This window comes from Chamaesiphon sp. (genome assembly GCF_041738855.1).
Lineage (GTDB): Bacteria > Cyanobacteriota > Cyanobacteriia > Cyanobacteriales > Chamaesiphonaceae > Chamaesiphon.
This window is the reverse complement of record NZ_JBGSPA010000177.1, coordinates 1-55,735: the sequence shown is the minus strand read 5'-3', so window position 1 is coordinate 55,735 and position 55,735 is coordinate 1. Positions and strand designations below refer to the sequence as shown.

At 47.8% G+C, this 55,735-nt stretch carries 63 protein-coding genes (1 of these 63 cut by a window edge); 24 read left to right on the top strand and 39 right to left on the bottom strand.

Annotation, left to right across the window (positions count from 1 at the left end; all coding sequences use genetic code 11):
* The 3 genes from ACEW9I_RS18955 to ACEW9I_RS18945 form a co-directional block, all read left to right on the top strand.
* Positions 1–1,300, top strand: partial view of an anthranilate synthase component I gene (locus ACEW9I_RS18955; protein WP_373541888.1) — the 3' portion only. 65 nt of this gene lie to the left of the window's left edge; only the last 1,300 of its 1,365 coding nucleotides appear in the window; the start codon falls outside the window, past its left edge; the stop codon is at positions 1,298–1,300.
* 96 nt (positions 1,301–1,396) lie between these two features.
* The gene (gene pipX, locus ACEW9I_RS18950) at positions 1,397–1,669 is read left to right on the top strand and encodes a transcriptional coactivator PipX (protein WP_373541887.1); all 273 of its coding nucleotides are present in this window, start codon (positions 1,397–1,399) and stop codon (positions 1,667–1,669) included.
* A 198-nt stretch (positions 1,670–1,867) separates the two neighbouring features.
* Positions 1,868–2,548: a YggS family pyridoxal phosphate-dependent enzyme gene (locus ACEW9I_RS18945; protein WP_373541886.1), complete on the top strand. Its 681-nt coding sequence runs from the start codon at positions 1,868–1,870 to the stop codon at positions 2,546–2,548.
* Between the two features lie 121 nt (positions 2,549–2,669).
* Here the strand turns inward: ACEW9I_RS18945 and ACEW9I_RS18940 are convergent, their stop codons facing one another.
* Complete coding sequence (locus ACEW9I_RS18940) at positions 2,670–2,798, bottom strand: hypothetical protein (protein ID WP_373541885.1); 129 nt, start codon at positions 2,796–2,798, stop codon at positions 2,670–2,672.
* Between the two features lie 363 nt (positions 2,799–3,161).
* Here ACEW9I_RS18940 and ACEW9I_RS18935 point away from each other — a divergent pair, with 363 nt between their 5' ends.
* From ACEW9I_RS18935 to ACEW9I_RS18910, 6 genes are all read left to right on the top strand, one after another.
* On the top strand, positions 3,162–3,698 hold the full coding sequence (locus ACEW9I_RS18935) for a cell division protein SepF (RefSeq protein ID WP_373541904.1): 537 nt from the start codon (positions 3,162–3,164) through the stop codon (positions 3,696–3,698).
* Positions 3,699–3,766: 68 nt separating this feature from the next.
* Entirely contained in the window at positions 3,767–4,567 is an 801-nt protein-coding gene (gene proC, locus ACEW9I_RS18930; protein ID WP_373541884.1) for a pyrroline-5-carboxylate reductase, read from the top strand.
* Positions 4,568–4,773: 206 nt separating this feature from the next.
* On the top strand, positions 4,774–5,817 hold the full coding sequence (locus ACEW9I_RS18925) for a serine hydrolase (protein ID WP_373541883.1): 1,044 nt from the start codon (positions 4,774–4,776) through the stop codon (positions 5,815–5,817).
* A gap of 94 nt (positions 5,818–5,911) precedes the next feature.
* On the top strand, positions 5,912–6,592 hold the full coding sequence (ispD, locus tag ACEW9I_RS18920) for a 2-C-methyl-D-erythritol 4-phosphate cytidylyltransferase (protein WP_373541882.1): 681 nt from the start codon (positions 5,912–5,914) through the stop codon (positions 6,590–6,592).
* 138 nt (positions 6,593–6,730) lie between these two features.
* Positions 6,731–7,330: a neutral zinc metallopeptidase gene (locus ACEW9I_RS18915; RefSeq protein ID WP_373541881.1), complete on the top strand. Its 600-nt coding sequence runs from the start codon at positions 6,731–6,733 to the stop codon at positions 7,328–7,330.
* Between the two features lie 57 nt (positions 7,331–7,387).
* Positions 7,388–8,296 carry a TIGR01777 family oxidoreductase gene (locus ACEW9I_RS18910; RefSeq protein ID WP_373541880.1) on the top strand — a complete coding sequence of 303 codons (909 nt, stop codon included), beginning with the start codon at positions 7,388–7,390 and terminating at the stop codon, positions 8,294–8,296.
* A 203-nt stretch (positions 8,297–8,499) separates the two neighbouring features.
* Here the strand turns inward: ACEW9I_RS18910 and ACEW9I_RS18905 are convergent, their stop codons facing one another.
* Entirely contained in the window at positions 8,500–8,670 is a 171-nt protein-coding gene (locus ACEW9I_RS18905) for a hypothetical protein (RefSeq protein WP_373541879.1), read from the bottom strand.
* 104 nt (positions 8,671–8,774) lie between these two features.
* Here ACEW9I_RS18905 and ACEW9I_RS18900 point away from each other — a divergent pair, with 104 nt between their 5' ends.
* The 3 genes from ACEW9I_RS18900 (at position 8,775) to ACEW9I_RS18890 (ending at position 11,022) form a co-directional block, all read left to right on the top strand.
* Positions 8,775–9,293, top strand: a complete 519-nt coding sequence (locus tag ACEW9I_RS18900) for a pentapeptide repeat-containing protein (RefSeq protein ID WP_373541878.1) — start codon at positions 8,775–8,777, stop codon at positions 9,291–9,293.
* Between the two features lie 117 nt (positions 9,294–9,410).
* Positions 9,411–9,896 (top strand): allophycocyanin, encoded by a 486-nt coding sequence (locus tag ACEW9I_RS18895; protein ID WP_373541877.1) that lies wholly within the window; start codon positions 9,411–9,413, stop codon positions 9,894–9,896.
* Between the two features lie 643 nt (positions 9,897–10,539).
* A complete protein-coding gene (locus tag ACEW9I_RS18890; RefSeq protein WP_373541876.1) occupies positions 10,540–11,022 on the top strand; it encodes a peptidylprolyl isomerase in 483 nt (160 codons plus the stop codon).
* On the opposite strand, the gene ACEW9I_RS18885 is transcribed toward ACEW9I_RS18890, so the two are convergent.
* Entirely contained in the window at positions 11,019–11,654 is a 636-nt protein-coding gene (locus ACEW9I_RS18885; RefSeq protein ID WP_373541875.1) for a sigma-70 family RNA polymerase sigma factor, read from the bottom strand. The two genes, ACEW9I_RS18890 and ACEW9I_RS18885, sit on opposite strands and share 4 nt — an antisense overlap.
* 233 nt (positions 11,655–11,887) lie before the next feature.
* Between ACEW9I_RS18885 and ACEW9I_RS18880 the strand changes: the two genes are divergently transcribed.
* The 3 genes from ACEW9I_RS18880 (at position 11,888) to ACEW9I_RS18870 (ending at position 14,321) form a co-directional block, all read left to right on the top strand.
* Positions 11,888–12,445: a thioredoxin domain-containing protein gene (locus ACEW9I_RS18880; RefSeq protein ID WP_373541874.1), complete on the top strand. Its 558-nt coding sequence runs from the start codon at positions 11,888–11,890 to the stop codon at positions 12,443–12,445.
* A gap of 207 nt (positions 12,446–12,652) precedes the next feature.
* On the top strand, positions 12,653–13,876 hold the full coding sequence (locus ACEW9I_RS18875) for an NAD(P)/FAD-dependent oxidoreductase (protein ID WP_373541873.1): 1,224 nt from the start codon (positions 12,653–12,655) through the stop codon (positions 13,874–13,876).
* Positions 13,877–14,021: 145 nt separating this feature from the next.
* A complete protein-coding gene (locus ACEW9I_RS18870; RefSeq protein ID WP_373541907.1) occupies positions 14,022–14,321 on the top strand; it encodes a hypothetical protein in 300 nt (99 codons plus the stop codon).
* Positions 14,322–14,344: 23 nt separating this feature from the next.
* Here the strand turns inward: ACEW9I_RS18870 and ACEW9I_RS18865 are convergent, their stop codons facing one another.
* From ACEW9I_RS18865 to recO, 3 genes are all read right to left on the bottom strand, one after another.
* Complete coding sequence (locus tag ACEW9I_RS18865; RefSeq protein WP_373541872.1) at positions 14,345–15,121, bottom strand: ABC transporter ATP-binding protein; 777 nt, start codon at positions 15,119–15,121, stop codon at positions 14,345–14,347.
* 46 nt (positions 15,122–15,167) lie between these two features.
* Positions 15,168–16,595, bottom strand: a complete 1,428-nt coding sequence (locus tag ACEW9I_RS18860; protein ID WP_373541871.1) for an MFS transporter — start codon at positions 16,593–16,595, stop codon at positions 15,168–15,170.
* A 406-nt stretch (positions 16,596–17,001) separates the two neighbouring features.
* Positions 17,002–17,817, bottom strand: a complete 816-nt coding sequence (gene recO / locus ACEW9I_RS18855; protein WP_373541870.1) for a DNA repair protein RecO — start codon at positions 17,815–17,817, stop codon at positions 17,002–17,004.
* 90 nt (positions 17,818–17,907) lie between these two features.
* Between recO and ACEW9I_RS18850 the strand changes: the two genes are divergently transcribed.
* A complete protein-coding gene (locus ACEW9I_RS18850) occupies positions 17,908–18,966 on the top strand; it encodes an aromatic ring-hydroxylating dioxygenase subunit alpha (protein ID WP_373541869.1) in 1,059 nt (352 codons plus the stop codon).
* 177 nt (positions 18,967–19,143) lie between these two features.
* Here the strand turns inward: ACEW9I_RS18850 and ACEW9I_RS18845 are convergent, their stop codons facing one another.
* The 6 genes from ACEW9I_RS18845 to rpmG all read right to left on the bottom strand — a co-directional run bounded on the left by ACEW9I_RS18845 (position 19,144) and on the right by rpmG (position 23,583).
* Positions 19,144–19,476, bottom strand: a complete 333-nt coding sequence (locus tag ACEW9I_RS18845; protein WP_373541868.1) for a DUF760 domain-containing protein — start codon at positions 19,474–19,476, stop codon at positions 19,144–19,146.
* A gap of 255 nt (positions 19,477–19,731) precedes the next feature.
* On the bottom strand, positions 19,732–20,271 hold the full coding sequence (gene scpB / locus ACEW9I_RS18840; RefSeq protein ID WP_373541867.1) for an SMC-Scp complex subunit ScpB: 540 nt from the start codon (positions 20,269–20,271) through the stop codon (positions 19,732–19,734).
* Between the two features lie 222 nt (positions 20,272–20,493).
* Positions 20,494–20,760, bottom strand: coding sequence for a TIGR02450 family Trp-rich protein (locus ACEW9I_RS18835; RefSeq protein ID WP_373541866.1), 267 nt, complete (start codon positions 20,758–20,760; stop codon positions 20,494–20,496).
* A 15-nt stretch (positions 20,761–20,775) separates the two neighbouring features.
* Entirely contained in the window at positions 20,776–22,794 is a 2,019-nt protein-coding gene (locus tag ACEW9I_RS18830) for a ribonuclease catalytic domain-containing protein (RefSeq protein WP_373541865.1), read from the bottom strand.
* Positions 22,795–23,128: 334 nt separating this feature from the next.
* A complete protein-coding gene (gene rpsR / locus ACEW9I_RS18825) occupies positions 23,129–23,344 on the bottom strand; it encodes a 30S ribosomal protein S18 (protein ID WP_373541864.1) in 216 nt (71 codons plus the stop codon).
* Between the two features lie 44 nt (positions 23,345–23,388).
* Positions 23,389–23,583 (bottom strand): 50S ribosomal protein L33, encoded by a 195-nt coding sequence (rpmG, locus tag ACEW9I_RS18820; RefSeq protein ID WP_310427688.1) that lies wholly within the window; start codon positions 23,581–23,583, stop codon positions 23,389–23,391.
* A 225-nt stretch (positions 23,584–23,808) separates the two neighbouring features.
* On the opposite strand from rpmG, the gene ACEW9I_RS18815 reads away from it, so the two are divergent.
* From ACEW9I_RS18815 to ACEW9I_RS18800, 4 genes are all read left to right on the top strand, one after another.
* A complete protein-coding gene (locus ACEW9I_RS18815) occupies positions 23,809–24,546 on the top strand; it encodes a cytochrome c biogenesis protein CcdA (protein ID WP_373541863.1) in 738 nt (245 codons plus the stop codon).
* 30 nt (positions 24,547–24,576) lie between these two features.
* Entirely contained in the window at positions 24,577–25,980 is a 1,404-nt protein-coding gene (locus ACEW9I_RS18810) for a cytochrome c biogenesis protein (RefSeq protein ID WP_373541862.1), read from the top strand.
* 466 nt (positions 25,981–26,446) lie between these two features.
* The gene (locus ACEW9I_RS18805) at positions 26,447–26,803 is read left to right on the top strand and encodes a hypothetical protein (protein ID WP_373541861.1); all 357 of its coding nucleotides are present in this window, start codon (positions 26,447–26,449) and stop codon (positions 26,801–26,803) included.
* A 23-nt stretch (positions 26,804–26,826) separates the two neighbouring features.
* A complete protein-coding gene (locus ACEW9I_RS18800; RefSeq protein ID WP_373541860.1) occupies positions 26,827–28,116 on the top strand; it encodes a glucose-1-phosphate adenylyltransferase in 1,290 nt (429 codons plus the stop codon).
* Positions 28,117–28,322: 206 nt separating this feature from the next.
* Here ACEW9I_RS18800 and ACEW9I_RS18795 read toward each other — a convergent pair whose 3' ends face one another.
* The 4 genes from ACEW9I_RS18795 to ACEW9I_RS18780 all read right to left on the bottom strand — a co-directional run bounded on the left by ACEW9I_RS18795 (position 28,323) and on the right by ACEW9I_RS18780 (position 33,151).
* Positions 28,323–29,531, bottom strand: a complete 1,209-nt coding sequence (locus ACEW9I_RS18795) for an NAD(P)/FAD-dependent oxidoreductase (RefSeq protein WP_373541859.1) — start codon at positions 29,529–29,531, stop codon at positions 28,323–28,325.
* A 303-nt stretch (positions 29,532–29,834) separates the two neighbouring features.
* Positions 29,835–31,661: a tetratricopeptide repeat-containing serine protease family protein gene (locus tag ACEW9I_RS18790; protein WP_373541858.1), complete on the bottom strand. Its 1,827-nt coding sequence runs from the start codon at positions 31,659–31,661 to the stop codon at positions 29,835–29,837.
* A 75-nt stretch (positions 31,662–31,736) separates the two neighbouring features.
* Positions 31,737–32,150, bottom strand: a complete 414-nt coding sequence (locus ACEW9I_RS18785; protein WP_373541857.1) for a hypothetical protein — start codon at positions 32,148–32,150, stop codon at positions 31,737–31,739.
* 26 nt (positions 32,151–32,176) lie between these two features.
* On the bottom strand, positions 32,177–33,151 hold the full coding sequence (locus ACEW9I_RS18780) for a glycosyltransferase family 2 protein (protein WP_373541856.1): 975 nt from the start codon (positions 33,149–33,151) through the stop codon (positions 32,177–32,179).
* Positions 33,152–33,409: 258 nt separating this feature from the next.
* Between ACEW9I_RS18780 and ACEW9I_RS18775 the strand changes: the two genes are divergently transcribed.
* Complete coding sequence (locus ACEW9I_RS18775; protein ID WP_373541855.1) at positions 33,410–34,408, top strand: ATP-binding cassette domain-containing protein; 999 nt, start codon at positions 33,410–33,412, stop codon at positions 34,406–34,408.
* On the opposite strand, the gene ACEW9I_RS18770 is transcribed toward ACEW9I_RS18775, so the two are convergent.
* The gene (locus ACEW9I_RS18770) at positions 34,405–34,545 is read right to left on the bottom strand and encodes a hypothetical protein (protein ID WP_373541854.1); all 141 of its coding nucleotides are present in this window, start codon (positions 34,543–34,545) and stop codon (positions 34,405–34,407) included. The genes ACEW9I_RS18775 and ACEW9I_RS18770 overlap by 4 nt on opposite strands.
* Before the next feature lie 244 nt (positions 34,546–34,789).
* On the opposite strand from ACEW9I_RS18770, the gene cruF reads away from it, so the two are divergent.
* The gene (cruF, locus tag ACEW9I_RS18765) at positions 34,790–35,671 is read left to right on the top strand and encodes a gamma-carotene 1'-hydroxylase CruF (RefSeq protein WP_373541853.1); all 882 of its coding nucleotides are present in this window, start codon (positions 34,790–34,792) and stop codon (positions 35,669–35,671) included.
* A 30-nt stretch (positions 35,672–35,701) separates the two neighbouring features.
* Positions 35,702–36,883 carry a 2'-O-glycosyltransferase CruG gene (cruG, locus tag ACEW9I_RS18760; protein WP_373541852.1) on the top strand — a complete coding sequence of 394 codons (1,182 nt, stop codon included), beginning with the start codon at positions 35,702–35,704 and terminating at the stop codon, positions 36,881–36,883.
* Between the two features lie 9 nt (positions 36,884–36,892).
* Here the strand turns inward: cruG and ACEW9I_RS18755 are convergent, their stop codons facing one another.
* The 4 genes from ACEW9I_RS18755 to murC all read right to left on the bottom strand — a co-directional run bounded on the left by ACEW9I_RS18755 (position 36,893) and on the right by murC (position 41,194).
* The gene (locus tag ACEW9I_RS18755) at positions 36,893–37,939 is read right to left on the bottom strand and encodes a TrkA family potassium uptake protein (RefSeq protein WP_373541851.1); all 1,047 of its coding nucleotides are present in this window, start codon (positions 37,937–37,939) and stop codon (positions 36,893–36,895) included.
* A 130-nt stretch (positions 37,940–38,069) separates the two neighbouring features.
* Positions 38,070–38,411 carry a YbaB/EbfC family nucleoid-associated protein gene (locus ACEW9I_RS18750; protein ID WP_373541850.1) on the bottom strand — a complete coding sequence of 114 codons (342 nt, stop codon included), beginning with the start codon at positions 38,409–38,411 and terminating at the stop codon, positions 38,070–38,072.
* A 231-nt stretch (positions 38,412–38,642) separates the two neighbouring features.
* A complete protein-coding gene (gene murB / locus ACEW9I_RS18745; protein ID WP_373541849.1) occupies positions 38,643–39,617 on the bottom strand; it encodes a UDP-N-acetylmuramate dehydrogenase in 975 nt (324 codons plus the stop codon).
* Between the two features lie 149 nt (positions 39,618–39,766).
* Complete coding sequence (gene murC, locus ACEW9I_RS18740; RefSeq protein WP_373541848.1) at positions 39,767–41,194, bottom strand: UDP-N-acetylmuramate--L-alanine ligase; 1,428 nt, start codon at positions 41,192–41,194, stop codon at positions 39,767–39,769.
* Positions 41,195–41,660: 466 nt separating this feature from the next.
* On the opposite strand from murC, the gene smpB reads away from it, so the two are divergent.
* Complete coding sequence (gene smpB, locus ACEW9I_RS18735; protein WP_373541847.1) at positions 41,661–42,134, top strand: SsrA-binding protein SmpB; 474 nt, start codon at positions 41,661–41,663, stop codon at positions 42,132–42,134.
* A gap of 69 nt (positions 42,135–42,203) precedes the next feature.
* Here the strand turns inward: smpB and ACEW9I_RS18730 are convergent, their stop codons facing one another.
* The 18 genes from ACEW9I_RS18730 to rplO all read right to left on the bottom strand — a co-directional run bounded on the left by ACEW9I_RS18730 (position 42,204) and on the right by rplO (position 55,575).
* Positions 42,204–42,683 (bottom strand): hypothetical protein, encoded by a 480-nt coding sequence (locus tag ACEW9I_RS18730; protein WP_373541846.1) that lies wholly within the window; start codon positions 42,681–42,683, stop codon positions 42,204–42,206.
* 181 nt (positions 42,684–42,864) lie between these two features.
* Positions 42,865–43,962 (bottom strand): peptide chain release factor 1, encoded by a 1,098-nt coding sequence (prfA, locus tag ACEW9I_RS18725; RefSeq protein ID WP_373541845.1) that lies wholly within the window; start codon positions 43,960–43,962, stop codon positions 42,865–42,867.
* Positions 43,963–44,183: 221 nt separating this feature from the next.
* Positions 44,184–45,785 carry a leucine-rich repeat domain-containing protein gene (locus ACEW9I_RS18720; RefSeq protein ID WP_373541844.1) on the bottom strand — a complete coding sequence of 534 codons (1,602 nt, stop codon included), beginning with the start codon at positions 45,783–45,785 and terminating at the stop codon, positions 44,184–44,186.
* A 188-nt stretch (positions 45,786–45,973) separates the two neighbouring features.
* Positions 45,974–46,267, bottom strand: a complete 294-nt coding sequence (locus ACEW9I_RS18715) for a helix-turn-helix domain-containing protein (protein WP_373541843.1) — start codon at positions 46,265–46,267, stop codon at positions 45,974–45,976.
* Between the two features lies 1 nt (position 46,268).
* Entirely contained in the window at positions 46,269–46,619 is a 351-nt protein-coding gene (locus tag ACEW9I_RS18710) for a type II toxin-antitoxin system RelE/ParE family toxin (protein WP_373541842.1), read from the bottom strand.
* Positions 46,620–46,883: 264 nt separating this feature from the next.
* Positions 46,884–47,132 carry a 50S ribosomal protein L31 gene (gene rpmE / locus ACEW9I_RS18705; protein ID WP_373541841.1) on the bottom strand — a complete coding sequence of 83 codons (249 nt, stop codon included), beginning with the start codon at positions 47,130–47,132 and terminating at the stop codon, positions 46,884–46,886.
* A 157-nt stretch (positions 47,133–47,289) separates the two neighbouring features.
* Complete coding sequence (rpsI, locus tag ACEW9I_RS18700) at positions 47,290–47,697, bottom strand: 30S ribosomal protein S9 (RefSeq protein WP_373541840.1); 408 nt, start codon at positions 47,695–47,697, stop codon at positions 47,290–47,292.
* A gap of 2 nt (positions 47,698–47,699) precedes the next feature.
* Entirely contained in the window at positions 47,700–48,152 is a 453-nt protein-coding gene (rplM, locus tag ACEW9I_RS18695) for a 50S ribosomal protein L13 (RefSeq protein WP_373541839.1), read from the bottom strand.
* A 27-nt stretch (positions 48,153–48,179) separates the two neighbouring features.
* A complete protein-coding gene (truA, locus tag ACEW9I_RS18690) occupies positions 48,180–49,025 on the bottom strand; it encodes a tRNA pseudouridine(38-40) synthase TruA (RefSeq protein ID WP_373541838.1) in 846 nt (281 codons plus the stop codon).
* A gap of 34 nt (positions 49,026–49,059) precedes the next feature.
* A complete protein-coding gene (gene rplQ / locus ACEW9I_RS18685; protein WP_373541837.1) occupies positions 49,060–49,410 on the bottom strand; it encodes a 50S ribosomal protein L17 in 351 nt (116 codons plus the stop codon).
* A gap of 392 nt (positions 49,411–49,802) precedes the next feature.
* Positions 49,803–50,786 (bottom strand): DNA-directed RNA polymerase subunit alpha, encoded by a 984-nt coding sequence (locus tag ACEW9I_RS18680; RefSeq protein ID WP_373541836.1) that lies wholly within the window; start codon positions 50,784–50,786, stop codon positions 49,803–49,805.
* Positions 50,787–50,944: 158 nt separating this feature from the next.
* Positions 50,945–51,340, bottom strand: coding sequence for a 30S ribosomal protein S11 (gene rpsK / locus ACEW9I_RS18675; protein WP_295616775.1), 396 nt, complete (start codon positions 51,338–51,340; stop codon positions 50,945–50,947).
* A 233-nt stretch (positions 51,341–51,573) separates the two neighbouring features.
* Positions 51,574–51,957, bottom strand: a complete 384-nt coding sequence (gene rpsM / locus ACEW9I_RS18670; RefSeq protein ID WP_373541903.1) for a 30S ribosomal protein S13 — start codon at positions 51,955–51,957, stop codon at positions 51,574–51,576.
* A gap of 158 nt (positions 51,958–52,115) precedes the next feature.
* Entirely contained in the window at positions 52,116–52,229 is a 114-nt protein-coding gene (rpmJ, locus tag ACEW9I_RS18665) for a 50S ribosomal protein L36 (RefSeq protein WP_373541835.1), read from the bottom strand.
* Between the two features lie 140 nt (positions 52,230–52,369).
* Positions 52,370–52,597 carry a translation initiation factor IF-1 gene (gene infA, locus ACEW9I_RS18660; protein ID WP_295616782.1) on the bottom strand — a complete coding sequence of 76 codons (228 nt, stop codon included), beginning with the start codon at positions 52,595–52,597 and terminating at the stop codon, positions 52,370–52,372.
* A 292-nt stretch (positions 52,598–52,889) separates the two neighbouring features.
* The gene (locus ACEW9I_RS18655; RefSeq protein WP_373541834.1) at positions 52,890–53,456 is read right to left on the bottom strand and encodes an adenylate kinase; all 567 of its coding nucleotides are present in this window, start codon (positions 53,454–53,456) and stop codon (positions 52,890–52,892) included.
* A gap of 130 nt (positions 53,457–53,586) precedes the next feature.
* Positions 53,587–54,930: a preprotein translocase subunit SecY gene (gene secY / locus ACEW9I_RS18650; protein WP_373541833.1), complete on the bottom strand. Its 1,344-nt coding sequence runs from the start codon at positions 54,928–54,930 to the stop codon at positions 53,587–53,589.
* Positions 54,931–55,131: 201 nt separating this feature from the next.
* Positions 55,132–55,575, bottom strand: a complete 444-nt coding sequence (rplO, locus tag ACEW9I_RS18645) for a 50S ribosomal protein L15 (RefSeq protein WP_373541832.1) — start codon at positions 55,573–55,575, stop codon at positions 55,132–55,134.
* Positions 55,576–55,735 lie beyond the last annotated feature (160 nt).

The following is a 55,735-nucleotide window of genomic DNA, read 5'->3' as shown; positions in this document are numbered from 1 at the left end:
CGAATCGATCGCAACTTTATTGGAAAGTCCAGTGAGTGATGCTGTCAAATCGGTATTGACAAGATACTCTATTTGTGCTGGATCACCACAAATAGTTAACCAACAACCGCAGATTTTTACTCCCACAATCGGAAGAATTTTAGATTGTTTGCGGGACTTATTAACTATTACCAACGCACAAGAATCAGAGCTACCAGCACATCTTCCATTTACGGGCGGCTGGTTGGGCTGGTTGGGTTATGAGCTGGCATGGGAAATTGAAAACCTACCAGAGCGGAAAATAGATTCGTTACCATTTCCGATCGCTTATTGGTATGCTCCCAGTGCATTTGCGATTTTAGACCACTGGGAACAAATATTATACTTATCGGCAAGTACAGCCGCAGAATTAGATGCTCTTGTGTTCAAGTTAGAACAATTAGATCGCAATCTTTTCAAACTACAACCACTCGCAAATTTAGCGATCGCATCTCCACCAGATCTACACTTTTTTACATCAGAAGCTGCGTACAAGCAAGCAGTTATCACCGCTCAAAAATATATTCAAGCTGGAGATATTTTTCAAACCAATCTATCGCTTAGATTTAGCTCTCAAACTCAGCTCGATCCTTGGCAGATCTATCAAAGATTGCAACGAATCAACCCTTCACCATTTGCCAGTTACTGGCAAACACCCTGGGGATCGATGATGAGTTGCTCTCCCGAAAGACTAGTGCAGTTGCAACATCAGCAAGCTACAACTCGCCCGATCGCCGGAACGAGAAAGCGCGGTCAAAATCTCGCCCAAGATCATCAACTAGCTGCAGAATTATTGACAAACGACAAAGAAATTGCCGAGCACATTATGCTCGTCGATCTCGAACGCAACGATCTCGGGCGCGTCTGTGAGTGGGGTAGCGTCAAAGTTGATGAACTACTAGCGATCGAGCGATATAGCCACGTCATGCACCTAGTGAGCAATATTACGGGCACTATCGATCCGCAGTTTGACGCGATCGATTCGATCCGGGCAATGTTTCCTGGCGGTACGATTACAGGCTGTCCAAAAGTCAGATGTATGGAAATCATCGCCGAACTCGAACCATTTCCCCGCAATCTCTTTTATGGCTCCTGTGGATATCTCGACAGGCGCGGTCATCTGGATTTAAATATTTTGATTCGGACATTGCTGTACGATCGAGGTACCGTGTGGGGGCAAGTCGGCGCAGGCATCGTCGCTGATAGCGATCCCCAGCGAGAATGGCAAGAATCTCTCCACAAAGCTGCCGCTCAAATCGCGGCACTAGGTATTATAAATTAACAACCACATCTGCCATAATCGTAACCTCTTTATGGGAGAATCGATTACGATCGGTCGCTCCGAGCATTCTCATCTTGTCTCTTCATCATCCTTGCCGTGACTTCTGAAAACTACCTCAACCATCCGACTTTTGGCTTGCTCTATCGCATCTGCATCGTTGAGGAAAACCAAGAATTATTTACCACTCTCTACGCCCAGCGAGTTTTTTTTATCGTCACCAACACATCTAATGGACTGTCCTTTCAACCTGTGACTCGTGCTGATGCACGGCTGACGATCGATACTCGCATTCGTCTGCTCAGACGCAACGGTCAAATTCTCGAATGTCAAGAGTTACAAGCGATGATGCAGGAGAATTTTCCAGGATAGCTCTTAGGTGTTAGGTGTTAGATGTTAGGCTTTAGGTTTCAGGTCTTAGGAGTTAGATTTTGGATGTTAGGCTTTAGTTGTAAGGCGTATTAGCGCAGCTTAACACCCCAGCCAATAGCTACCTTCCACTCTCCATCCACCCCTCTACCCTCTACTCGCTCTAAACCTAAAGCCTAAAGCCTAACACCTAATACCTAGATGAGCATTGCCCAAAACATTGAGACTATTCGTCGAGACTTACCTGCTGCAGTGAGATTGATGGCGGTGAGCAAGCAGGTATCTGTCGCGCTGATGCGAGAAGCTTATGCTGTCGGGATTCGGGATTTTGGTGAGAGCAAGATTCAAGAGGCACAGGCAAAACAGCAAGAATTAGCTGATTTGCCAGATATTTGTTGGCACCTGATCGGACACTTGCAGGGTAACAAGGTTCGTAAAGCAGTTCAGCTATTTGACTGGATTCACTCAGTCGATAGTCTCAAATTACTCCAACAGATCGATCGCGTTGCGGCTGAGTTGAACAGCAGCCCCAAGATTTGCCTGCAAGTCAAGATTTTACCCGATCCCGATAAGTATGGGTGGACGATCCCCGAGCTACTGGCAGATCTCCCCCAAATTAGCGACTGTCAACACCTCAAAATTAGCGGATTGATGGCAATTCCACCCCTTGGCTTAACCCCTGCTCAAACTCAGGACTTTTTTGAGCGTGCCCGAGATCTCAGTCACCAGATCGCCGCTCAGCATGGAATAGAGCTTCAGATGTCAGAGTTGTCAATGGGGATGTCTGGGGACTATTTACCCGCCATTGCGGCTGGCGCAACGATTGTTCGGTTGGGGAGTATCATCTTTGGCGATCGCTCGAAAGCATCGCGCGATCGATGATGTCTGGACATGATTGAAACCGCCGAGACTCTGGGTAGCAACTTTGGTAATGTATCCAAACTCAGTAATTATCCACAACACCAGTAATGTATTGGTATTAATTAATCAAAATTGATGGCGGCTAATACTGAAACCATTGCCAGATCTCCATCCGCATGAATAGAAATCGCCAAAATGTCATTGATACAGCCAAGCGAGAGACAGAGCGATCGGCTGTCTCTCGCCGCAGCCGCGATTCACTTTTCAGCATAATTGCGGAGGTAAAACCGAGAGCGATCTGAAAGTTAGCACGACTTAGTTGCTAATGACTTGCTGAATACTGGTATTTTTGTGATATTATGCTCGAGAGATTCATAATACTTATGTATTTTCACTACTCGATCGGTGAAGTTAGTTTTTTTTACGCTCGTAAAATTTAAGTAATTATGCTTAGATAATAACTAATCCTCCTCAGATCGCGCGCGGAATCCACAATCAAACAAGATTCGATGCTCTCCGTAGCGGGGAATTAGCAACCTGACAACATTTAAAATTCAAACAGCATCCATACCACCACCACAGCAGGGCGCAGGAGTAATAACAGGTGAACGTTATCAACAAATTCAAAGATTTCATGGGTTTAAACGAAGATGAATACAGCGATATCGATGAAACAGATAGTGATGCCTATCGTGGAGACTACCAACCACCTGAGCCTCCAGCAGCTCAGCCAGTAGAAGAAGAGCGGCGCGGGTTCCGCAGAGCCGAGCGAGCGAGCAAACTCAATAACGTAGTAGGAATGCCTGGAATCGTCCACGGCGTATCCGAAATGATCCTGATCGAACCCCGTTCTTTTGAAGAAATGCCGCAAGTAATCGATGCTTTGCGCCATAGAAAATCTGTGATTCTCAATATGACATTGATCCGTCAAGAAGAAGCACAGAGAGCGGTAGATTTTGTGGCTGGCGGTACCTATGCCATTGACGGTCACTACGAACGGATTGGTGATAATATCTTTCTGTTCACACCAAATTGCGTTCAAGTCAGCACTCCTAGCAACGTCGTCAATGAGGTGGTGCCACAAACACCAGCACATCAGACAGCTCGGAGCACTCGTGCTAGTCAATCTGCCGCCACCTGGGGCAACGAGCCAATCCACGCAGCTCAATAAATCGATCGTCTTTAGTGATGGTGGCTGCAATCGATTGTGAGCTGCTCATCACCCACAAGTAGTAACTTATGTCCGTTAAATTAGGTGTCATTGGTGGTGGGGTAATGGGTACGGCGATCGTATCCCGCCTGATCGATCGAGGTACGTATCAAAATACTGATATCCTCATCAGCGAACCATCACTCCAGCAACAGCAAGCACTCCATCACCAATATGGAGTGCAGGTGACTGGAGACAACAATTTGGCGGCGACAGCGCAAGTATTACTACTAGCGATCAAGCCCCAAATTTTCGATCGCGTCATTGCCGATCTCACCCGACTAGAGCGTCCCACCCAATTAATCATCTCGATCCTCGCTGGCGTCAGTATCGCCCAGCTAGAACGCGCATTCCCAGATCGAGCAGTCATCCGTGCCATGCCCAATACCCCCGCCACCGTCGGGATGGGGATCGCGGCGATCTCCACTGGTACTAGCGTCCAACCCCAACAACTAGATTTAGCAACTCAGATTTTTCAAGCCGTCGGTGAAGTAGTCACTGTAACAGAATCCTTGATGGATGCCGTAACTGGCTTATCTGGCTCGGGTCCCGCCTACATTGCCATCGCGATCGAGGCTCTCGCCGACGGTGGCGTTGCCGCAGGTCTCCCCCGCCCGATCGCCGATCGACTTGCCTTACAGACCGTGCTGGGCACCGCAGCACTCCTCAAAGAAACCAACCTTCACCCCGCCATCCTCAAAGATCGCGTCACCAGCCCTGGCGGCACCACCATCGCGGGCATCGCCAAATTAGAACAAGCCGGATTTCGATCCGCTATCATCCAAGCTGTCATCGCCGCCGCCCAACGCTCCCGAGAATTGGGGCAATAAATGTGACGGGATGGTAAATGGTAAATGGTGAATGGTGAATGGTGAATGGTGGATAGTGAATGGTGCGATCGATAACTCATTAATTCGGCTTCGCCGAAGCGGTAGGGTCGCAGGTTATCGATTTTTTAGATCGGAACCGCAGCTAACTTTTATCCCCTTGACGATCGACTCAGCACCAAGTCAACCTTCACCATCCGCACCACCCTATGGCTTCCTATCGCAGTGCCAAAATAGCTCCCCGCAACACCACACCACCAGCACCACAGAGCGACGCACCACTAGATCCACCACGCCAGCGATCGACCTCACCATTTATTTACCTAGTGCGGCTGATTATTTGTGGATTGGGGGCTAGCACCATCGCTGGTACCGCGATCTCGATCGTCAATCCACCCCCCCAGCTTGCCACTACCCCAGAACCACCATTACCCGCACCGCCGCCGTTACCCCTCGATCGACTCACACTTACCACAGCCAATTCCCTCCTCAAAGCTCGATTGCAGTCAGCGATCGCCAATAAGAGTAAACTAGACTCAAGTTATCTATTCGTCGAGATCGATCGTGGTGAATATAGCGAACGGGGAATCGATCGCATCTTACCTGCCGCCAGCACCATCAAACTTCCGATCCTGATTGCCTTATTTGAGGATGTCGATACCAATAAAGTGCGCCTCGAAGAAAAACTCACCATCGACAAAAAATCGATCGCCGCAGGTGCTGGCGACTTACAACATCAAAAACCAGGAACTCGGGTGAGTATCCTCGTTGCTGCTACCAAGATGATCGCAATCAGTGATAATACAGCTACAAATCTCCTGATCGCTCGACTCGGTGGTAAAGCCGCGCTCAATCAACGTTTTCGGAATTGGGGACTCAATATTACAGCCATCAATCGACCACTTCCCGATCTCGAAGGCAAAAATGTCACCACCGTCGGCGAACTAGCGCGATCGCTCATGGCAGTCGATCGCGGTAAAATCGTCTCAGATCCCTCCCGTAGCCAAATCTTGAGCATGATGAGCAATACTAGCCGCAATACTATGCTCCCCCAAGGTTTGGGTGCAGGGGCAAAAATTGCCCACAAAACAGGTGACATCGGCACCACGATCGCTGATGTCGGTCTGATCGAGCTACCCACAGGCAAAAAATATATCGCCGCCGCGATCGTCAAACGCCCATACAATGACCCTGCTGGCCCTGCACTAGTCCGGCAGATGTCCAAAGTTGCCTACGAATATTTTAGGCTTTAGGCTTTAGGGATGAGAATTTAGATTTACTTCTAACACCTAATACTTATCCTCATTCACCATCCATCATCCACCATTCACCATCCACCCCAACTACATGCACTTACTAATACCTGCCGCAGGGATGGGGAAACGGATGCTTCACGATCGCAACAAATTGCTGATGACGCTGTGCGATCGACCCTTGTTAGCTTGGACGCTGATCGCTGCCGAGAGGGCTGCATCGATTGACTGGATTGGCATCATCGGACAACCAGCAGATCGATCGGATCTCGATCTGATTTTGGGCAACATATCTCTATCCAAACCCGTCCAATTTATCCAAGGCGGTCAAACTAGACAAGAATCGGTTTACAACGGGTTACAAGGGTTGCCAGCTAGCGCAGAACGCGTATTAATTCATGATGGAGCTAGATGTTTGGCGACACCAGATTTATTCGATCGCTGTGCGGCGATGCTGGCGACCTGCCCAGGACTGATTGCCGCGATTTCCGTAAAAGATACAATTAAAGTTGTAGATAATACGGGGATAGTTGTATCCACGCCTGACAGGTCTAATCTATGGGCGGCTCAGACCCCTCAAGGTTTTGAGGTCAAACTGCTCAAAGCCTGTCACGACAAAGGACGCACTCTTGGCTGGGAAGTGACCGACGATGCCGCATTATTTGAGAAATGCAATTTGCCAGTCACGATCGTGCCAGGTGAAGAAACCAACCTCAAAATCACCACCCCTGTCGATTTGGCGATCGCTGAGTTTATTCTTAGGAGCAGAGAGTAGCGGGTAGAGGGTGGAGAGTAGCTAAAGTCAATATGAAGTATAGGCTTTATCTCTTGCTCAGAAGCAACTCAAACGCTACCTCCTACCCTCTACCCTCTACCCTCTACCCCCTACCCCTATCCTCAACTCTCTACCCATATGCACCTGGGGAAATTTTTTACTCGCGTTGGTATTGCTTTAGTTACCACACTTGCCACAAGTATTCCGCTCAGAGCACAACAACTAGGGCCGGAAGTAGTCTTAAAAGCTGTCTACATGGGATTGCGTCAAGTAGATACTACGCGATCGAATCCTAAAGTCAGGTGGAATGTGCCCAACGGGGCATCCAGCCCTTGTGGGCGCATATCGGGTAGTCTGTATTGTCCCCGCAACAATACGGTGTACATTACCCAGCAGCACATCCGAATGGCTTATCAATATGGTGATGCCGCCTTGGCTTATATCCTCGCACATGAATATGCTCACGCAGCACAGACAATTGGGGGCTTTAGACCGAGAAATATTACCCAAATCGAACTCCAAGCCGATTGCCTAGCGGGGTTTTATATGGGTGCGATGCCCAATGTGACATTCGATCGCCAGGACATCCAGCAAATCGCCGAGATCGCCTATCAGGTTGGGGATTATGAAGTAAATAATCGCCAGCATCACGGGACGCCCGAACAGCGGTCCCAAGCCGTACTATTGGGCTTTCAATCATCCCAACAAAATGGGATCGCGGCTTGTCGGGTGCGGTAGAAAATCTCGAAGATAAGTGCGAAAATCTAAAGGAGTAAGTATCAATGTAAGTACGGTATGAAGATTGCGATCGCGGGAGCCACTGGCTTTGTTGGTAGTCGGTTAGTCCAACAACTCCAAGTGCAGGGACATCAACTCATCATCCTCACGCGGAGTCCCCAACAGGTAGGCAATCGCTTTGGGCAAGCGCAGATCGTCGGTTACAATCCGCTCAAATCCGGAGAGTGGCAACAGTCGATCTCTGGCTGTGATGCCGTCATCAATCTCGCTGGCGAACCGATTGCCGAAAAACGCTGGACACCTGCTCAAAAGCGGACGATCCTGGAGAGTCGCCAAATCGGCACCCAAAAAATTGTCGAAGCAATCTCTCTAGCCGTCATCAAACCCCCAGTCCTGATTAATGCCTCCGCAATCGGCTACTATGGCACCAGCGAAACTAGCAAATTTGATGAAACTAGTCCGGCTGGCACGGATTTTCTCGCCGAAGTATGTACTGCTTGGGAGACAGCCGCGCAAGCCGCAACGGCTAGTGGTACGCGGGTAGTTATCATCCGCTTGGGAATTGTTTTGGGCGAAAATGGCGGCGCACTGGGCAAGATGTTAACACCCTTTAGTGCTTTTGTCGGTGGGCCGATCGGTAGTGGCAATCAGTGGTTTTCCTGGGTACACCGCGATGATGTCGTCAAGTTGATAATCCAGGCACTGAGTGAAACCAACATGCAAGGTGTGTACAATGCTACCGCTCCTAGCCCCGTAACGATGACCGAATTTGCTCAAACCCTCGGCACCGTCATGAATCGCCCTTCTTGGCTCCCAGTGCCCAATTTTGCCCTCGAAGCCCTGCTCGGCGAAGGCGCGATCGTCGTCCTCCAAGGACAGCAAGTAGTCCCCACTCGGACTCAGGCTCAAGGTTTTGAGTTTCAAAATACTACTCTTGAGCCAGCATTGAGGGCGATTTTGGGATAGTGAATTGTGGATGGTGGATAGTGGATTTGCATGGAATCACAAATCAAAACCTAACTGGTTTATTGAAGAGCAGATAATTTAGTGGCTATTTTTCGATCTAAGCTCAAAAGCTCAATCCCCCAATGTTCACACTTTGAATAGGCTCAGTGCAAGCTATTCACCCTCCACCACTCACCATTCACCATTCACCATTCACCCTCCACTCACTTGATTACAATTGCTTCAATCTGAGCGATATTGGTTTCGCGATCGACCGTTGTAATCGCCCAGCGCAGGGGTTCGCCCCACTGTTGCAGGGCGACTTCGATCGCCTTATCTAGCTCTCCTGAAACGTTGTTGATGTCTATCTCGATCTCGATCGATTCAATAATCATTTGGGGAAGTGGGTAAAGGGCGATCTTTTAATTAAGAATGTATTCAAACGATTGCCTAAATAGCCGAAAATAATAACTAAGTATCAGTGTTAAACCTTTAAATAATGGCGATAGTCAACTACATATCGATCTGTATCACATGGCTCAAGCGGCTGGCGATCGTGGCTTTGGTGTGGTTATTGTTGGGTTTCAACGATCCGACCTTAGCAATTGGCACTCAGACCAATTATAGCCGGATCGATCTCAGAGGTCGGGACTTTTCAGGTCAAGATCTCACTGGTGGCGTGTTCGTATCCGCCGAAATGCGTGAGGTAGATTTTAGTGGTGCTAATTTAACCAACGCCATGTTGACGATGGGTGTTCTGCTCAAGACAAATTTAGCGGGTGCCAATCTCACTGGTGCCTTAGCAGATCGAGCGACCTTTGATGAAGCCGATCTAACTAATGCTATTTTAACCGAAGCAACACTGACCAGATCGCGGTTTTATGGTGCCAAAGTTACTGGAGCTGATTTTACGGATGCTTTAATCGACAAGGCGCAGGCAAAATTACTGTGCGAACGAGCTGACGGGATCAATCCGGTGACTGGAGTAGCCACCCGCGATAGCCTCGGGTGTCCTTGATAGTCTCTCATCCCACGCCAACCCGAAGCGGGTATGGACGCGGGGATGCCCGCCTGTCTAGCTAAACTACTGGATGTATAAGATAATAAAAGATATCTGAAATCGATCGCAATTAATATGAGTGTAGTTAGTCAAGTTATTCTCAAAGCCGATGACGATCTCCGCTACCCCAGTAGCGGAGAACTCAAAAATATCCAGTCATTTTTGCAAACAGGCGAACAACGGATTCGGATCGTCACCACGCTAGCAGAAGGCGAGAAAAAAATTGTCGAGCAAGCTAGTAAGCAGTTGTGGAAGCTCCACCCCGACTATATCGCACCTGGTGGCAACGCTTACGGTCAAAAACAACGCTCTCAGTGTATCAGAGACTATGGTTGGTACCTGCGGCTGGTGACTTATGGCGTCCTCGCTGGTGACAAAGGACCGATCGAACAAATCGGCTTGATCGGCGTTCGCGATATGTATAACTCGCTAGGTGTGCCAGTTGCTGGCATGGCTGATTCGATCGTCGCACTCAAAGAAGCCGCTCTCAGCCGCCTGAGTGCAAAAGATGCCGCCGCCGCAGCTCCCTATTTTGACTACATCATCCAAGAGATGTCTTAATCACTCTTGGGTATCGACATCCCTTACGTTGACAAAAATAACCCTCAGCAATACTGAGGGTTATTTTTAATGCGATTCGTTGATTAGTCAATCGCGGTAATCAGTCCGTACATAACTAATCCAAGCTGGCTACGATACATGTAGCACATAAAGCTTGAACTATCCGATTGATGAGGGTGTAAGCCCCTCCTCTTAAACTCAAAGATGACTGCTCACCTGCCCACACCGATACGACTCGGAATTCGTAAGAGTGAAGCTGGGAAAAGGACGCAACCAGACATCAATTGCAGATGACACTGGCGTTAATAGCGAGTCACCATGATGAAACCGAGCCTTAAAAAGCAACCTATGCCCGGGCCTGATTGACGGACAAAAGTTTTTTAAGCCCAGACATGTGTGTGCGCCTTAAATTCAATTCGGTATTTTTTGCAGATATTGTGAATGAGAGGGCGTTTGAAAAGGGGGGTATGAGGTAGAAAAGCTTTCAGGGGATAAGCTGAAGATACTTAGTCACAGCAACCCTGAAAGAGATATGAGTAAAGCATATAGCTTGCTTATTAAAGTAATCTCCGCTGCGCTCCGATTGCTTTAATAAGTTTAAGTTATAACCTTAACTACGAGAGAGCCGCTTTTTGCTACCCCTGTGAACTTCTACGATCTGTTGTCTGACAGGCTTGCCGCACACTTATTTGGAGATCGAGTCGAAAAGTTGTTTTATCAGAATTTACTCGACTACAGTGGTGCAGTTATCTATGAAGTAGTTTTCGCAGACTACGACTTGGCAATGGAGATTTATTACTCGCTGCAAGAAGGCGATCTCCACTTCTCGGATGTGGCACATCAATACATTGCCACTCCCGAACTCCGGCGACGCGGGGGGTATATCGGGAGAGTCAGCCGCAAACAACTGCTTCCCGAACTATCCGCTGCTATATTTGCTGCCAAACCACCGCAAGTAATCAAACCAGTTGTTACGGCTATCGGCGTCCATCTGATTCAAGTAGAAGAGATCGTCGAGCCAAAATTGGACGAGCAGCTTCAGCAGCAAATTTTAACCGAGTTATTCGATCGCTGGTCGATCGAGGCAATTAGCGAGTTGACATCCTCAGCCCACACTGAGATCTAGTTCAGAGCATCAGCCTGCTTACCAATCCCACTCTGATAAATCTCGCGAATATCTTGAGGTACTGCCGCTTCTAGCTGCTGATAACCTGCGATGAGGTAGTTAGGGATACTATCAGGGGGGATCTGCTGTCCCTCCCCTTGTAGATATGCCGAAATCCGTCGATCTTTCCACTTGAGGCTCTGAGTCATCACCACAATCAACCGTGACAGCGGGGGGAGCAAATCGAGTCCACGTTCGAGATAACACCATAATGGCGGTGGTGCTGTATTGAGAGTGTAGCGGATCTGCGCTGACGGAGGCACTTCAATCTGGGCGATCGTATTACCAGTGATGTCTATTAGCCAGTTTTGCCAATTGGTAGCTTCAGGATCTGCTGCCAATTTGACGCGGTGCAGTTCGCCAAAAATCTGTCGCCACGCGATCGCAAATAAGTAATCAGCTTGGAGCTGCGACTCGACAGCATGTTGCACAACGCTATGCACGATCGCGCCATAGCGACAAAACAACGCCGCAAAAAACTTGCCCTGCTCGGGATGTAACTGATGCAAGCTGACCAACTCTCGATCGCTATAACTAGCTAAAGATCGGACGATCTGATGGTCGGTTTCGGGGAAGGTGGGGATTGACAACATCTGTGGATAGTTGATAGTTGATAGTTGACAGTTGACAGTTTAGCATTCGACCTCCAAACTACTTCCTTCCCAACCAATAACTAAACAACCTGTCGATTCACCATTCACTATTCACTATCCACCCCAGATATCCAATTTGACACCGAAAAGGGGCTAAGCGATCGATTTCTGCAAGAGTCGCGAATTGCACGATATATTGAGCTTACATCCGATCTGCAAATTTTAAATTTTTTATGGCGATCCAATCTACTTCCCCCGCGCAGCGAATCAGGAACTTTGCGATCGTCATTATCGCAATCCTGCTAGTAGTTGCTCTCGTCTTAGGCATTCGCGCGACTGACTCTAGTTCGAGCCTCGAAGCTCAAGCCACCCACGCCCAACCGATCGATATTGCCCTCACCAATGGCAAACCAACGCTGATGGAATTTTATGCCAACTGGTGTACTAGTTGTCAGGCAATGGCACCAGATTTAGCCGCCCTCAAGTCCGAATTTAGCGATCGGATCAATTTTTCGATGCTCAATGTCGATAATACCAAATGGCTACCAGAGGTTACCAAATACCGCGTCGATGGGATTCCTCACTTTGTCTTCTTTGATAATACCGGAACAGTCCTCGTCCAAGCGATCGGCGAACAACCGCGCCAGATCCTAGCAGCCAAACTAACGGCTCTAGCTGCTGGCACAACCCTAGCCGACACCACCACCGCAGGGGAAGTCTCCAAATTCACACCCACAATCGCGACACCCACTCAGCCCAATAATGACGATCCTCGCGCTCATGGGGCTTAGGCTTTAGGTGTTAGGCTTTGGACGCCGCTTTCACCTAAGTTGCTATCTATTTACTACCTGCGACTGAAGTCGCGGCTAATACTGCAAAGTCCGCCTACGCGGACTGAATTATTAGTCCGCGTAGGCGGACTTTGCATTCCGAGCGGCGATTTCAATCGCTGTGTTCTAACCGCCTTAACAGTTCCTCAACCCCCTACCCTCTACCCCGTGTCTCAAATCATTGTCATCGGCGGCGGCGCGGCGGGATTTTTCGCCGCGATTACCTGCGCCCAAACTTATCCATATACCCGTGTCACCCTGATCGAAGCTGGTAAATATCCCCTCAGCAAGGTCAAAATCTCCGGTGGCGGTCGGTGTAATGTCACTCATGCTTGTTTCGACCCTCACCAATTGGTGCAGTACTATCCGCGTGGTAGCAAGGCTCTGCGGGGGGCATTTTCGCGCTTCCAACCTCAGGATACTGTCGCTTGGTATGCCGATCGCGGTGTCCAGCTCAAAACTGAAGCCGATGGGCGGATGTTTCCCACTACCGACGACTCAGAAACGATCGTCAGATGTCTACTCGACGCTGCGGCGGCTGCTGGCGTCAAAATCTGGACGGGGGAAGCTGTAGCCGAAATTTGTCCACAACAGCCGTCAGGATGGACGGTAGCCCTCAAATCAGGACAGATTTTGACAGCCGATCGCGTCCTCCTCGCCACAGGTAGCAATCCCAGTGCCCACAGATGGGCACAACAACTCGGACATCCGATTTCCACACCAGTACCGTCGCTATTTACATTCAATATCCCCGATCCGCGCTTGGCAAATCTCGCGGGAGTTAGTGTCAAAGCTGCCACGGTGAAGTTGGCAACTACAGGCAAAACTCCGCTCACTCAAACAGGTGCATTATTAGTCACACATTGGGGGATGAGCGGCCCCGCCGTCCTCAAATTGTCCGCATGGGGAGCGAGATCTCTTGCCGAAGCGCGTTATAGTATCCCACTGACGATCGATTGGCTACCGGATTACTCGATCGACAAGTTACGCGAACTGATGGTAGCTGTCAAGTCCCAGCTACCCCAAAAAACTATTCACAATAGTTGTCCCGTACCGATTCCCCATCGCTTATGGGAATCGCTGACTAGCTATATCGGCATTCAACCCACGGACAGATGGGCGGGTTTGGCAAATAAAACACTCGATCGATCGATCCAAGAACTCAAGCGTGGTGAGTATCAGATCGCTGGCAAAGGCGTATTTAAGGAAGAATTTGTCACCTGTGGCGGCGTCGATCTCAAGTCAGTGAATTTTCAGACAATGGAAAGTAAGCTCTGTCCAGGGTTGTATTTTGCGGGGGAAATCTTGGATATCGATGGCGTCACAGGCGGCTTCAATTTTCAAAGTGCCTGGACGACTGGATATTTAGCCGGATTGGCAATGGGGATTTAGAGTAGTTAACTCAAGTTGCTATCTACAATCTCAGCGGTTGGAAACCGCTGCTCGTAGTGCAAAGTCCGCCTTCGCGGACTATACTAACTATGGCGATCGCCAAACTTTTTTGCTACTATTAAAATACAAAGTATCAATCAGTTCTATGGCACAACGACTAAAACGCTGGGAATCCCCTCGCAAAGAAGGGAGAAACGACAAGGGCAAAGGCGGTTCGGCACGTCAACGCCAACTCAAGAAACGCACTCAAATGCTCCGACAAAAACTCAAAGACCAAGGCAGCAACGACAGCCAAGGTCAACATAAAAAGAGCGAGAATCATGATTCTCGCTCTTTTTTTATTGTCAGTAAACTCACCATTCACCATTCACCATTCACCATTCACCATTCACCATTCACCATTCACCATTCACCATTCACCATTCACCATTCACCATTCACCTAACTTCTCACCCGAAAGTAATGAATTCAATCAATCAGATGAATCGGCCCATGCGTACTCGCACTAAAAAATTGGCGCATCAGGGGGTTATCGGTAGTATCAATATCAGCCGTTTTACCATCCCATTGCACCTTACCTTGATACAGAAAGACAATCCGATCGGTAGTGCGTCGAATCGTACTACTTTGGTGAGTCACCATCACGTAAGTACCGCAGCCAGCCTGATGCTGTAAATCTCTGACCAAATCTTCAATCACGGTAGAGGCGATCGGGTCTAATCCTGCTGTCGGCTCGTCATATAATAAAACTTCGGGATTGTCGTCGGGATGTTCGGGATTGGACATGATGGCTCTGGCAAAACTGACTCGCTTCCGCATTCCCCCCGATAATTGCGCTGGATATCGATCGGCTACATCGGTCATCCCAACCATTGCTAGCTTGGATTCTACTAGCTCCCGAATATGTTTGCGAGAAATATGCGACTGTTGAAATAACCGGAAACCAACGTTTTCCTCTACTGTCAGCGAATCAAATAAAGCCGCTTGCTGGAATACCATCCCGATATAAATCGGATCGTTACCATCTTCGATCAGTCCGCGCCGCAATTGCCCTCGAATGTATACTTCACCCTCATCTGGAGCCAGCAATCCAGCCACAATCCGCAGAATTGTCGATTTGCCCGTTCCCGATGGCCCGATAATCCCCAAACCTTGTCCAGGATAGATATCTAGATCCATCGCATCCAAAATTACACTATTTCCAAAGGCTTTGGAGACGCCACGTAGCTGAATGATTGGTTCCATCAAGGGGTGAATGGTGGATGGTGAATGGTGAGAAGTGCTGACTTAATTACTCTACCGAATTATACCGCTGAGTGAAGATCCCGCCAATTGCCGCGATCGAGGCTAGAGCCAATAATACAGTCGGCACACCTAGTGCAGTTTCCGCGATGCCAGTGAGGGCAAGGGGTAGACTCAGTGCGATATTGATTGCGTTATTTTGGAGTCCAAATACTTTACCGCGCATTTCCTCTGGAGTTTCGCTTTGGATCGTCGTCTGCATCGGAATCATCACACTCGCGCTAAATACACCCATACCGACCAAACATAATAGACTCAGCCACAGCGAGTGGGAAAATGATAACCCGACCAGAGACAAAGCCACCCCAAACGATCCATACAAGCTCAATTGAGCGCGAGACAATCGGCGATCGAGATAACCCAATCCTACCGCACCCAACGCCATCCCGACGCCACCAGCAGCCAGCAGGAATCCAAATTGCGAAGCTTTGATTTCTGGTAATAGTTCGGCAATTCGCACGGCTACTACCGTCACTGAGGCAATTACCGATTGTAAGATCGTGAGCTGAATGAGTGCGCCTTTGAGCTGCTGATGCTCTCCCAGATAACGGACACCCTCGCGGAGATCTGCCAACACATGCGGCTCGTCGCCTGCTGGAATTTTTTTGGTTTCTCCCGTTCGCATCACAATTAGAAAAATACCGGCGATCGCATAACTAGATCCGACTAATAATTCTTTGCCGATATTCACTCCCAAGCCCACACTTGCGCCCAAATGGTCTGCCAATGCTAGTATGGGTTCGCCGATCGCAAAGCCCACAATCAGCGAACCCATCGCTGTCGTCGTGTACAGGGAATTGGCTGAGAGTAAATTTGGTTTGTCTACAATCATCGAAATTGCTGCTTGTTCGGCGGGGGCAAAAAATTGACCCAGTGTAGAAACCACAAACGTGACTAACAACAGAATTTCAAAACCCAGCGGTAAATTGACGACGACTTGCCCCTTGGTCAACCACAATAAAAATGGCACTGATAGCACCAAAATCCCCCGCAGCAGGTTGGTACTGACCAATACCTCTTTCTTATGCCAGCGATCGACAAACACCCCTGCTAGAGAGCCAAATAGCACGGCTGGAACTGTATTGGCAATCATGATCGCTGATACCCACCCACTGATACTCTGATTTTCGGATTGAAATTGACTCTCAATAATCGCAATCATCAAGACTAGATAAACTTTGTCTGCCAATTGGGAAAAAATCTGTCCGCTCCACAAGGTCACAAAGTTCCGATTCTGGAGTACAGCCATAAATCCTGGCGGGGATCCACTCGGAGCTGGTGTCGGTGCTACTACAGTAGCCTCACCATTTACTACTGTCGAATCCGAATCATCCGGCAATTCCGAACCAGCTTCCTGCTTTGGCGGAGAATCGGTCAGTTCATTTCCTGGTGCTGTGTCAAAATCAGATAATCGCATTGAGTAATGTGGTGGGGCGGTGATAACTGCGGAAAATGAGCATTTGGTTAAACCTCGATCTTCCAAGGCAGACGCGATGCCAAGCGGCGGAATATTGCCAATGTGAATGTACCTTCTATTTTAGAGCGATCGACGTCGGATCGACAGAGCAATCGGCTCTAGCTGCCTAAATTTAACGTTAGATCTGGAATTGTTGACAAAAATTATGCTCACTCACATTACAACCTCAAATTAGTCTCTGGTGAAGGTCAAAACCACTCATCGATCGAGTTTGACAATTTTTAGTGTAAATGTTTTTCGATCGCATCGGGGTAGCTATAGCAATCCTCAATCAGATCCTCTGCTCTTGTTCACCTTAACCTTGATACCTTACGGTTGAAGCCTAACACCCCCTAGAGCCTAAAACCTAAAGATCGATGAGTGCTGCCGATCGAATCTGAATATTGAGATGATAATGGATGTGTTGACGTAGAATGCGTTCGAGCCGCCGCCAGACTCCAGCTAGCTCAGTATCGGTAATTGTTTCGAGCGAGAAATTGTCGATCGCCAGCTCCAATCGATGTAGGTTCGGATCGGATAGATGCTGGAAGCAGAGGAGATCTAGAGCTTTCAAGCGATAATTAACAACAATACTCGGATCTTCAGTCGCTACACCTAGCTCGACGGTGCTACCTGACTCGATACTAAAGCCGATCTGCCAGTCGAGCATCGTGAAATTTGGCTCGATCGGTTGTCTGGTGATACAACAACTATGTACCTGCGGGGCGATGCCATCTAGAGCTAGCAGGTGAAAAATACCTTGACACAAATGTGCGATCGATCCAGTATTGTCACCGCGATCGAGATTATCAATTCTACCCAAGTGCAGCAGTAATAATTGATATAATTCCGCTTGCGGTCGATCGCTCAAGGCTTGGGCGAGGACTATTTCCGCCAGGTATTGACTAGCGGCTAGTTTCCCAAGATCCTCAATCAATTTGCCATAGGAAATCAGCGTCTGGGCTTGAGTTACCTTGTCAAGCGATCGACCCTTGAAAATCAATAAATCGTTGACCATAAATAACGCGCTCCGCCCGCCCAGACTTGACTTGGACTTGCGCGCACCTGGCACGATCGCTTTAATTAAACCATGCTCGGGGGTGAGAATTGTCATCAATCGATCGTTTTCACCGATCGGCATCGCCTTGAGATTGATTCCTGTCGCTCGATATGTACCACTCATGCACTGGGTTCTACTGACAAACCTTTATAATATAGACTTTTAGGATAGACAACTCATAATTGACGCGCAACTATTTGAACTGCTGTTGAGATGATGCAAGCGATCGAACAAAAACAACATTTCCTCCGCAATATTTGGTACTATGCGCTTCCAGGCGGACAGCTCAAAGTTGGTCAGATGGTGACCAAGCAATTACTGGGCGAACCGATCGTGTTTGGGCGCACCCGTGATGGCGAAGTATTTGCCCTCCGGGATATCTGTCCTCATCGGGCTGTCCCGCTCAGTTGTGGGCGGTTTGATGGTGCCCAAATCGAGTGTGCGTATCATGGTTGGCGATTCGACAGGTCGGGTCAGTGTCAACTGATCCCAGCTCTCCATGCCGACCAAGATCTGGATTTGAGTAAGTTTCAAGTTCGCAGGTATCGAGTCCAGGAAGTCCAGGGCAATATCTGGATTTATATGTCCGAGCGGGATCGGGATGAGAGCGCACCCACACATCCAGTGACTGTAGTACCTGGTTTTGAAGGTAAGACTTATCAATCTGTCTTGACGATGACATTCCCTTGCTTCATCGATCATGCGGTCGTCGGCTTGATGGACCCGACTCACGTTCCCTTCGTGCATCGAGCATGGTGGTGGCGTGCCGATCCCAGCCTATCTGATGAAATTAAGGCTTTCGATCCCTCGCCCTACGGCTTCACGATGCGCCGTCATCGCTTGGAACGGCAAACATTTTTCTATCAGCTGATTGGTGGTGAAGCTGAGGTGGAAATTGCCTTCTCGCTACCTGGAATTAGAATCGAGCAAATTATCACTGCCACAAATCGCGTCGCCAACCTGACAGTTATCACCCCCATCTCTGAGACCGAAACCGAGGTAACAACGATTTTTTACACCACGCTTGCCTGGGTCAAACCGTTACAGCCACTACTGCTGCCATTTGTCCGCACCTTCTTAGGGCAAGATCGGGATATGGTAGTCAAGCAACAGATCGGTCTCAAATACAGTCCGCCATTGATGCTCATCCGCGACGCTGATACCCAGGCAAAATGGTACTATCAACTGCGATCGGAATTCACCAAGTCAACAGCACAGAGCAGAGATTTTGTCAACCCAGTCAAATCTCAAATATTACACTGGCGCAGTTAGCGACGAATGTCGATGGTGGGCTGGCGATACGCAGCTCAGACAATTGACATACCAATAGATGTACAGTGTGTTCGGCGAAAGCTGTAACGCACCATTGGGGTTAGAATCAGCACACTTACCTGTGGTGGGCATTGCCCACCCTACATTCTACGTTCTGTACTGGCTCAAGCTGTGAGTTTACTCGTGTTCGATCGAACCCGAACCCATCAACACGTCTTCCAACTCCATCCGCTGCTCCATTTGGCGCAGAAAGTAGCCTGTCATCATCGCCGAACCAAGCAGATTGGCGAGATTATCACGATCGGTCGTCACTTGCACGCCAAAACCCTCGCTCGGCAACATGCCCAGTAAACCCTGAATATTGTGGGTGATGATATCTTTTACTTGGGGAGTTGTCGCCTTAGCAATTTGGGCTAAGACCTCTGGGGATTGGTGTTGGAGATACTTGAGTAATTGATTTACCTGAGCATCTTCAGATTTGCGTTCCAGAAAATCAGGATTAAATGCCATTATGACTTAATTAGATGGATCGAGATGGTGATTGATTTTAAGCGATGCTCCTTGTAGGTGCGGAGTACTCTGCAAACTCAAGAGCTGACGCTAACGACTCGATATCACTATGATACTATTTTATCGAGCAGGTCGGAGGGAGCATACCGCTGTGATTATCATGCCCTCAGAACGGTTATCCGCCATCATCTGGAGATCGATCGTACCTGAACGTTATCAACAGCAGCTACGAGTAAGCAAGCGATTATAACTCACTTAGGCTGACTTAGTGGTGAAATCCACCCCATCGATCTCATCAGTTGTTTCGCTCGCGATTGTCGCTAATTGTGGGATGGGTAAGTCATTGAGTTCGTAGGTCCGGTGAAATTTGTCAGTCACTTGCAACAATGAGGAGCGACTCCCATGCTGACGGCGTTTGCGAACGAATCCGACTTCGACGAGTTCTTGAACGTGTTGATAGGCACCACTGCCTCTCAATTCTACCAGATCGGTTTGAGAAATCGAGCCTTTGATGGCGATCGCTGCCAGAGTGCGGAGCGCACCCGTACCGATCTCGGGTGGAATCATCTTCTCAATCAGTGCTTGAAATGAAGCCCTGAGCTGAAGTGTATAACCCTGTGGTGTTTCGACGACTTCTAGGGCACTATCTCGGTGCGTATAATCATCCATCAACTCAATCATCGCCGTTTCGGCGGCATCGCGATCGCATCCCGCACATTCAGCAATGACTGCCAAGTCGAGGGGTTGTCCCTTGAGATACAAAATGGCTTCGATTTGACTGGCGAGACGAAACATCTTGATAGGTATTAGGCTTTAGGGATCGGACTTGAGGTTTTGGGTTTGAGAAAATAATAGCTTTGGATATTTTGCAGGGTGGGTACTGCCCACCAGCTATGGATCGAGGCAATTTTTAACAGATGAAATTATGGATTTGAATCGATCGCGATTAAGTGACGTTTGGCGCAACACTGATGCGATCGATCTCGGTAGATTCGATCGAGCTTGACAAATTCAATTTTACTCTATTAGTACCAGCTCATCGTTATGACCCAATCCCATTTCCGCCAGCGATTGCCAGCCTGGTTTCCATTGGCTGGTGTCTTTGATGGCTTGGGCATTGATCCAAAACCGGACGTCAGGATCGCAGGATGAGACCATCTCGGCGAATACCCACTTGCCATCATGTTTGCGGTTGACTACTTGAAAGTGTCGCCAGCCCCACATTTTTTGGGTAGCCGTCCACTTTGAGCCAAGGAGATGTGGGAATTTTTGTTTTTTTGGCATGATTAATCGTTACTTTTAAGCGGCATAGTCACTCGATTGACGCGCGATCTCGCGCAGATGAATGATGTCCTGACGCGGATCGGCTAAAGCTACCTGTACTTGGATCTGTTCGCCTGCGGCGATCCAGCGATTGAATTTCATCGCCAATTCAATTCCCAGTTCTTCGATCAAGATCAGGGCGAGACTTTCATCTTCACGCAACCAGCGTAAGAAGATCGCGTCCCATTCGCGATCGCCAGATCGATTGAGGTATTCTAGTGTCCAATAGCGATTGGTTTGGCGTTCGACCATGATTGCTTCATAGATATTCGTCCCCAATCCCAGCATGATTTCCTGCAATCGCTCGACTGTAAATGGTAACTCATCGCCCCGCAGGTGGGCTTTGATTTGGTAATGAGCCAGTAAATCTGTATAGCGGCGAATCGGCGATGTCACCTGTGAATAGGTATTGAGACCCAAGCTAGCATGTCTGGATGGTGTGGTTGCCATTTCACTACGGGGCATACAGCGACGGATGGCACAGGAGCGGGCGGGACCGACGGGGATGAGGATCAGTTCTTCTTCGGGTGGGAGTTCGGGCTGGGGCTGTCCGCGATAGGGGAGGGGGAGGGCGTTGTCTTGTCCGTATCTGGCAGCGACTTCACCAGCCAAAATCATCATTTCCGCTACTAGTTTCCGCGCGCGATTGTCTTCGATTAGATCGATCGAGACTTCATCACCGCTGACTTTGACCGTAGACTCTGGCATGTTGATATTGATGGAGCCTTGGGAGAGTCGCCACTGTGTGCGGAGCCTGGAGGCTTGGGCGAGGGATTCGATTTCCATCTCGCCCGGAATCCGTAGTTGGAGCATTTCCTCCACATCTTCATAAGTGAGACGATAAGTCGGCTCGATCGTACTCGGAGTGATAGTATATTCTGCCACCGCACCGCTCGGATCGAGGATCACCCCAAAACTCAAGGCACAACACTTTTGACCCTGCCGCAGGCTCATGGGACCTGTAGCTAGGTCGGGTGAGAACATCGGAATCATCCCCGTCGGGAGATAAATTGTGACCGAGCGTTTTCGCGCTTCGAGATCGAATTCATCTTCAGGCGACAATAATCGCGTCGGATCGGCGATATGAATCCACAACTTTTGGCGTCCATCTGGCAATAACTCTACACTCAAACCATCATCGATTTCTTGAGTACTTTCATCATCGATGGTATATACCTTCAACCGTGTCAAGTCGAGGCGGCGATCTGCGTCGAGATCGACAGGCGGATTGGTGAGTAATTCATGCGCCACAGTTTGTATCTTGTGTGAGAAGTGAACGGGAGTCTGAGCGCGACGCAGATGGATATTTTCATGGATGCTCCACCACCCCAATTCTACCAGCAGCGTGAATACTGATTGCTGAGTTTGCGATCGACCCAGGGCGGTGAGATATTCACCCAACTTTTGCGGGGGTAGATCGGGATTGAGGACGTACTTTTCGAGGACTTCTAGTCGCTGTTTATCGGTATCTTCCCAGGTGACGGGCGTACCCAAGAGCTGCTGCTGGACGCGCTCGATGAATCCTTGTTGTTCGCGTTCTCTTTGCTCTTTGATAGTGGCTTGATGCCTGAGTTCTACTACTTGGGCGCGACTGCGCGGTTCGTATTTGTCTTCTTTTTTGTTTTTAAAGTAGACTTTATCGTCTGAGAGCAGGACGTGAGCCGCATAGCACAGAGCGGGAGTGCGATCGGAATATAATAAGTCTGCCAAGGTGGGTGGATCGACTATTTCCCCGTCTGCTACCAACATTTCCCACGCTACTTCTAGGCTCTCAGGATCGATATTTGGTGCGACTGCGGCGGTAAATCGATCGATTTCGGCTGGCTGCTTGTAAGTTACTCCAGCTACTTCATAGGTGATATCACGCGGATGGAGTGTATGTGATTGTGTCCGAGCATCGATCGCGATCCAGTGTTTTTTCCCTTCTGGACGATCGGCTATGGCTAGACGGCGTTCTCCGTTATGCCAAAATTCGACTAGAGTTCCCTTCTCCACCCCTATTATCTTCCTTTAGTAACAGTTAGTTGTTACGTGTTATTTGGTTGCAATTAGTTTCAAGTTCGTTCGCGTAGCATCTCCAGCAGGAGAATTTGTACCGAGCGGCTGCTGCGACAACGCTTGTGAAGCTAACATCTCTATTTTACGGCGATCGCGGCTTGGCGGCTAGATCTATAGCCAGGAATGTGAAGAATGAAGCAAGCTTGGAAACCTAGAGCTACTAGCGATCCTCATTCCTCATCCCTTTGGCGATTAGCCTTCGACGTTGATAAAGGGCATCAAGGCGATTTGACGAGAGCGTTCGATCGCAAGCGTCAACCCCCAATTAAGTTTAGCCTTCGACGTTGATAAAGGGCATCAAGGCGATTTGACGAGAGCGTTTGATCGAAAGCGTCAGATCTCTTTGTTGCTTGGCGGTTAAGCCAGTAATTCGACGCGGTAAGATCTTGCCACGTTCGGTCACATACTTACGTAGTAAATCTACGTCTTTGTAGTCGATCGGATCTCCGGGCTTGATGGGTGATAATCGTTTGCGAAAGTAAGCCATTTCTAGTGAATTAATGAATAGTGGATGGTGGATAGTGAACGGTGCTATTTGATTTCTTTGTGTGTCGTGTGCTTGTTGCAGTAACGACAGAACTTGCTCAACTCTAGCCGTGCGGTGGTGTTCCGACGGTTCTTCATAGTTGTGTAGCGGGATACACCAGCAGAGCGTTTGGCAGTATTACTGCGACACTCGGTGCATTCCAACGTGATGATAATACGAACGCCCTTTTTGGCTGCCATAATCTTTACAGACCCAACGCGGGAATAAAATAAACACAGTCTACAATTATCTCACGACTCTGACTCGATCGGCAACTAGTTACTCATGATGGGTGTCGGCACATTTACCATAGATGCAGAAATCGACCGACGAGATCGGTATCTCAGCCAGTGATGCGCCGACAGTAACCAACGCGACCATTCGATCGTTTGTATAATAGCGATCGGGAATACTTTTGACCATTTATGCCAACGATCGATCTTCAGACCGGATTATATCAACTCGAACACTTTGCCGATCGATTGGTGACCGAGCAACTTACTCAAATTACCTGGGTATCTGTCGCCACGATCTTCGCGGCGGGATTGCTGACTAGTCTGACACCCTGTACATTATCGATGCTCCCGATTACGATCGGCTATATCGGCGGCTACGAATCCAAAAGCCGCTGGCAAGCTGCACTCCAATCGACATGTTTCTGTGGGGGCATCGCGACAACTCTGGCTGGATTGGGTATTTTTGCGGCGGTAGTTGGTAAAGTATACGGTCAAATTGGCTTGGGATTACCGATCTTTGTCAGTTTAGTGGCGATTCTGATGGGGCTAAATCTCCTCGAAGCCTTGCCTTTCCAACTTCCCGATTTTGGCGGGATGGGTTGGATTCCCAAGAATTTACCCAACGGTGCGCGCTCTTATCTATTAGGAGTGACGTTTGGGTTAGTCGCATCGCCTTGCAGCACACCAGTTTTAGCAACTTTACTGGCTTGGGTGAGTAGTACTGGTGATATTGGGTTGGGTGCTGGTTTTTTACTAGCATACACCGCTGGTTATGTGGCACCATTGATACTAGCAGGTACATTTACGGCGGCAATCAAAAAGTTGTTGGAAGTGCGTAAATGGTCTGGATGGATTACCCCGACTAGTGGTGTGCTATTGATTGGGTTTGGGGTATTTTCTTTGTTAACTAGAATTCCTAGCTTTTAAGATCTGAATAACTGATAGCTGAATACAAGAATGGCGATCGAATCTAACGTAACTCCAACTAATTTCTGGCAGATCCCCCAACAGTGGTGGCGGAAGAAAATCGTACCAGTAATTGCCAATCTCAAATTTGCGATCGCGCTGGTACTAATTATCGCAGTCTTGAGTATTACTGGCACCGTCATCGAGCAGGGAGAGACGCCAGGATTTTATCAAACTAACTATCCCGAACATCCAGCTTTATTTGGTTTTCTAACTTGGAAAGTAATTCAAGTTATTGGCTTAGACCATGTATATCGAACTTGGTGGTATTTAGGATTATTGGTGTTATTTGGTATTAGCCTGATGACTTGTACATTTACCACTCAATTACCGATGCTCAAATCGGCACGGAAGTGGAAATTTTATGACAATCCTAAATTCTTTCACCGATTGGCTCTTAGTGCCGAAATTGACGATCGAGATTTGGATGCACTTACCTTACAGCTCCAATCTCAGAAATACCAGATTTTTACTGAAGGAGACAAACTTTACGCCCGAAAGGGATTGATTGGCAAGATTGGGCCAATCGTCGTACATATCGGGATGATTCTGACTCTGTTGGGCGGCGTTTGGGGCGCAATGACAGGATTTCTCGCTCAAGAAATGGTGCCGAGTGGTGAGACATTTCAAGTTAAAAATATTCTCGACGCGGGGCCATTGGCACGTAATCAAATCCCTAAAGATTGGTCGGTGAAAGTCAATCGCTTCTGGATTGAATATACACCTTTAGGGACGATCGATCAATTTTATTCAGATTTATCAGTAATCGATAATGATAGCAAAAAGGAACTCGATCGGCAGACGATTCATGTCAACAAACCATTGAAATATGATGGGGTATATTACTACCAAACTGACTGGTCGATTTCGGGTGTCAAAGTCAGAATTAATAACAGTCCGATTTTTAGACTCCCGATGGCACAGTTGGGACAAGGCGTTCAAAACCGAATTTGGGGAACGTGGATTCCTACCAAGCCAGATTTGAGCGAAGGTGTCTCGCTCCTCGCCAAAGACTTACAGGGGACATTATTGGTCTACGATACTAAAGGTCAATTGGTGTCTAGCGTGCGTGCTGGCAGCTCCTTAGAGGTCAATGGGGTCACGCTCAAAGTCCTCGAAGTCATCGGCGGTACGGGCTTGCAGATCAAAGCCGATCCTGGAATTCCGATCGTGTATTTGGGCTTTGGTTTGTTGATGCTCGGCGTGGTGATGAGCTATTTCTCCCATTCCCAAATTTGGGCGGTAGTCAAGGATGGTAAATTGTACCTGGGTGGGCGCACCAATCGCGCTCAGGTCGTGTTCGAGCGCGAAACGATCGACATTATCGAACGACTCCAATCCGCACCTACAATTGACGTTAACAGCGATTCACAGGTGCCGACAGCAGTCAACTAAGTTTTGGCTGACAATCTCGATCTTGAGGGTGAGGAGATTACTGAAATGACGCTAAGTCAACTCAACTCAAATCTGCTCGAATCCTTGTTGTCAACTGTCTACACCTGTGTTAACTTAGCAATAGGTAGTAAATAACCCGCTGTCTAGTACAGCTATCCAATTATTAAATTAGGAGGTGGTGCCCATGATCGAGAGTAGTACACGTCTGGGTCTCGAAACTGGAGTTAGCCGGCTGAGTGCTGGGACTGTCCTCTAGTAAACTTATCGGTTTGTCTATAGAATCGTTCTAGATTCACTCCTGTCTTGTTTGTAGAGTTTCTCTCAGCAGCCAGGTTCCAGCGAACAGACCCCCTAGACCGCTCCTATTACTAGTACTGAGATTTTAGAATCTTATCTAGTAGTAGGAGCGGATAGTTTTTGACATCGATAATCGAGTTTAGAACTGTTAGAAAGTCATATTTTGACTGTGCCGATTGCTTGGCTTCAGACCGATGATGCGATCGAGTGTTCATTAGGAACAGAAGTGGTTTTCGATAAATTTGAGATCGGCATTTGCGGGCGTAAAAGTGCGATTCAGCCCAGTAGCTCCAATTGGCAAGCGATCGATCGTGCCCCGCAGGGATTGCGAGATCGAAGGGAAATCGATCGGACAGTGGTTAAAGTAATTACCAATTCTGGCGAGAAAGTAGCAGAAAATACCGATCGGAGCAACCCGAAAGTACCCAAGTTATCAGATGATAGAGGGTGTCTAGGTCGATATTGTGAGGGCGATCGTGGTAGAAATACCAGTTACGTCCGCAGCGATCTCGATCGATCCAGTTAGGATCGGTATTTTTAGAGGTTTTTATGAAAAAAGTTTTAGCAATCGTTTTAGGTGGTGGTGCGGGTACCAGGTTGTATCCCCTAACCAAACTGCGGGCAAAACCTGCCGTACCATTGGCTGGTAAATATCGGTTGATCGATATCCCTGTGAGCAACTGTATCAATTCCGAGATTTTCAAAATCTATGTGCTGACGCAATTTAACTCCGCTTCACTGAATCGGCACTTAGCCCGCGCTTACAATTTTTCGGGATTTAGCGATGGCTTTGTCGAAGTCCTCGCCGCCCAACAAACCAAGGACAGTCCTGACTGGTTCCAGGGTACCGCCGATGCAGTGCGTCAGTACCTATCGATCGTCGAGGATTGGGATGTCGAGGAAGTGGTGATCCTATCTGGCGATCACCTGTATCGGATGGATTATCGGTTATTTGTCGAACGTCACCGCACTACCAATGCTGATATTACCCTGTCCGTAGTACCGATCGGCGAGAAAAATGCTTCGGAATTTGGACTGATGAAAATCGATCCATCTGGACGCGTGGTCGAATTCAGTGAGAAGCCCAAAGGTGACGCGCTCAAGCACATGCAGGTCGATACGACCAAATTGGGTCTCAATGCCGAGCAAGCCGCTGAGAAGCCCTATATTGCCTCTATGGGTATTTATGTTTTCAAGAAGCAAGTGCTGGTAGATTTACTCAAAAAATCGCTGGAACAGACCGATTTCGGGAAGGAAATCATTCCTGGTGCGGCGGCTACTCACAATATTCAAGCTTACTTATTTGATGGCTACTGGGAAGATATCGGGACGATCGAATCCTTCTATGATGCCAATCTCGCCCTCACAGAGCAACCGACGCCCGCATTTAGCTTCTACGACGAGAAGTCACCAATTTACACCCGCTCTCGTTACCTTCCTCCCTCGAAGTTATTGGACTCCCAGATCACCGAATCCATGATCGGCGAAGGTTGTATCATCAAACAATGTCGCATCCACCACTCAGTACTGGGTGTGCGATCGCGTGTGATGGATGGGTGTACGATCGAAGATTCGCTGCTGATGGGTGCTGACTTCTACGAACCCGCCCCCGAGCGCAAAACTCACGCTGAAACTGGTGGCATCCCCATTGGGATCGGTGCCAATACGACGATTCGTCGCGCCATCATCGACAAAAATGCGCGGATCGGTGCTGATGTGATGCTGATCAACAAAGAAGGTGTCGAAGAAGCCCTCCGCGAAGACCAAGGTTTCTTGATTCGCAGTGGGATTGTCGTCGTACTCAAGAATGCGACTATTCCGAATGGGACAATTGTTTAGGTTTTAGGTTTTAGGCTTTAGGCTTTAGGAAATTTTAGGGATTAGGCTTTAGGTATTAGGTCTTAGGTGTTAGGTATTAGGTGTTAGGTGTTAGGGATTGGAACATTAGCAAGACACCAAAAGCCCAGAGCCTTTCTCCTATAGCCTAACGCGTAGCTACTACCTTTTCCCCTAAGACCTAAAGCCTAAAGCCTAATACCTAAAGCCTAACTCAAAAGCTTTACCAATGGCTGTGTCAACCAATTGAAACCAACTTTGAGTTGATGTTCCAGGGTGGGGAGACGATAGAGGTAAACGAGCCGACGGGTGAGATAGGCGAGTGGGCCATCGAGTTGAATTCCCAAGCCAGATAGCACGGCGTTATTGTCACCCAATACCATCATTTCGCCGAGATCGGTATAGCGAAATGGTAGCAATGGTCGATCGGTTAGTGATGACCACACATTCCAAGCGACAAAATCAGACTGCTGAAATGCGACTTGAGCGGTGCTAGGTATAAATTTACCATCGGTTTCCAGCACTGCCGCAGCATCGCCGAGCGCAAAGATTTCGGGACGATCGAGGACTTGAAGTTTGTCTGAAACAGCGATCTTTCCTTGGGCATTTAGTGATAGTCCCAGGTGATTGATGGCGGGACTCACCTGATTGCCGACAGTCCACATTACTACCTCCACCGGAATGATATCGGTTTGCCCTTTGTAAATTAGCCCGATTGAGTCAGCCGTAATTTCGGAAACGTTAGTTTCGAGGTCCACCCAGATGCCCCGCTGTTCTAGAGCCTTGAGGGCGGCATTCCGGTTGAATTCAGTGGCGTTTGGTAAGATTTTATCGCGTGACTGGATCAGGCGGATGCGTCCCCGCTCTTTGAGCCTGTCGGCAAGTTTGCAAGCGACTTCGACGCCAGTATAGCCAGCACCGACGATCGCAATCCGAATTTTTTCGGTAGTAGCTGCTTCGAGGATTCGCAACTTGGCATCTAGTTTGTACGCATCCTCAAGCGATCGAAATGAGATCGTATGTTCGCTCACGCCAGCAACGCTATCCGATGGCGTTTCACAGCCCAGCGCGAGTACCAGCCGATCGTAACCAATCTCTGTCCCATCTGTCAAAGTCACCGAGTTGGGGGCTGGGTGGGTGGGATCTTCCGTGTGCGGGAGCTGCTTGACTGCTCCTTGCACAAACCGAATATCCGTGCCTTTGAGGAGTTCGGCAAATGGCGGCGCGATCTCCCAACCCTGCATTTCACCTGTAATCAACTCATACAGCAGGGGTGTGAATACAAAATTGGTTTGGCGATCGATCAGCGTGATTTCTGGCTTTTGTCCGGGTTCCCAAGCCAGTTGATTCAATTTGAGGGCAGTATACAAACCACCAAATCCCCCACCGAGGATACAGATACGCGGTACTGAAGTCATAATTCAATAATGTTTGGCGATCGACGTGGAGCTTCTTCATTAACTGTAACAATTCTGAGACTTGTCGGTTGACTCTCCAGCGGTTCGGTTAACCAGCGGTTAAAACCGCCGCTACTAGTGTTGCAGAGTCAGTATCGGTGGATTAACACTAGCGAAGATGTTGCTTTAACCGCATGTGTTGCAGTCAAGACAGCGACTGAAATCACGCGGAGGTTTCCTGGCACATGTGTTTCAGTCAAGACAGGCAGACTTTGCATCTGTAGGCGCGACTTCAGTCGCTGGCACAGTAGGTAGCAACTCTCGCTACTGTACCAATCTCAAGAGCGTCATCACCTCTTGATAAGATTCACGATTGCCGCGTTTTTGGTAAAGATTAGCAGCCTGTTGGAGTGCCAGCTTGGCTTGAGTGCGATCGAGCAAGCCGATATATGATGCCCCTTTGATAAAATACGAATCAGGCGATACCCCGTTGATAGCGATCGCCCGATTGGCATCGGCGATCGATCGTCCAAAATCTTTGCGGTAGATGTAGTAGACAGCACGTCCCTGGTAGCCTGTCTCACTATTGGGATTGATTTGGAGGGCTTTTTCGACATCAGCATAACCTTGCTGGAAGTTTTGCTGCTGCATATAGGCGATGCCGCGATAAGCATAAACAGCATCATAGTTGGGCTTGATTTCGAGTGCGCGGTTGAACTGCACGATCGCGCGAGGATAGTCTTTGAGGGCAGCATAAGCCTGTCCGCGTAGACTATAACCGATCGGATTCCTGGGACTAATCGAGATCGCTTTAGCTAGATCGGTAAATCCTGCATCTTTTTTACCAGCATTTACCTTGATAAATCCGCGATAAGCGTAGGCGAGAAAACTATTACGATTAATTTGGAGAGCGCGGTTGAAGTCTGAGTCAGAACTTTGTGGGTCGCCAATCAGGTATTTGGCGACTGCGCGGACGCTATAAGCATCGCCGAGGTTGGGATCGATCGCCAGTGCGCGGTTTATCGATCTAATTGCTTTGTTGGGATCGGCGTACTGCATCTCGCCAAAGCCGCGATAAAAATAGCTCCGCGCACTCTGAGGATTGAGCGAGATCGCCCGATCCAGATCGATAAAAGCTCCTTGAGAATCCCCGATCCCGATTTTGCCAGCTCCTCTGAGGGCATAAGCATCGTCAGAGTTGGGGTTGAGTTTCAATGCTAGAGCGGCATCGCGGATCGCTTCCGAGCTATTCTCCAGATAGAGATTGGCTTCAGCTCTAGCGATGTAGGCTGCTGTGTAGTTGGGCTTGCTGGCGATCGCCCGATCGAATCCGGCGATCGCGCCTGGATAGTCGCCTTGAGTAAATTTGGTAGCAGCAGTTACAAAGAAATCATCGGCGGTGGTACTTTGCGGCTGTGTGGCGATCGCTGGCGCAGTCTGCCCCCCCAGTTTTACCCCCATCGTGCTCGCCATGTTGATGAATGTCCGCGCCGGAATACCCAAATTAAATCCAGTTTTGACCCAGACATTGGCATTGACAGCCGATGGTTGGGTTTTTGCTTGGACATCGCCTCTACCATGAATGGCAATTAGTTCGCCGCGCTCGTTTAATACGGGGCCACCACTCATCCCTGGCAAGGTATTGCAGCTATAAACGATCGAGTAACCATTATCGAACGGCTTAGAGCTATTGGCGGTCACCTTGCCATCACTGAAGGTATATACTGACTCGGAGATCGCCGCAGTCGCCAGCGGAAATCCAGCGACATAAGCTAGACTACCCTCTACCGCGCTATTGGAATCACCAATTTTGACCACTGGATAGGAGCGATTACTCTGAAACTTGACGATCGCGAGATCGATGTTGCCCTTGGGTGACAATTGCCGCCCACTGACTGGGTATTTTTGACCATCCTCGAACTCGATGGTGTACTGACGATCGGCTTTTTTGACAACGTGAGCAGCAGTCAAGACGGTGTAAGTATTGCCCGTCCGATCGATAATTGCGCCCGAGCCGCGATCGGTTGGTGTTCTGATTGCCACCGTGACGCTTTTGGCGATTTTGGCTACTTCTGTTGGCGACATTGGCGTAGCCGGTAGCACAATAATTAATGGAGCGATGATGCCACCCGCAGCCAGCCAAGTTTTCATAAGTGCGTTCGGATTGGTTTGAATATAGTATGGGCAGACGGCACCGCGCGATCGCTGTGTACTAACTTACACTAGTTATGGATATTTTAGTCCCGCACGACCTTGGATTTGGTCATAAATTAGATATCCGTTGCCGATGACGATCGTTAACATAATCGCGATTAAAGCAAATTTAAATAGACCTAAACTCAATTTGCTAAATTTATGATTTCCAGGGATCGGGAATCTCAGCCACGCTAATAGTCGCTCAGTCCCCAATAAGACGATGACCGACCAAGCCAACCCAGATAAGCACATCAATAATGTGACGGCAACTTGAGTGAAGGTGAGACGATCGAGCGGTAGATTATAAGTAGTCTCAGATCTACTGTCGTCTGGATGAACTGGATAGCCAACTAGTGAAAAAGAGAACGCACTTATCAACAAATCAATCAATAATGTTGTACCGATCCAAAGTAGTAAGATAAATTGTCTAATTTTTTTATTCATGCTAGTTGCTACTGCGATCGCCGCTATCAACTGTCAACTGTCAACTGTTTTAGACTTGCTTGATAGGCGCGATGGACTTCTTGGACGCTATATTGATTGAGGAAAATTCGGGCGAACTGCTCGGCTAATTGCGGATTGCCACGATCGATCGACCACTGCATGAGTGGTTTCAGCGTGCGTTCGTTGAGCGCGCCACCAAGTGAGAGGATATTCCACAAGATGCGATGAAAAACTGTCATTTGAATCATGATTTTTACATCGAGATTGGGATGCTTTTTGTAAAAAACTACCCCCATTTTGCCACGTTCCAATTCTTGTTCGATCAGCCGAGGAATCCGATCGAGTGAGAAAGCTGGATGCCAGTGATAACCGACAGCTTCGGGACATTTGACCATTTCAATGCCTTGGTGCTTGAGCCGGACACCTAGTTCCAAATCTTCCCAGCCATATAGATCGAAACCCAGATCGAATAAACCAACTTCGAGCAACCAATGTCTGGAGATCGCGACATTAGTAGTGGCAAAATAAGCATTGGAAAAGTCGAGCAGCTTATAAGGTTCGGCTGTCGGATTTTCAAAATTGGCGGTATTAATGACTGCACCATAAGTAAAGACGCGATCGTCACCCAATACTTGTTGTTTCTGTAATAGTGCCGCAGCGTGACATTGGAGAAATGTAGGCGTGACTACAATATCACTATCGATAAAAATAATCGTGTCCCCTTGCGCCTGCTCGACACCCAAATTGCGGGCGGCTGAAGCCCCTTTGTGCGCTTGTTCGTAGATCTTGAGATGTGGCAATTCATTAGTGCTATTTCGCAACCACTCGATCGTCCCATCACTCGAACCATCATCGACGACAACGATCTCGTAGTCAGTCACCAGTTGCGGATCGCAGGTTTGAATTTCCAGTGCTCTCAGGCATTTCTGGAGAATGGGGAGTCTATTGTAAGTAGGAATAACGATACTAAAAAACACCGATCTTGTCCTCATGGTTGACATTGCACAAACAAGGATAGGTAGTTTAGACACTACCATCCTATCGTAATTTTACGACCCGCTCTCCTGTCTGAGAGTTTCCCAATAGCCGATCTAATTTCCCACTAGATCGAGACGGTGGCTCATCAACGTGCAGATCCAGAGCCGATTCAGCTCTAGTGAGAATAGTTTATAGTGTTAAGTGGTGCTGCTGCGATGATTGTTGCGACCGATCCGGACAGTTGAGCTAGTAGCGCGGGTGGAAATTTAGATGCGGTGTGCATGGCTAGTATTAGTGTCGATCGCCTGAGCAAAATTTACCCTGTTGCTATCAAAGAGCCAGGTTTGCAGGGTACCCTCAAGCATTTTTTCCAACGCACGTACAAGCAAATTAATGCGGTGCAAAATGTGTCATTTGAGATTGCAGCGGGCGAAGTTGTCGGATTTTTGGGCGCAAATGGAGCTGGCAAAACTACCACACTCAAGATGCTCAGTGGTTTGATCCGCCCATCTACAGGCATAGTCAAAGTAGGTGGGCAAATTCCATTCCGGCGCGAAGCTGCTTTCCTGAAGCAAATTACCCTCGTCATGGGGCAAAAACAACAGTTGATTTGGGATTTACCCGCGCTGGATTCGCTCAAGATCAATGCTGCTGTCTACGGTTTGAGCGATCGTACTGCGGCATTCCGCATCCAAGAATTGGCAGAAATGCTCTCGATCCAAGGTAAGCTCACCCAACCCGTGCGGAAGTTGTCACTGGGCGAACGGATGAAAGCCGAGCTACTGGCGGCACTACTTCACGAGCCACAGGTGCTATTTCTCGACGAGCCGACACTGGGATTGGATGTCAATGCACAAGTGGCAGTACGGCAATTCTTACGAGAGTACAATCAGCGATATAACGCCACAATCCTGCTGACTAGTCATTACATGGCAGATATTACCGCCCTGTGCGATCGGGTATTGGTAATCAATCAAGGGCAATTAATTTATGATGGCAATCTCAATGGTTTAGTCGATCGCTTTTCACCCTGTCGGGAAGTCAATATCGAATTTGCCCATGTTTATCCCCGCGAGAAGTTGGCACTATATGGAGATGTCCAAGCGGTTGAAGGCGCGTCAGTAAGATTTTTAGTAACTCAAGAAATGCTCACTAAAACCGTCTCTCAAATATTAGGCGAATTAGAAGTAGTAGATCTCAGTATTACCGATCCACCGATCGATGATGTCATCGGTCAAATCTTTCAATCTGGTACTGCCGAAACAACCAAAGCTGCCTAACTTGTCATTACGAGTAAGATCGCGATCGCACTAAGCTGAAAGAAATTAGCCCAACGGCGATCTCGATGTGAGCCACCAGATCTCATTGCCAAAATGGCAAGTACGATCCCGATCCCGATCGCGAGCAAAATTAACATTGACACCATATTCTTACCCAACAAGCATCAATTTTTTAGCGACAGCATTACATTACACAATACTACTTAGTAAATATTTGTAAACTAGTAACTGAACTCGATCCAGCTCGCAGATTGGGTCGTTTTAGAGTGTCATTCTTCAGTTACTTGAGGTCAAATTGCCAGCAGGCGACCCGCAAACTGAAGATGACGTCGCGGGTATTCGAGCTGGACGAGCTATCCACATCAAATTAGGTCGCGATCTATGGAAAAACTTATACGTGTCGAACGAACACTTCTGATCGGTCATATTATCTCCATGGCATTTGGTCTGGCTGGGATACTGGTAGTATTACCGAATCCTGACATCATCAATGCCTTACCCGAGATCGGGAAAACGGCTCTGCCAATATCGATGGCAGGTGGGGGGGTAGTCTACATGATACTGGGCACGGCAGCAGTGGCAGTATATGCTTATCGAACGCTGGGTCTATGGCATTGTCTGGGATTTATGATTCCCGCGATCGGACTATCTCTAGTCAGTGAGTTGTTGGGCACGAGTACTGGATTTCCATTTGGACATTATCACTACCTATCTGGATTGGGCTACAAAATCGCGGGACTGGTGCCCTTCACGATTCCCCTGTCGTGGTTCTATATCGGTTTTAGTGCCTACGTCATCGCCCGAGCTGGACTGGAACGGTTCAATCTCCCTCAATTGGTCAAATATATCGGCGCGATCGGTTTTGGTTCGCTATTACTGACTTCATGGGATTTTGTGCTCGATCCGGCAATGAGTCAGACTAGTATGTCATTCTGGGTCTGGGAACAGCCAGGGCCATTTTTTGGAATGCCCTACGAGAATTTTACAGGTTGGTTTGGGACGGGTGTGGTGTTTATGACCGCTGCTACTTTCATCTGGCGATTGAAGCCGTTGACTTTACCCGATCGCGATTTGGGCTTACCGTTGGCTGTTTATCTGGCTAATTTTGCCTTTGCGACGGTGATGAGTTTAGCCGCAGGCATCTATATTCCGATTTTGTTGGGATTGGTACTAGGAATTTTGCCGCTGCTAGTGTTTTATCAAATGGCAACTACTCAATCCAAAGCCAGCGCGTCCGAACGATTGGAAGCAGAAGTGATCTAGCATAGTTACCATCAACAATGAGCAAGCTGAGTGAATGAGGAAATATTAGGAGCTGTTGCCTTGGGATTATTGCTATGCCAGGGCGCGGCGAGTGCGATCTTGCTGTCTCGGTTGGTGAAGGGGGCGGTACGACGTCCACCACTGACACCGAGCAGCTCGACACCCGATCGATCGCGCAGCGTGAGTGTGGTAGTACCGACACTCAATGAAGTCGATCGGATTGCACCTTGTCTAGCGGGATTGAGTCAGCAAGGCAACGAGGTGCGAGAGATTTTGATTGTCGATAGTAATTCCCAGGATGGTACGCGCGATCGCGTCACGGCGGCGGCGGTGGAGGACTCCCGCTTCCAGCTCCTCACGGACGATCCGTTACCTGCTGGTTGGGTGGGTCGTCCCTGGGCGTTGCATTATGGATTCTTGGCTAGTGCGCCTGAGAGTGAATGGGTGCTGGGTGTCGATGCGGATACACAGCCTCAGCCAGGGCTAGTTGCCAGTCTGATCGCCGCTGCGATCGAAGAGGGCTACGATCTAGTCTCATTGTCACCCCAATTTATCCTCACCGATTTGGGGGAATGGTGGTTGCAACCTGCGCTATTGATGACGCTCCTCTATCGGTTTGACTCGTCAGGAGTGAGAAATCAACCACCAGATCGGGTGATGGCAAATGGACAATGTTTCCTCTGTCGTCGTCAGGTATTGGTACAGTTGGGTGGCTATACTAGCGCGGCGGGTTCTTTTTGTGATGATGTCACCCTGGCACGTAATGCTGCAAAACAAGGTTTTAAAGTAGGATTTCTGGACGGCGCGCAGGTAATTCGGGTGCGAATGTATGCGGGGATCGCTGAAACTTGGCGAGAATGGGGTCGCTCGCTCGATCTCAAGGATGCGACGACACGGACTCAGTTATGGAGCGATTTGGCTTTATTATTCCTCGTCCAAGGGCTACCGCTACCGTTAACTCTGACGATCTGGAGTGGTTGGGGCTGGGGGGATTCATTTCTGACTTTACAGTTATTATTTGCGCTAAATCTATTTTTAGTAGCGATCCGATTTGCCTTACTACTCGCAATTTATCCCTCTTATTATCGAGAGAAGTTTTCGCTCGCGGCGTTGTCATTTTGGTTGTCACCACTTGCCGATCCCTTTGCCGTTCTCCGCATCTTTATTTCGGCAATTCAGACACCGAAACAATGGCGAGGGAGAATTTATTGAACTTGTGATTTAACCGCGATCGCTACTGGGAGTAAGTGGAGCTAAAAGTTGATTTAATACCCGTAACTGATCTGCCGTCCCCATACAGATCAACATATCCTGCGCCATCACAATTGTCTCGCCAGTTGGCCCCACAATCAAATGACCATCGCGGCGGCGGATCGCTAATACTAAAGAGCCAGATTGAGAGCGCAACCTAGCTGCTCGCAGCGACAAACCCGCTACCGGACAAGTCGCCCCATCGATCAGAAATTCCTCCATGTAAAACGATCGATCGTTGGCCACGATCCCATCCATAAAATCCATTACCTGGGGGCGTAAAGCTGCCGCTGCCATGCGTTTGGCACCAGTGATGTAGGGAGAGATCACTTTGTCCGCCCCAGCGCGTTGGAGCTTGAGTACGGCTTCCTCATTACTCGCCCGCGCGATCGCCCGAATTTTAGGATTGAGGGTTTTAGCTGAGAGAATGATATACAGATTTTCAGCATCAGAAGGTAGGGCTGCTACCAGACAGACGGCTTTTTCTACTCCTAGCTTGAGTAGCGTTTCATCCAGGGTGGCATCAGCTTGCACCGCGTTATATCCCTCATCTTGAGCGATTTTTACCTGCTCGATGCTAGCATCAGCAATGACAAACGTTGTCCCTTCTGCTGCAAATTCAGTGGCAATTTGGCGTCCGATCCGTCCAAATCCACAGATGATAAAATGGTCGGCTAAAGATTCCACGAGTTTTCGTTGTTGTCTAAGTCTTCTACCTTCTACAAAATAGCCTTCAATCAGCGCCTCTGTAAATCGATTGACAATATAACCGATCGTCACCACCCCAGCTAAGATTAAGGCGATCGTAAAAATACGTCCCCGATCTCCCAAGGATTGAGTCTCACCATATCCGACTGTGGTTAGGGTAATCACGGTCATATATACCGCATCCAACCAGTGCCATCGCTCCACTAGTGCATACCACAGTGTTCCAGCAACAAATAGCAATGTTAAGGCAAAGCCACCCCGCTGCAAATCCTTTCTGATGCGACGATATTTCTGTTCGACAGAATCCATTCAAATAGTAGTTAGTGGAAAATGGCAAACTCACCGATCGTACCGACATAAAAGAGGGTACTGCTGACATCCGCTAGTACAGCAATACCCACATTATTGATTAACTTTTAACAGTTACTAGTTACCAAACTTACAATCCAGGGATATTTAAGCCGCTGGTAAGTAGTTCCATCCGTTCGCGCATGGTGGCTGTGGACTTGTCATAGGCATCCATCATCGCATCGAGAACTAGTTGCGAGAGTTCTTCGGGACTCTTGCCAGCAGCATCAGCTCCGATATTGACTCTACGCGGCTCTTGGTTGCCGCTCAAGACGACGGTGACGCCACCTGCCGCGCCTTCGATTTCCATTTGCTCTAGTTCCTCTTGGAGCTTCTTGGCATCTTCTTGTACTTGTTGGGCTTTTTTGAAGGCATCAGCAAGTTCTTTCATCTTGCCGAGACCGAAGCCACCAAATCCTTTTCCTTGAGTCATAATCTTTTAAGTGTTAGTCAATCTAGACGATATTCCATCTTACTGGAGTCAGGGAATTCGCGGGTGAGGGTATCCGGCAGTTCTTTGAACTAGGCTTTAGGCTTTAGGCTTTAGGCTTTAGGCTTTAGGCTTTAGGGAAAAGAAATTTCGATCGCTGCCGAGCCTATCTTACTTATTCTACCCAATGTATGGGTGAGAGTTTTTAGCTCTTACTTGGTAATTTCCTAAAGCCTAAAACTCTCCGAGCATTTTCACTTCTGGTTCGAGTTCGATCGCGTGATGGGCTGCTACTTGGCTTTGGACGTAATAGATCAGCGATCGAATATCGGTGGCGGTAGCATCTTTGCTATTAATAATAAAATTGGCATGAAGAGTGGAGACTTCCGCACCCCCAATCCGGTAGCCTTTGAGTCCCAAACCTTCAATTAGAGCCGCTGCGTATGCTGGGGTCGGATTGCGAAATACGCTGCCACAGCTCGGTCGATCGTAAGGTTGCTTGCTATGACGTTGTTCTAGATCGCGGTAGGTGCGGGCTTCGACCGCTTCGCGATCGCTGGCTGCTAGCAATTTTAAGGTGGCACTAATGACGATTTGGGTGCCACCTTGCAGATTGGAGCGGCGATAGCTGTAGTTGAGATCCTGATTGGTGCGGGTCTCGATCGACCCATCTAGATTTAACACCTCGGTACTGACCAAAATTTCTTGAGTATCGTGCCCATGTGCGCCAGCATTCATCACCACAGCACCGCCGAGAGTTCCTGGGATGCCTGCTGCCCACTCCATTCCAGCCCAACCCCTTCGCGCTGCTTGCCAAGCGATGCTGGCGACCATCCTCCCCGCATCAGCGACGATCGATTGAGTCTCCCGATCGAACTGTGTGCTCAGATGGCGCAGATGGCGCGTACAAATTACCAATCCGTCCAAACCGCGATCGCTAATCAATAAGTTCGACCCCGCCCCAATTACGGTAATCGCTAGATTGCGTTGCCGTGCCCATGCCAATCCCGCTTGGATTTCAGGGATAGTATGAGGCTCCAGATACCACTGTGCCGCACCACCGACTTTCCACGTTGTCAAACCTTTGAGCGAGACATCCGATCTGATCCGAAGATCTGTTGGAATCTCCACATCTCGATCGAGGTTGGTAGTCACTGCTGGCTGAAGCTGAGTATTTACTGCGGGCGATCGATCTTGGGAGAGTGTCATAGGAGGAAAGGTAGTTGATTTAAGTCACTAGCAACAAGAAATCGGCGGGATATTTGTGACAGCTCTAGGCGATTGGAGCGATCTGATTTGATGTGTTAACAGCTTAGTTATGCACGAGTTAGCATTGATAATACACTAAACATTGAAGATTAGGCTACAGCTTCCGATCGAGTGAGCGGGGAATTGGTTCGATAAAACTCCACTACGTTTGGAATAATTTGGTTGAGATTACCCGCACCCAAGAACAAGCAAATGTCACTGGGTTGGAGCTGGTGAGTGAGCAATTGGCAGACAGCCTCAAGCGTCGGTTCATACCGGACATTTGGATGATAGCGACCGATTTGGGCGACTACTTGTTCGCCACTGATGACTCCAGTATCTGCCTCACCCGCACTATAGATATCTGTGATGATTACCAAGTCAGCATCTTTAAAAGATTGGGCAAACTCAGTCAGAAATTCTAAGGTACGGCTGTAGCGATGGGGTTGGAAGATCGCGACGACGCGACGATCTCGTCCTACGCGCAACCTGGCGGCACTCAGTGTGACCAAGATCTCACTAGGATGGTGAGCGTAGTCATCGATAAAGGTAATGTCATTCTGATATCCTCGAAGCTCAAAGCGGCGTTTGGCACCATTGAAACTCGCTAACCCAGTGGCAATTGCTGCAAAGTCTAAACCAATCTTTCGACCTACTGCAATCGCCGCTAAAGCATTGCTCAAGTTGTGTTTGCCCAACACCTCTAACTTTAGGGTGCCCAATAATTTGCCGAATTCATATATTTGGGCTGAAGTTCCGGCAGCATGATAATCGATCTCCGTCGCTAGATAGTCAGCAACCTGTCCAGGTTCAACACTATAAGAAATTGTCGGCTTAATCCGATCGCGGACGATCTTACAATCGATCGAGCCAATTGTCACTTCACATTGCTGGCTAAAGATGGTGAAAGTGTCAATTACCTGTTCCAAGCTCTTGTAATGGTCGGGATGATCCAGCTCGATATTGGTAATCACCCCGATCTTGGGTGAGTGCTTGACTAGTGAGCCGTCAGACTCATCAACTTCAGCGACAAAATACTGACTCTTCCCGACTCTGGCATTGCCATCCCAAGCCGTCACTTCCCCACCGACGACGATCGTCGGATCGACACCAGCCGCCACCAACATATAACCGATCGCGCTACTAGTCGTAGTTTTGCCGTGGGTACCCGCTACCCCGATACTCAAATATTCGGCGATCGTCGCCGCCAAGACATCCGATCGATGAAAGATCGGATAGCCGCGATCGATCGCCGCAGCCAGCTCGGGATTGGTTTGGCCGATCGCAGTCGAGCAGACGATTTGCGGCGTTTGGTGAGCTGGGCAACCATCGAAAAATGCTAAATTGCTAGCATCTTGCTTGGTAAAAATCTCCGCGCCTGCTAACGCCAACTTGTGAGTAATGTTGGTCGCTCGCAGATCGGAACCAGAGATGGGCAAGCCACGTCTAGTCAGCACATAAGCCAGTCCTGACATCCCAATCCCCCCGATCCCGATAAAATGAATCGGACGACCGCCAAAATCAATAGAGTTACCCATAATATTTCCTCATAGCCAGCTAGAGTCAGCCTTAGCAACAGGCGTTATCATACCAATAATTGTTTGTTTTCGATCTACATTTGTTACCCGATCGTCGTCCTGACGGAAATGGCAGAGTATCGATCTCACTCACACAGTCGATCGAGATTGCTGATTTCTCAAACAGCTCACATCGGTAACAGCGCGATGGCGGTTTGCTAGGTTGGCATCAACAATCCCTGACTAGATCCGCATTCTTTGCGATCGACACAGGCTAGCGCGTGACCTTCGATCTAGACATACCATCTCAACATAGAACGATCGCACTGGCTCGAATGGAATTAACTATACCAAATTTCCCAGATTAGTCCAGATCTTTAGATAAAGTTACACTCTATTGGTACCAAAGATCCAGATATTAGCTCTGTGGACTAGCGATCGAGTCGGGTACTTGGACACCCACGCTAGTCAATAGTAAAATAGACGTATGAGCGAGAAAGAAAAATCAGATAGTATCAAAATCGTTGCCGACAATCGGCAAGCTCGGTTCCTCTACGAAATCCTCGAAACCTACGAAGCGGGGATCGAGTTACTAGGAACGGAGGTAAAATCAATTCGGGCGGGCAAAGCCAACCTCCGCGATGGTTATGGCTTATTGAGACAGGGACAAATCTGGCTACTCAATGCCCACATTTCACCCCACACGGCGACAGGCGCGTATTTCAACCACGAACCCACCCGCACCCGCAGAATGTTGATGCACAAAGCCGAAATCCGCAAGCTGACTGGCAAAGTCGAGCAGCAGGGTTTAACTTTGGTGCCGTTGAAGATGTACCTGAAGCGGGGTAAGGTCAAAGTGACAATGGCTTTAGTCAAAGGTAAGAAACTCCACGATAAGCGGGAAGATCTCAAGAAGAGAGACGATAAACGTGATATCGATCGAGCAATGAAACGGGGTTAGGTATCAAAAACTAGCAATTCATGAATTGCCCCTACCCTAAATTTTATTACTCAAGGATTAATTAATTTTTCAAGCAAACTTTAGTTGAGAGATTTCTTTTTCTAGAAAAGCAGTGAGACTAGGATAGCCAGGTGTAGCTGTTGCAAAATCTGGTTCATCACTAGAATAGATGGGTGCAAACTCTTGTGGTGTTTCTGGCAAAACTGTCCAGTAGTAATTTCCTTCGAGAGCAAACAAACACAACAAATGTTTCCCTGGACAATACTCCTGCTCCCAGTCTTCCCCTGTTCCCAAGCCAATGCCTAAAGATAAAAATTCTTGTTCATTATAGAGTCCGTCTGGATATGGAAACAGCGAACCATTTCCACCATTATGCCATTGATAAAGGTCAACAATCTCTGTTGGCAGTTGATAGGGTTTTCCGACAAGGTAAGCTTGAATCTGTTCGATAGTTAATCCAGATGCCATGTCAATTTTGTGGTATTCCTCTGGGTTGTACTCGGATGCCCAATGCTCGATTTGATTTAACAGCTCAGTTAATCTAGACATAGAAATTATTTTCAAGATTGAGGTTTGAGAAGCTTTACCAATAGCTGGTTATAGGTTGGGTTTTGTGATTCAACCCAACTTATACATAATTCCCTCATCTCACTATTGAATTTACCAATTTACAACCATCTGTAGGTTGGGTTTTGCTTCGCGCTACCCAACCTACGAGTACGATCGCAAATTAGCCACCTGTAGAGGCTGCTAGCTCGGCTAATCGCTCTTGTTGGTCTTGAGAGATACAACTTTGAATTACCTCTTCTAGATCGCCAGATAGCACCTTCTCCAGACCAAAATTGTGCCCAAGTCGATGGTCGGTAGCACGATTGTCCTTATAGTTATAGGTGCGAATTTTTTCCGATCGCGAACCAGTCCCAACCTGAGAGCGGCGCATTGAAGTTACTTCTTCTTGTTGTTCGCGGAGCTTAATGTCGTACAACTTCGCCCGCAAGATTTGCATCGCGCGTTCTTTATTCTGACGTTGCGATCGTTCTTCAGTACAAAAGATCCGAATCCCCGTCGGTTTGTGAAATAAATCCGCCGCTGTTTCTACCTTGTTGACGTTTTGACCGCCAGCACCACCCGATCGAGCGGTACTCATTTCGATATCCTTAGGATCGATGAAGATCTCCACCTCATCGACTTCGGGCATGATGGCGACAGTCGCGGTAGATGTATGTACGCGTCCGCCGGATTCGGTGAGCGGTACCCGTTGGACGCGATGGACGCCAGCCTCAAATTTGAGTTGACTATATACCTGTTCGCCCTGAACTTCCAGGACTGCTTCTTTAAAGCCGCCCATCTCTGCTAAAGTTTCGCTGACTAGTTTGACTTTCCAGTTTTGGGTTTCCGCATAGCGCGAATACATCCGCACCAAGTCCCCCGCCCAAATTCCAGCTTCATCACCACCAGTACCCGCCCGAATTTCTAACATGATATTTTTATCATCATTCGGATCTTTGGGTAATAGTAAAACTTTGAGTTGGCGTTCGAGTTCGTCGCTCTTGGCTTCGAGTTCTCCAGCTTCGATCGATGCCATTTCTTGAAGTTCGAGATCGTTGCCAGATTCTTTGACAATTTGTCTGGCTCCGACTAAATCTTCTTGAGCTTGTTTCCACAAATCGAAGGTTTCCACAACGTCTTCGAGTGCGGCACGAGCTTTACCGATCCGTTGCATTTCACTGGCATCTCTAGCAATATCTGGATCGCCAAGCTTGCGGGTAAGTTCGTGAAATGTTTGTTCGACGGATTTGAGTTTATCGAGTAAATATGATTCTGCCATGAGTCTAGGGAGTAGAGGGTATGGTGTGTTATCGCGCAAGCGCGAGCGTACCAATGAGGATTTAAAAGGGTGTAGGTTGGGTTGAGCTATGCGAAACCCAATATTATGGTTAGTATCGATAGTTGAGTCGCTAGAAGTGATAGAAGTGATAAAGAATAAATAGTCGCATATAAATTAATGATAGTAATTAAATAAATCTGATTTACCGCTTTTAACGCTTCTCAAATTTCTTCATTTCCAACTCGATCTATTAAAACTTGTCTGATTTTTGCATTTGTTTCATCTAATAACCATTCATGCTTCCATTCACTAAATTTCGTCCAGTAGCGACACGGTAGGTTGACCCCGAAAAAATAAAAATCTTTAAGATTAGGTAATTTATTGAGTATTGATAAATCAGACAAGTTGTTGCCATACAAGTATATTTTAGATACATTTGAAAGATTTTCAATGCAATAAGGCAAGCTAGTAAATTGATTAACTGCCAGGTCAAGAGTTTCTAAATTGATTAGATTACCTATGCTATCTGGTAGTGAGTCTAATTTATTATTCCTCAGATCTATTTCTATTAGATTAGTAAGGTTTCCAATGCTTGCTGGCAAAGAAGTTAATTGATTATTCCTCAAGATTAATTTAGTTAAACCTGAAATACTCCCTATACTGACTGGTAATTCTACTAGATTGAGATTGCTTAAAATAACAGTTGAATGATGATTTGCTATTGCAAGCTCGATCAATTCATCGATATCTAATTTTACATGTTCGGCAATAGCATTTCGTATATATATATTATTTTCATCTAACAACCATTCAAGTTGCCATTTAGTAAATTTATCCCAATAACGACGATGAAGATGTCCACCCATGAAACTAACATATTTGAGCTTGGGTAATCTTGTCAAAATTGACAAATCATTCAATGGATTGCCATTAATATTTATTGAGTTCAATTCAGTAAAATTAGTTAGACATTCTGGCAGTGATTTTATTTTGCACCATAGAATCAGGCAAGAGAAACTTCCCGTATCTCCTGTTGTGCTTATATATATAAATCGTTTAAAATGCACCCCAGCAACCTGCCAATTAAATGCAATTAGTTTTGGCAACTTGCTTAAATCAGACAAAATCCTTTCAATTGCCTTTTCTTTAAATACTTGACAATCACTTACGTCGGTCAAAGTATTTATTACATAATCATTGATTTTTAATCGATTTATACTTAGCGAAACCAAGTTTTTGAATTCACTTAAGCACAATAGAATTTGCTCTAAATATTGTTCTCCGGTAATGAGTTTGATACTGCTCTTGTGCTTGACAAATTTAAATTTAGAGTAAATTTGCGATCGAAATATTTTAAAATTATGGATATTTTTAAGATTCGCTAAATTGGTCAAAGGATTTCCAGATAAATTTATCGCCTGTAGATATGGTAGATTGAGAAGAACGTCTAGAATTCGATCGAACCGATTACCATTAAGATTTAGTTCGGTTAGTTTGGTAAGATTGGCGATACTATCTGGTAATGACTCTAATCGATCGCCATTCAAATCTAACCTGGTCAAATTAGTCAGATTGCCGATGCTTTCGGGTAAGGTTGTTAGTTTATGACCGTTTAGGTAGAGTTCGGTTAAATTAGTCAGATTACCGATGCTCTCTGGCAAGCTAGTGAGACGATTGCCATTGAGATTGAGTTTGGTTAAATAGGTGAGAGTACCGATATCTTCTGGGAGAGTTTCGAGTCCATAGCCGCGCAGATCTAACACCGTGGAATTCGGTGTCATATTCTCGATTAGTTGTGCTAATGCTGCGGTTTTCGCGCTCATGTGACTGCGTTCCTATTTGGAGTGAGGGCTACGTGGTACTGATCTTTACCGTACCCAAATTTTGGCTTAAACCCACTCTTACGGGGATGTAAATTAAACATTGAAAAACATAGAGACGCGCAATTATGATAAAGTCACACCTCCAGTTGTAGGCTGGATCGAGTCGATCGACACTCGATTCTCGATCGCTAAACAGGGACTTGTGACGTTACGACAATCCGAACCTCCATTCCCGCTTGCGATAGCATTTGCACCAACTTATCGATCGCAAACCTGTCGATATCGCCATTCATCAAATTGCTAATTCTCGGCTGCGTCTCCCCAAAAAAATTAGCCGCCTCCGCCTGCGTCCAATTCTGGGATTTAATGAACTTTTGCAGATTTATCATCAAATCTGCTCTAATTTTGAGGTTTGTAGCCTCCTCATCCCCAAATCCCAAATCCTTAAACACATTATCACTACCTTTAGTTACGTTACTCATCCTAATTATTCTCCTGCTCGATTAGTTCTCGCGCTTGCAGCATTTTGAGATATCTTTTTTGACCCAATTCGATATCGCCCTTGGCAGTTTTTTGAGTTTTCTTTTGGAAAGCGTGGAGAACGTAGATACATTCTTCAAACTTCGCCACATAGAAGATTCGATAGGCATCCTCGGTTCTAATCCGAATTTCCTGCACTCCCTTTCCCACTGTCGGCATCGGTTTAAAATCGGTAGGTTCTTCCCCTTGTTGAATTTTACGCAGTTCAAAACCAGCTTTGCGTTTAGTCTCATCTGGAAAAGAACAAATATCGTCTCTTGAGGTGCCGATCCAGTCGATAGGTTTATCTTCCATATTCCTTAATATACCTTATTTGGTATATTAAGGAATATACGACGTTACTGGATTGTGGTCTGGTGGAATTCGGCTGCGATCGATTTGCCTTTGCCATAACTATTCACCAAGCTTTATTTGGCGCGTTTAGTGCAAATTGTAAACATAGCGGGTCGAGCGATCGGATAGTAACGATTTAATAATTTTTTAGAGCTTTTTAATATTGAAAAACCTAGAGACGCAAATCGGATCGATCGCACCCCTAGGTTTTTTTAATTATTGCAGCTACTTCTGTTCTTCAGCAGCTTCGGGAGCAGGAGCAGTCATATCTAGCATCCCGTATTTTTTGAGGAATCGATCGACCCGACCTTCAGTATCGATGATCTTTTGGGTGCCTGTATAAAAGGGATGGTTGCCAGACCACACGTCTACGCGGAGTTCTGGCTGCGTCGAACCAACAGTCATCACAACTTCACCGTTGCAATAAACTTTGGCGTCTGGGTACCAAGTAGGATGAATATCAGCTTTTGCCACAATCTTAGATGTTTTAGGTATTAAGTGTTAGGTATTAGGGGTTTGAATAGAGCCTAAACCCCTGACAATTAGTTGTTAACGATGAATCGATGCTTATTGACTATTTAATCTAGCAATCTTAGCTGCTAATAAGCAATAACCAACAAACAAAATCGATTTAACGTTTCGAGTATTGAGGAGCTTTGCGGGCTTTGTGCAGACCGTACTTCTTCCGCTCGACACAACGGGGATCGCGGGTGAGATAACCTTCGACTTTAAGCGGTTTGCGGTTGTTGGGATCGAGTTCGCACAGTGCGCGGGCTACGCCCAGTTTCACTGCATCGGATTGTCCTGTCAGACCACCACCGTGAGCATTGACGAGGATGTCATACTCACCTTCTAGACCCAAGGTTTCGAGGGGAGATCTCGCTGCGGAGATGTAGCCACTTTGAAAGTTGAAATAGTCTTCGCCAGTTCTGCCGTTGACTACGAGTAGACCAGTGCCAGGGACGAGGCGGACGCGGGCGATCGAGGATTTCCGACGACCTGTGCCCCAGTATACTGCCCGTTGTTGAGTTGCTTCCATGATTATGCTCCAGGAGTAGTTTTGATGACCAAGACTTCAGGTTTTTGGGCAGCATGAGGATGCTGGGTACCTGCGTAGACATTCATCTTGGTAAATAAGTGTTTGCCCATTGAGTTCTTGGGTAACATGCCTTTGACAGCCTGTTCGATAATCCGCTCGGGGATGCGAACTTGCAATTTGGCGAAAACTTCCGTTTTCATCCCACCAGGGCGACCAGAGTGTCTTCTGTAGACTTTCTGAGTGCTTTTCTTGCCTGTGACCTGGACTTTTTCGGCATTGATGACGATCACGAAATCACCAGTATCGATGTGGGGTGTAAAGGTGGGTTTATTTTTTCCCCGTAGTACCATGGCGATCTGACTGGCTAGCCGTCCGAGTCGTTGGTCGGCGGCGTCGATGATGTACCACTTGGCATCAGCGGTATTATTAGTTGGTGGTAAGTAGGTTTTTTCCACGATCTTATATCAGTTAGTATAGGGATTTTAATCCCCGTAAGTTGGCAATAAAAATTGGGGTTGGGTATCGTACCAGGCTGACTCAGGGAAGGGAAAGTCTGCATATCCGACTCGGAGCAGACACAACCCTCTGGCTGTTGCCGAATGTCTGACTTGCCAGCGTTGCTCGGATTGCCAGATGTTGGTAAATTCAGCAATTGATAGATCGCCATTTCCCACTCTGACGAGCATTCCGACTAGCAGCCGTACCATCCCGTACAAGAATCCATTGGCTTGGATCTCGATATGGACAAAATCACCCGATCGTTCGCAGCTAATATCTTGGATATTGACCCAGGAATGCGATCGTCCAGAATCCGTCCGGTGAAAGGCAGCCAGATGATGGGTGCCCAACATCGGAACTACCGCAGCCTGCATCAGCTCTAGATCGAGTGGTTCGTGGTAGTAGTGCCAACTATAGGGACGTACAAATAAATTTGGTCGTCGCTCGGTATAGATGGTGTACCGATACCGTCGATAGAGGGCAGAGAAGCGGGCGTGCCAATCATCGGTAACTAGCGCGGAAGCGCGGATGACGATATCATCAGGCAACCGATTGTTGAGTACCGATGCCCACTTGTGAGCGGGAATCACACTCGGATTGTCAAAATGGGCAACTTGCGCCGCAGCATGAACGCCGCTATCTGTGCGTCCGGCACCATAGATATCCACTGGTTGACCGAGTACGTCCGCGATCGATTTTTCTAGCTCGGACTGGACTGTCCGTTCGTGAGGTTGCTTTTGCCAGCCACACAGGTTGGTACCTGTATACTGAATGACCAGCGCAACCCGCTGAGTCCCGTTAGTTATGAGTTTTTGGTTCTTGGTCGCCATTAATTCACAATTAACAGGTAGCGATATTATCGACCTACATCATTTCGATGATGGCCATTTCGGCATTGTCACCCCGACGGGGGACTGTGCGTACGACGCGAGTGTAGCCACCTTGACGGCTACCATAACGCTCGGGTGCTGCTTCAAACAAAGCATGAACGAGATCTTTGTCATAGATGTAGCCCAGCGCGATCCGCCGTGCTGCCAGGGTACCAGATTTGGCGAGGGTGACCATTCTCTCAACTTCTGGGCGCATGGCTTTAGCCTTGACCAGAGTAGTGGTGATCCGACCGTGGCGGATCAGTTCGGTAGTCAAAGACCGTAACAGTGCCTTTCGTTGGTCGGCTGGTCTACCCAGCATTGCCACACGACAGCGATGACGCATTATATTTCTCCTTTGTTTTACTAATCATCGAGTTACCTTGTGAGCATCCCGATGTGGACTAAATGTCTAGTGTGAGCCACCTTAGCGGTAGCTCTTAGACTTTGGCGATCGAGCTTTGTAGGTAGATGCAGATATTATTAATATAGATAATGGCTGAAATCTAGATGGTGGGCAGTGCCCACCCTACAAAACTGTTTCTACTGGTGCGTTACACTTCGCCATAACACACCCTACGATTCGGTGAAGTTACCTTGATGGCAACTCGATAGACTTTTACGATCAAACTCCCTTGGGGTCTTGCGATACAGTAGGTCGCGAATTGTTCGAGTTGGTGGTGATAATCGGTATTATCAAGACCGCTACTCGATCGCGATTACTGCGCCCCGATCTGCTCAGACTTTCACTGATTTATCGTGGGGGAGTTTGATCCCCAGTCGTTTTTCGAGGGCTTCGATGACCTCCTCAGCGGATTTGAGACCGAAGTTCTTGATCTCTAAGAGATCTTCTTGGGTGTAACCCATCAAATCGGAGACAGAATTAATCTGTGCTCGTTTCAGACAGTTATAAGCTCTCACGGAGAGATTCAACTCTTCGATCGGAATTTGATTGGAAGGATCTTCCTCATCTGGATACTCTGGTTGGAAGGATTCCAAGCTGATGTCCTTGAGCGGATTGAGCAGATCGACCAATATTTTGGCGGAGTCACTCAGTGCTTCTTGGGGGGTCAGACTACCATTTGTCCAAATTTCGAGGATCAGGCGATCTTTCTCGACGGCACCATCGATCCGCACATCTTCGGTGGTGTAGTTAACCTGCGTCACCGGCATAAAGACAGCATCGATTTGGAGCAGATCCATTGCTAGACCTTGTTCGCGGAACTTGTCTACCGATCGATAGCCTTTACCGCGCTCGATCCGAAACTCCATTTCCAATTTGCCACCCTCAGCGACGGTAGCCACATATTGGTGGGGATCGACGACTTCCACTTCCGAAGGTAACTCAAAATCAGCAGTTGTAACTTCGGCTGGCCCTGTCACATTCAATCGCCCGATCTGCGGTTGAGATGTGTAACTCTTGAGCTTGACCTCTTTCATGTTCAGCAGAAGTTCTAGAACATCTTGCCGCACACCGACCAAGGTTGCAAACTCGTGGTTGACCGTACCGGATTTTACGCCAGTTTTTTCGTCTCTAATTAACCCAGCTACTCGTACCGCCGTGATTGCTGTCCCTTCTAAGTTGGACAGCAACACCCGTCGGAGCGAGTTACCGATGGTTGTCCCTTGACCTCGATCGAGAGGTTCCAGGATAAACTTACTATATTGACTTTGATTTGACTCGGTCTTAGACTCGACACACTCGATCTGAAACTGCGCCACAGAGTGACCTCCCTACCCAGTTTGTACTTACATGTAAACTTGTTGCAGATTACGGCTATGGAGCCAAATAATCTTTTCTCGACCTAACAACTCATAACTCACGATCGCTAACATTGGCGTGATGCCGCTGCCGCTCCTACGAACTATAAATAATTAATCTAAACTCTCCGTCGCTTGGGCGGACGGCAGCCATTATGAGGAATTGGCGTAACGTCGCGAATTAGGGTGATTTCTAACCCCGCACCTTGGAGGGCACGAATCGCTGTTTCACGACCCGCACCAGGTCCGCTGACCATTACTTCAAGCTGACGCATTCCCTGATCCATTGCCCGTTTCCCAGCACTTTCGGCGGCTGTTTGGGCAGCAAAGGGGGTACCTTTTTTCGCGCCTTTAAATCCACTCGATCCACTTGAAGCCCAGGAGATGACATCTCCGTTGGCATCAGAAATAGTGACGATGGTGTTGTTAAATGTTGACTGGATATAAGCTACGCCGTTGGGAACATTGCGCTTTTGCTTCTTGGGGCCAGTCTTTTTACTAGGTTGTCGAGCCATGTCGGTCTATGTATTAAAAAAAATCACTGAGGTAATCGATGAAACATCGGCTGCGGAGCGAGTTCGATTTGCTTGGTTAATATAGACCAGAGCCTAGCTGTGACGACGGGTTTAGACACACTAATTGGCGAGGAGCAACCAGCGGCATTGCTACCATTGTTGTTGGTAGACAAGAGCTGAAGTTACTAATCGCCAATTGGCTATTGCTAGGTTGCCACAACCATCGAACCATTTTATTTCTTGCCAGGAGCTTTTTTCTTCCCAGCAACGGTAGCGCGGCGACCGCGACGGGTACGTGCATTGGTGCGCGTACGCTGACCGCGAACTGGCAAGCCCATCCGGTGTCTACGTCCTCGATAAGAACCAATGTCTACCAATCGCTTGATATTCATTGATTCCCAGCGACGTAAGTCACCTTCGATCTGGTAGTCACCTTCGACGCGTTCCCGCAGAAGGGCAACGTCAGCTTCTGATAAATCCTTCACTCGGGTATCGGGATTTACACCTGTTTTTGCTAATACTTCTTTGGCTCTGGTTAGACCAATACCAAAGATGTATGTCAGACCGATCTCCACGCGTTTGTCGCGAGGGAGGTCTACACCTGCTATCCGTGCCACACTTGTTTCTCCACTATACTTTGCTCTGAGGTTGGTCGATCGGTCTGTGAAAAAGTTGGGTTTGGGACTGAAGCAACTCGTCCACTCCATACTTTTCGGTCGATCGCCATGGAATCGATACTGGTGTCAATGACTAACTAGCAACCTGGACTAGTCATCTAACCTTGACGTTGTTTATGTTTCGGGACGATACAAATGACCATCACCCTGCCACGTCTACGAATGACGCGACATTTTTCACAAATCTTTTTGACAGACGCTCGGACTTTCATGCCAATTTAGTCAACACTGCAAGCTTAATATTATAACATTTTCTAACTAATTGTCAGTAGTAATTACGCGACAATTTAACTGGAGACGATCCACCAGATGGAAGCAGCCCTGAATTTGGGAACCGAATCGCGGCAGCTAGCTACTTCTTATTCCGCAGCCTGTATGTGATTCGTCCTTTACTGAGGTCGTAAGGAGTAAGTTCGCACTTGACGCGATCGCCAGGCAGAATTTTAATATAGTTACGGCGGATTTTACCAGAGATATGGGCAAGTACATTAAACCCGTTATCTAGATCTACTCGAAACATGGCGTTAGGCAAGGATTCTGTCACCGTGCCTTCCATTTCAATCAAATCTTGTTTAGACAATTAATATTTACCTCGAATTGGAATAGTGGATGGTGAATGGTGGATGGTGGATGGTTAATCCCGACACTGCTTCTTCTATTTTAACAGCGCAAATGCTGTGCTGGAAAATCCCCTCCTTGGAGGGGTGTCTTGACTCGCTGCTTGGTGCGCTTCCATGGTCAACTGGGCGGGTGACCCGACCAGTGGGGAACAAAGGCGGGAGCGCATCCGCTAAACCGTCGGGGAACAGAGGTGGGCGCGAACCGCTGCCCGTAGAGTGGGGTGGGTAGATCCCCCAGCTCACTAAAAATAACTACTTAACCAGTGCTTCGAGATGATGAGTCACCTCGGCTAATTCGCGATCGCCATCAACACTGCGGAGAATGCCCTCGAGCTGGTAGTAATCGATCAGTGGTGCTGTTTGCTCTTCATATACCACCAACCGCCTGCGAATCACTTCCTCGGTGTCATCAGGACGATTTTGGATCGTGGCGCGGTTGAGCAATCGCTCTACTAGTCTTTCCTGCGGGACGTGTAGATCGATCGCCAGATCGCATTTTTGCCCAATGTCAGTGAGTAAGCGATCGAGAAATTCTGCTTGAGCGACATTGCGGGGAAACCCATCTAAAATCCAACCTGCACTGACAGCATCTGCTTGGCTCAATCGTCCACGAATCATATCCAGCAGCAGCGAGTCAGGTACCAATTCGCCTTTATCCATATTGGACCTAGCTTTGAGACCTAATTCGCTTTGCGCTTTGACTTCAGCACGTAAGATATCCCCAGTCGAAATATGGGCAATACCACAGGATTGAGCCAATAGTTGAGCTTGGGTACCTTTACCCGCACCAGGGGCACCGAGGAAGATTAGTCGAGTCATAGTTTAGGTATTAGGTATTAGGCTTTAGGTGTTAGGTAATAAGAGCAGGAGTTGGGCTATTGGTTTCAAAGGTTTTAAAGCAAAGATATTCCTGCCTAAAACCTAAAGCCTAAAACCCAAAGCCTAATTCCTAGTCCTTACCAATCATCCCTTCATAACGTTGAGAGATTACGAGAGTTTGGACTTGTTTGGCAGTATCGATCGCGACACTCACCAAAATCAGTAGGGAAGTTGCCCCGAAGCCCTTAAAGGTACTGACACCGAGACCACTTTCGATCGCTGTCGGGACAGTTGCCACCACACCTAGAAATATTGCACCAAGAAGTGTGAGTCGAGATAGGATCGCTTCGATATATTTGCTTGTAGCTACCCCTGGACGGACACCAGGGATACTCGCACCCATTTTTTTGAGGTTTTGGGCCATATCGACCGGATTGACAACTAGGGAGCTATAGAAGTAGCTAAAAAAGACAATTAAGACCACATAGAATGCCACATAAGCGGCGGTTCCAGGTGCGAGGAAGTTGGCGATACTCACTACTGCCTGACTGACTGGATTGAGGTTACCATCAGCACCGACACCTTTACCAGCAAAAGATGCTAGCGCACTAGGTAACACCAATACTGAGGATGCAAAAATAATCGGCATTACCCCACCTTGATTGAGGCGCAGGGGCAGATAGCTAGTGCGTTCGCGCTGGATTCTCCGTCCGACTTGACGCCGCGCCGAGATGATTGGAATTCGGCGCGTTCCTTCTTGGACGAAAACGATCCCTACAGTCATAACTACGAATACGGCGAGTAGTACTACTGTCCGCGTGACGATCGAACTATCACCACTTTGAGCGAGATTAAATGTATCTGCCAACGACTTGGGTAAAACCGCCACAATGTTCAGAAAAATCAACAGTGAAGCACCATTACCAATACCGCGCTCGGTGATCAGTTCGGAAATCCACATGACAAACATCGAGCCAGCCGTTAGGGCCATCACCGTGCTGACAGTAAAGAAAATCCCTTCATTCCCAGGGAGTGCGTAGCGTTGGAGCCAGAGCGAAATTCCGATACTTTGGGCAATCCCCCAGAACAGAGCTACATAACGAGTATACTGGGAAATCTTGCGTCGTCCGGCTTCACCTTCTTCCTTTTGGAGTTTTTCAAGCGCGGGGAGAGCCGTTGTCATTAATTGAATGATAATTGAGGCATTGATGTACGGAATAATCCCCAAAGCGAAAATTCCCACCGTGGATAATGCCCCACCCGAAAAGATATCTAAAAAGCCGATGACTGGGCTATTTTTAATATCATTGGCGAAAGCCACGCGATCGATCCCAGGGATGGGAATAAAAGTACCCAACCGCGCTAAAATCAGCAAGCCGAGAGTGACAAAAATTCGCCCTCTCAAACCAGCAGCCTGAGCCATCTGTACGAATGTTTCTTGGACTGACGGTGCTTTTTCTCTACTAGCGTCCATCTAAAATTACCTCTAAAAATTTATTTAAGATCGAGACTGAAATAAGATTGAGAACTGTTACCTTGATGAGATTTAGTATACAATTTTCAAGTTGACTCTGGGGTTTTTAAAAAAGAATCCAGCAGTACCGATCTTGTGTGAGCGGCAGTGCTGGATTCAATCTAGTTTGGCGATCGCGATAAGTCAGGAGCTGAAAACATCTTAAACTACTTCGCAAGTGCCACCAGCGGCTTCAATCTTGGTTCTCGCGCCAGTGGTGAAAGCTGCCGCTTTACAATTGAGCGCGACCGTAAGTTCGCCATCACCTAATAGCTTCAATGGGCCATCATTGGTGGTGACGATCCCAGCAGTCATCAGTGATTTTAAGGTGACTTCGCTATTGGCTGGTAATTCAGATAGGCACCGAACGTTAATTACGGTGTAGAGTTTCTGATTGATGAGCGGGAAGTGCTTGAGTTTGGGCAACCGCCGATAGAGGGGCATTTGACCACCTTCAAATCCAGGACGGGTAGGGCTACCAGAGCGAGACTTTTGTCCCCGCATTCCAAAACCGCCGCTGGCACCTTGTCCGGCAGCAATACCGCGTCCGACGCGGCGTTTGCGATGTTTGGAACCCACTTTGGGTTTTAGATCGATTAATCTCATTTTAATTAGGCTTTAGGCTTTAGGTTTTAGGCTTTAGGTTTTAGGCTTTAGGAACTAGGTTCTAGGAACTAGGTAAATTGGTTAGTGGGAGAGCCAGGGCGTTCGCATTCTTTCAAACTAACCCAATTCTGTAACTAATCAAATCATCCGACCCTAAAGC

What these genes read in the sequence shown, in the direction of transcription:
- ACEW9I_RS18945 (WP_373541886.1), top strand. Translation starts at nt 1,868, where the DNA reads ATGAGCATTGCCCAAAACATTGAGACTATTCGTCGAGACTTACCTGCT.
- ACEW9I_RS18940 (WP_373541885.1), bottom strand. Translation starts at nt 2,798, where the DNA reads ATGCTGAAAAGTGAATCGCGGCTGCGGCGAGAGACAGCCGATCGCTCT.
- ACEW9I_RS18935 (WP_373541904.1), top strand. Translation starts at nt 3,162, where the DNA reads ATGGGTTTAAACGAAGATGAATACAGCGATATCGATGAAACAGATAGT.
- proC (WP_373541884.1), top strand. Translation starts at nt 3,767, where the DNA reads ATGTCCGTTAAATTAGGTGTCATTGGTGGTGGGGTAATGGGTACGGCG.
- ACEW9I_RS18925 (WP_373541883.1), top strand. Translation starts at nt 4,774, where the DNA reads ATGGCTTCCTATCGCAGTGCCAAAATAGCTCCCCGCAACACCACACCA.
- ispD (WP_373541882.1), top strand. Translation starts at nt 5,912, where the DNA reads ATGCACTTACTAATACCTGCCGCAGGGATGGGGAAACGGATGCTTCAC.
- ACEW9I_RS18915 (WP_373541881.1), top strand. Translation starts at nt 6,731, where the DNA reads ATGCACCTGGGGAAATTTTTTACTCGCGTTGGTATTGCTTTAGTTACC.
- ACEW9I_RS18910 (WP_373541880.1), top strand. Translation starts at nt 7,388, where the DNA reads ATGAAGATTGCGATCGCGGGAGCCACTGGCTTTGTTGGTAGTCGGTTA.
- ACEW9I_RS18905 (WP_373541879.1), bottom strand. Translation starts at nt 8,670, where the DNA reads ATGATTATTGAATCGATCGAGATCGAGATAGACATCAACAACGTTTCA.
- ACEW9I_RS18900 (WP_373541878.1), top strand. Translation starts at nt 8,775, where the DNA reads ATGGCGATAGTCAACTACATATCGATCTGTATCACATGGCTCAAGCGG.
- ACEW9I_RS18895 (WP_373541877.1), top strand. Translation starts at nt 9,411, where the DNA reads ATGAGTGTAGTTAGTCAAGTTATTCTCAAAGCCGATGACGATCTCCGC.
- ACEW9I_RS18885 (WP_373541875.1), bottom strand. Translation starts at nt 11,654, where the DNA reads ATGTTGTCAATCCCCACCTTCCCCGAAACCGACCATCAGATCGTCCGA.
- ACEW9I_RS18880 (WP_373541874.1), top strand. Translation starts at nt 11,888, where the DNA reads ATGGCGATCCAATCTACTTCCCCCGCGCAGCGAATCAGGAACTTTGCG.
- ACEW9I_RS18870 (WP_373541907.1), top strand. Translation starts at nt 14,022, where the DNA reads ATGGCACAACGACTAAAACGCTGGGAATCCCCTCGCAAAGAAGGGAGA.
- ACEW9I_RS18865 (WP_373541872.1), bottom strand. Translation starts at nt 15,121, where the DNA reads ATGGAACCAATCATTCAGCTACGTGGCGTCTCCAAAGCCTTTGGAAAT.
- ACEW9I_RS18860 (WP_373541871.1), bottom strand. Translation starts at nt 16,595, where the DNA reads ATGCGATTATCTGATTTTGACACAGCACCAGGAAATGAACTGACCGAT.
- recO (WP_373541870.1), bottom strand. Translation starts at nt 17,817, where the DNA reads ATGAGTGGTACATATCGAGCGACAGGAATCAATCTCAAGGCGATGCCG.
- ACEW9I_RS18850 (WP_373541869.1), top strand. Translation starts at nt 17,908, where the DNA reads ATGATGCAAGCGATCGAACAAAAACAACATTTCCTCCGCAATATTTGG.
- ACEW9I_RS18845 (WP_373541868.1), bottom strand. Translation starts at nt 19,476, where the DNA reads ATGGCATTTAATCCTGATTTTCTGGAACGCAAATCTGAAGATGCTCAG.
- scpB (WP_373541867.1), bottom strand. Translation starts at nt 20,271, where the DNA reads ATGTTTCGTCTCGCCAGTCAAATCGAAGCCATTTTGTATCTCAAGGGA.
- ACEW9I_RS18835 (WP_373541866.1), bottom strand. Translation starts at nt 20,760, where the DNA reads ATGCCAAAAAAACAAAAATTCCCACATCTCCTTGGCTCAAAGTGGACG.
- rpsR (WP_373541864.1), bottom strand. Translation starts at nt 23,344, where the DNA reads ATGGCTTACTTTCGCAAACGATTATCACCCATCAAGCCCGGAGATCCG.
- rpmG (WP_310427688.1), bottom strand. Translation starts at nt 23,583, where the DNA reads ATGGCAGCCAAAAAGGGCGTTCGTATTATCATCACGTTGGAATGCACC.
- ACEW9I_RS18815 (WP_373541863.1), top strand. Translation starts at nt 23,809, where the DNA reads ATGCCAACGATCGATCTTCAGACCGGATTATATCAACTCGAACACTTT.
- ACEW9I_RS18810 (WP_373541862.1), top strand. Translation starts at nt 24,577, where the DNA reads ATGGCGATCGAATCTAACGTAACTCCAACTAATTTCTGGCAGATCCCC.
- ACEW9I_RS18800 (WP_373541860.1), top strand. Translation starts at nt 26,827, where the DNA reads ATGAAAAAAGTTTTAGCAATCGTTTTAGGTGGTGGTGCGGGTACCAGG.
- ACEW9I_RS18795 (WP_373541859.1), bottom strand. Translation starts at nt 29,531, where the DNA reads ATGACTTCAGTACCGCGTATCTGTATCCTCGGTGGGGGATTTGGTGGT.
- ACEW9I_RS18790 (WP_373541858.1), bottom strand. Translation starts at nt 31,661, where the DNA reads ATGAAAACTTGGCTGGCTGCGGGTGGCATCATCGCTCCATTAATTATT.
- ACEW9I_RS18785 (WP_373541857.1), bottom strand. Translation starts at nt 32,150, where the DNA reads ATGAATAAAAAAATTAGACAATTTATCTTACTACTTTGGATCGGTACA.
- ACEW9I_RS18780 (WP_373541856.1), bottom strand. Translation starts at nt 33,151, where the DNA reads ATGTCAACCATGAGGACAAGATCGGTGTTTTTTAGTATCGTTATTCCT.
- ACEW9I_RS18775 (WP_373541855.1), top strand. Translation starts at nt 33,410, where the DNA reads ATGGCTAGTATTAGTGTCGATCGCCTGAGCAAAATTTACCCTGTTGCT.
- ACEW9I_RS18770 (WP_373541854.1), bottom strand. Translation starts at nt 34,545, where the DNA reads ATGTTAATTTTGCTCGCGATCGGGATCGGGATCGTACTTGCCATTTTG.
- cruF (WP_373541853.1), top strand. Translation starts at nt 34,790, where the DNA reads ATGGAAAAACTTATACGTGTCGAACGAACACTTCTGATCGGTCATATT.
- ACEW9I_RS18755 (WP_373541851.1), bottom strand. Translation starts at nt 37,939, where the DNA reads ATGGATTCTGTCGAACAGAAATATCGTCGCATCAGAAAGGATTTGCAG.
- ACEW9I_RS18750 (WP_373541850.1), bottom strand. Translation starts at nt 38,411, where the DNA reads ATGACTCAAGGAAAAGGATTTGGTGGCTTCGGTCTCGGCAAGATGAAA.
- murB (WP_373541849.1), bottom strand. Translation starts at nt 39,617, where the DNA reads ATGACACTCTCCCAAGATCGATCGCCCGCAGTAAATACTCAGCTTCAG.
- murC (WP_373541848.1), bottom strand. Translation starts at nt 41,194, where the DNA reads ATGGGTAACTCTATTGATTTTGGCGGTCGTCCGATTCATTTTATCGGG.
- smpB (WP_373541847.1), top strand. Translation starts at nt 41,661, where the DNA reads ATGAGCGAGAAAGAAAAATCAGATAGTATCAAAATCGTTGCCGACAAT.
- ACEW9I_RS18730 (WP_373541846.1), bottom strand. Translation starts at nt 42,683, where the DNA reads ATGTCTAGATTAACTGAGCTGTTAAATCAAATCGAGCATTGGGCATCC.
- prfA (WP_373541845.1), bottom strand. Translation starts at nt 43,962, where the DNA reads ATGGCAGAATCATATTTACTCGATAAACTCAAATCCGTCGAACAAACA.
- ACEW9I_RS18720 (WP_373541844.1), bottom strand. Translation starts at nt 45,785, where the DNA reads ATGAGCGCGAAAACCGCAGCATTAGCACAACTAATCGAGAATATGACA.
- ACEW9I_RS18715 (WP_373541843.1), bottom strand. Translation starts at nt 46,267, where the DNA reads ATGAGTAACGTAACTAAAGGTAGTGATAATGTGTTTAAGGATTTGGGA.
- ACEW9I_RS18710 (WP_373541842.1), bottom strand. Translation starts at nt 46,619, where the DNA reads ATGGAAGATAAACCTATCGACTGGATCGGCACCTCAAGAGACGATATT.
- rpsI (WP_373541840.1), bottom strand. Translation starts at nt 47,697, where the DNA reads ATGGAAGCAACTCAACAACGGGCAGTATACTGGGGCACAGGTCGTCGG.
- truA (WP_373541838.1), bottom strand. Translation starts at nt 49,025, where the DNA reads ATGGCGACCAAGAACCAAAAACTCATAACTAACGGGACTCAGCGGGTT.
- rplQ (WP_373541837.1), bottom strand. Translation starts at nt 49,410, where the DNA reads ATGCGTCATCGCTGTCGTGTGGCAATGCTGGGTAGACCAGCCGACCAA.
- rpsK (WP_295616775.1), bottom strand. Translation starts at nt 51,340, where the DNA reads ATGGCTCGACAACCTAGTAAAAAGACTGGCCCCAAGAAGCAAAAGCGC.
- rpmJ (WP_373541835.1), bottom strand. Translation starts at nt 52,229, where the DNA reads ATGAAAGTCCGAGCGTCTGTCAAAAAGATTTGTGAAAAATGTCGCGTC.
- ACEW9I_RS18655 (WP_373541834.1), bottom strand. Translation starts at nt 53,456, where the DNA reads ATGACTCGACTAATCTTCCTCGGTGCCCCTGGTGCGGGTAAAGGTACC.
- secY (WP_373541833.1), bottom strand. Translation starts at nt 54,930, where the DNA reads ATGGACGCTAGTAGAGAAAAAGCACCGTCAGTCCAAGAAACATTCGTA.
- rplO (WP_373541832.1), bottom strand. Translation starts at nt 55,575, where the DNA reads ATGAGATTAATCGATCTAAAACCCAAAGTGGGTTCCAAACATCGCAAA.